Source organism: Arthrobacter sp. CMU6, assembly GCF_059090205.1.
The window spans coordinates 1-57671 of sequence record NZ_JBNHFL010000007.1 but is presented as its reverse complement, the minus strand read 5'-3'; the positions used below and the strand labels follow the sequence as shown (position 1 = coordinate 57671).

The following is a 57671-nucleotide window of genomic DNA, read 5'->3' as shown; positions in this document are numbered from 1 at the left end:
GCGCGGCAACGACGGCATCACCGCCACCAGGACCAGGGCCAATCCCAGCGACGACGACGTCATGACGCGCGAGTACCGGCACGGCGATCCGATGCGGCGGGTGCACTGGCCGGCCACCGCCCGGCACGGCGCCCTCATGGTCCGGCAGGAGGAGTCGGTTACCACACCGGAGGCCACGGTCATCCTGGACCACCGGTTCGTGGCACATCCGTCCGGCCACGGCTCCGTGTTCGGCAGCCCGGGTGACGATGGCAGTGACCTCGTCACCAGCGACACCTTTGAGTGGGCTGTGACGGCGGCCATGTCCGTGGGCGCGCACCTCGCCGAGCTCAATTACTCGTTGCGGTTCCTGGACGCCGCGGGCGAGCCGGCCTTCCACCGTTCGTCCTCGGCCCCCGAACCGGAGAACGAGGAGTACAGCACCGCGGCCGGCCTCCAGTCGATCGCCGAAAGCCTCGCAGCGATCCAGCTGACGGGTCCGCACCACGCGCGCAGGGAACACGACACGGCCCGCCGCGAGCATGCAGGGAGCGCCGACCCGGCCCCGGCCGTCTTTGACGACCGGCTCATGGACAAACTCGCGGCCCACCGGATGCGCGGCCCGGTTCTGGCGCTCCTCGGGAAGATTTCACTCGCGGAGGCGCGGGCGCTCGCCCCGGCGGCGGGCTACGCCGCCAACGCCTTTGCGATGGTGATCACGGACAAACCCGCGGAGTGCCACGATGTGCTGGAGGCCCTGCGGCTGGGAGGCTGGCGCGCTGTTGCCGTCGAGGCCTCCACCTCGCTCCCGGCCGCCTGGATGTATTTCGACGAAGGCGATGCCGCGATGTGGACGGCTGCGGCGGACGTCCGCCGCGGGGCGGAGGTAGGGCGATGACACTGGCACCACAACGGCAGGCAGAGGCGGATGCCCAGCCGCAGCCCGCTCCGGCATCACCCGGCAACGGAAGGTTTGGAGCCGGCGCCTTTCCCTGGGTCATGTCCGCCGCTGTGGCGCTGTCCGTCTGCGGCGCGTCGTTGTCCCTCAACGGCGTCCTTCGCGGATGGGCGTGGTTCCTTCCGGTCCTGACCACGGTGGTGGTGGTCTCGCTGACCATGGCCTTGCTCCGCACGTTCCGTGCCGCGCCTGTGCTGGTGGCTGCGGGCGGCTTTGTGTCCCTGGCCTTCATCCTGACGTTCACGTTCTTCCGTCGCGACAGCATCGCAGGTTTCCTCCCCTCGCAGGCCACCTTCGAGGCGCTGGGCAGGCACCTGCGCCGGGCCAGCGAAACGGTGCTGGCCGAGAGTTCTCCGGTGGCGCCCAACGCCGGCATCGTCCTGGTCACGTGCGCCGCGCTGGGACTCGTCGTCATCCTCGTCGATGCGCTGGCCCTCCCGCTGGGAATGCCCGCCACGAGCGGACTCGGCCTGCTGGCGGTGCTGGTTGTTCCGGCCATGATCAAGCCCCAAAGCGTGGGATGGCTGGGATTCGTGGTGACGGCCTGCGGCTATCTGGCGATCCTTGCCTGCAGCCAGTGGTTTGCCCCCGATGCGCGGACGCAGGCGGACACGGCCCGCAACCCTGGCCAGATCAGGCGGGCCACCCTGACCGGAGCCGTGGCTCTGGTGGTCACACTGCTGCTGCAGCTTGTGGTTCCCGGGTTCGACCAGGGCACGTTCCCGCAGGGCTCCCGGTTGAACCCCTGGGGTACAGCCACGGGACTTAATCCCATGATCAGCCTCGGCAACAGCCTGCGCACCCCGACGGGCGAGGGCCGGATCACCTATGCCACCACCGCCACCACGCCGCTCTACCTGCGATCGGTCACGGTGGACAGGTTCGACGGCGAATCCTGGTCCCCGGACGACCGCAATGCCAGCCGCCGGGCAGGCACAGGTCGGATGGACGTGGGCCACGAGATCCTGGCTCCCGAACAGACCCGGCAGGTGACGGTGGTGAACACCGGGGACTTCACCAGCCCCTACCTCCCTGTCCCGTACGCCCCCGAATCCGTCAACGGGCTGACCGGACGGTGGAGCTGGGACCCTGCGACGTTGAGCATCAAAGGCACGGACACCAACTCCCGGGACCAGCAGTATCTGGTGCAGTCCTCGGTGCCAAAGCTGACCACGGAACTGCTGGACGCATCCTCCGCACCCGTCCAGGGCGTCCCCGAGGAGTTCATCCGGCCGCCGTCGAACGTTCCGGACATCGTCCGGACCACCGCAGAATCCGTCACCGCAAACAGCCGGACAGCCTATGCCAAGGCGATGGCGATCCAAAGGTTCCTGCGCGGTCCGGACTTCACCTATTCCCTGCAGTCACCGGTCCAGGGCGGGTATGACGGAAACGGGCTGTCAGTCCTGGCCGATTTCCTGAACCAGAAGAGTGGCTACTGCATCCACTTCGCCTCCGCCATGGCGGTGATGGCGCGGCTCGAAGGCATCCCGAGCAGGATCGCAGTCGGCTACGCCCCGGGCAGGCAAACCGGCGCCACGGTGTCTGTTGCGGGCCAGGGGGCGCTCCCGGAGTTCGAAGTGGACGCCCGTGACGCCCATGCCTGGCCCGAGCTGTACTTCCAGGGACTTGGCTGGGTTCCCTTTGAACCCACCCCCTCGCGTGGCGTGGTGCCGCCCTACGCGCAGGACTCCTCCGCCTCAGGCGGCGCCAGCACCAACGACCAGAACAATGACGGCCTGGTGCCCAGCAACGGCGCCACGGCACCGTCGGCACCGGCGCCCGCCCCGCTGCCCCTGCCGGGGGGCGGAACGGCCGACGCCGGGAACCAGCTGGCGCCCGCACTCTACACCGCAGCCGGGGTTCTGCTGCTGGTCCTTCTGGCCGCCTCACCCCGCCTGGTGCGCGGAGGCATCCGGGCAAGGCGCCTCAGGGGAACTGGCACCGGCAGGAACCGGCTGGCCGAGCCGCCGCTCGTCTGGTCGGAGCTCCAGGGCCTGGCCATGGACTACGGCGTCCGTCCTGAGCCGAGCGAGACCCCGCGGTCATTCTCGGCCCGGCTGCGCGGCTCGCCGGCACTGCGCCTGCGGGCAGAGCCGGCCCCGGTCAGCGGGTCGGACACCGGCGGCGGATCAGACGCCGGCAGCGGAAACGGGCCCGAGGCCAAGACCGTCCACGCCGTGACGGTCCTGACTGATGCCTATGAGCGGCACCAGTACGGCCGGCCCGCGGCCCAGGACGGCACGCGCCCCGGCCTGCCGGAGGAGACCGCCGCCGAGCACATCGGCCAGGTGCGGCGGGCGCTACGCCGCAACGCCGGCATAGGTCGCCGGATCCGCGCCGACTGGCTGCCGCCGTCGGTCCTCTCCCGCTGGGGATACGTGGTCCGACGGCCTTTCCACGCCCTGGGCCGGCCGGTGCGCCTGGCGGGATACGCCGCCTCGGTACTGTGGCGCAGGACCCGCAGCGGCCTTCGGCGCCTGCGGGAGGGCTAGCCGCCTGCGGGAAGGCCAGCGCCCTGCCCGCCGACCAGCCGACACCCCCAACGTTTGACATGTGACCGCCGACACCTTATCTTCGAGGATCGGGAAAGCGCATTCCAAAGGTCATTCAAAGCTTTGGGAGACAAGACAAAACGTCCTTGGACGCAGCCGCCATTACGGCGCGGGGCGCATCCTCCCACCTGATCTGACACCCAGTGACGGGGCGAATCCGGCGGGGCCGACGATTGTCCAAAGGAGGACGACATGAAGAGCGACACACACAAGCTGCGGACTTCGGCTGAACCGCAACAGTCCGGCACGCACCGGACGAGCAGCACCAGGAAGGCTGCCGCCAGCGGCTGGGTGGGCAGCGCCCTCGAGTACCTGGTGGTGTTCGCCGGCTACATCATCCGCCGCCGCGTCGAGGAGACGCCCGTCTTCGTCGAGGAGAAAGCGCAGAAACACGTTTCCAAAATGCCGGTGGTCCAGGTGCTGCGCGAAAGCGGGCTGAACGTCGTGCGGGCGGTCTGCATGACGCTGGTTAACGTTGTCGGCGTCACCGTGGCGGTCTTCGGCGCAGCCTACGCCACACAGCCCGGGTACGGCATCGGCATGAGCACCACTGTCTACCTCTGGATTCCGGTGCTGGCCAACGTCATCGCCCTGGCGCTCATCCCCTGGTTCGGCGACCTCTCGGACCGGTTCGGCCGGCGGCCGCTGATGATCGTCGGTTCACTGGGCTCCGGCGCGCTGGCCTACGGGTACCTCTACGCGGTCAGCCAGAATAACGTGCCGCTGACCATCGTCCTGGCGATCTTCATGTGGGGCACGCTCTACCAGGTCTGGAACGCAACCTTCGCCAGCTTCTTCCAGGAGCTTTTCCCTTCCCGCACCCGGGTCACCGGGTTCGCCATCTCCCAGAACATCGGGCTCCTGATCACTTCATTCCTGCCGAGCCTCTTCGCGGTGGTCGCTCCCCCGGGTTCGGCAAATGTTCCGCTCACCGTCGGGTCAATCTGCTTCGGCATCACCGTCGTTGGGGCGATAGCGGCCTGGTCCGCCAAGGAGACGCACCGGATTCCGCTCCACCAGCTGGGATCGCCGGACGCCACGCCGGTCTCCCGCGAGGAGTACGCAAGCGTCCGGGCTGCGGCCCGCTAAACGCCCGGACAGCCACCGTCGCGAAAAACGCACTGGCCCGCAGGATTCCTGCGGGCCAGTGCGTTTTGTCGTTCTATCCTGCGCCTGACTTATCAGCCGGCGTAGGGGTCGGCGATGCCGATGTACTGGGTGTAGAGGTATTCCTCGATGCCTTCGAGGCCGCCTTCACGGCCTAGGCCGGACTGCTTGACGCCGCCGAAGGGTGCGGCGGCGTTGGAGATGACGCCGGCGTTCAGGCCGAGCATGCCGGTCTCGAGCCGCTCGCCCATCCGGATGCCTCGGTTGAGGTCCTTGGTGAAGACGTAGGCCACGAGGCCGTATTCGGTGTTGTTGGCCAGGCGCACGGCCTCGTCCTCGGAGGAGAAGGTGATGATCGGGGCGACCGGGCCGAAGATCTCCTCGGACAGGATCCGGGTTCCCTCGGTCACGCCCTTGAGGATCGTGGGCTGGTAGAAGTACCCGGGGCCCTCCACCGGTCCGCCGCCGAGGACGGCGGTGGCGCCGGAGGCAACGGCGTCGGAGACGAGCTCGTGGACCTTGTCCCGGCTCTTCGCGTCGATCAGCGGGCCGACCTTGGACTCGGGCTCGGTGCCGCGGGCGGTGGTCATGTCCTTCATCTTTGCGGCGAACTTCTCCGCGAACTCGTCCGCGACGGATTCGTGCACGATGAAGCGGTTCGCGGCGGTGCAGGCCTCACCCATGTTCCGCAGCTTGGCCAGCATGGCGCCGGCGACGGCGGCATCGACGTCGGCGTCCTCGAACACCACGAACGGGGCGTTGCCGCCGAGCTCCATCGAGGTCCGGAGCACCGTCTCGGAGGCGTCGGACAGCAGGCGGCGGCCCACCTCGGTGGACCCGGTGAAGGACAGTTTCCGCAGCCGGGAGTCCTTGATCAGCGGCCCGGTGGTGGCGCCGGCTGTCGAGGTGGGGATGACATTCAGGACACCGGCGGGCAGGCCGGCTTCCTGCATGACGGCGGCAAACAGCTGGGACGTCAGCGGCGTGAGGTTCGCGGACTTCAGGACCATGGTGCAGCCCGCGGCGACGGCAGGGGCGATCTTGCGCGTGGCCATGGCCAGCGGGAAGTTCCACGGCGTGATCAGCAGGCACGGGCCCACAGGCTTCTTGGTCACCAGCAGGCGGGACTTGCCATCCGGGGAGACCGAGTAACGGCCAAAGGCACGCACGGCCTCCTCGGAGAACCAACGCAGGAACTCGGCGCCGTAGGTGACCTCGCCGCGGGCTTCGGCCAGCGGCTTGCCCATTTCCAGGGTCATCAGCAGGGCGAAGTCCTCGGCCCGCTCGGTGACCAGTTCAAAGGCGCGGCGCAGGATCTCGCCGCGCTCCCGCGGCGGCACCTTCGCCCACGATTCCTGCGCAGCGGCGGCCGCGTCCAGGGCAGCGGCACCATCCTCGGCTGAGGCGTCGGCGATGCTCAGCAGCACCTTGCCCGTGGCGGGATCCTCAACGTCGAACGTCTTGCCCGACGCCGCGGGACGCCACTCGCCGTTGATGAGCAGGCCGGTGGGAACAGACGCGAGCAATGCGCTTTCGCGTTCTGCGGTAGCAGTGGACTGTGTAGTGACAGACACGGTGACTCCCTCGTCAGCAATCGGATTGCCGGTTATGCGCAGCTCCTGCACACGGCTCGCCGCCGCCTGCCGCCCGCTGCTTGCTTGGCTGGATTAATGCCACGGTACTGCCCGCGTCTCGGCAGTGTCTACGCATCCGCGCACTGCCCGTCGTGGCATTCGTTGTGCAGCTGCACAGCCGGCTCTGGCAGGGCGCCGGGCGGCTGCAACCGGCTCATCAGCACCGCCGCGGCGGCGTCACCGGACGGTACACCGGAGGCCGGGACGCGGTCACCGGACCGGGAATGTCACCGCGCTGCGAGTACGGCAGAATACAGTTCCCGCTTGCTCACGCGGGTTTCTTCGGCGACGGCCGCCACGGCTTCCTTGAGCCGGACGCCCTTGGCCACGAGTTCGTTGACGGCGGCGACGCCGTCCTCCGGGGTGCCGGGCGCACGCTCCGGCGCGCCTGCCACCACGACGGCGATCTCGCCGCGCACCTCGCTGGTCTCAGCCCACTGCAGCATCTCGCGGAGTGAGCCGCGGAGGACTTCCTCGTAGGTCTTGGTGAGCTCCCGGCAGACCGCCGCGCGCCGGTCCGGGCCGAAGCGCTCGTGCAGCGCCCGCAGCATCGCCTCAAGCCGGTGCGGCGCCTCAAAGAAGACCATGGTGCGGCGTTCGGCGTCGAGATCCGCGAGGCGGGCGGCGCGTTCGCCGGCCTTCCGCGGGAGGAACCCTTCGAAACAGAACCTGTCGGTGGGCAGGCCGGACAGGGCCAGGGCGGTGAGGACGGCCGACGGTCCGGGGACGGCCGTGACCGTCAGCCCGGCGGCCACCGCGCCCTCGACGAGCCGGAAGCCGGGGTCGGAGACCGCGGGCATGCCGGCGTCGGTGACCATGACAAGGGTTTTGCCGGCGCGGACCTGTTCCAGGAGCTCCGCGGTCTTGGTGGCCTCATTGTGCTCGTGGTAGCTGATGATCCGCCCGCTCACGGCGACGTCCAGGCTCTGCACCAGGCGGTGCAGGCGGCGCGTGTCCTCAGCCGCCACAATGTCCGCCGTGGCCAGCAGCTCCACCAGCCTTGCCGAGGCGTCCCCCACATTGCCGATTGGTGTTGCCGCCAGGACGATCCGTCCCGGACCACCGCTGCGGAGGTCCTGCTCCCTTCCGCTGGCGGTGCCGGCTGGTTCTGCACTGCTGGCCGGTTCTGCACTGCTGGAAGTGTCGGAACTGCTGTCGGGGGCGGTGCTTGCATCATGGTCCACGGATCCAGCCTACTGCCGCCCGGCCTTCCCGCCCCCCCAAGTTCCAGGGAGCCGCAAACGGTAGCATGGGCTCGTGACGCAGACCTCCGTGCGGCCTGACGGGGCCGAACCAGCAAGTACCCCGGCTTTAGCACCCGCCTCGGAAGGCCGCGGTCCGCACGCGAGGCGCTGGATCGGCCGCCCCTCGGAGGCATTCACGGCAGATGCCCTCACCCGTCGCCTGATCGGCGGCATCCGCACCTGGCGGGACTACCCGCCGTCGCTCCGGCTCTGGTTCTGGCTGGTCCCCGCCTTGACCGCCGTCGTGGGAGGGATCCTGCGGTTCGTCCGGCTGGATGTCCCCCGCAGCCTCGTGTTTGACGAGACGTACTACGTCAAGGACGGCTACTCGCTGCTGGTGAGCGGCTACGAGCGGAGTTGGCCGGACAAGGCCAATGACGCGTTCGTGGCCGGCAACCCCAACGTGCTGCTGAACACCCCCGAATACGTGGTGCACCCGCCCGTGGGCAAGTGGATGATCGCGGGGGGCATGTGGCTGTTCGGAGCCGACAACCCCTTCGGCTGGCGGTTCGCGGCCGCACTGGCCGGCACCCTGTCCGTCGCGCTCCTCGCCCTGATCGCCCAGAAACTGTTCGGCTCCCTTATCCTGGGGGCGGCAGCGGGCCTGCTGCTCGCCGTCGACGGCCACCACCTCGTCATGTCCCGCACGTCGCTGCTGGACATCTTCCTTATGTTCTGGGTCCTGGCGGCGTTCGGTGCGCTGCTGCTGGACCGCGACGACGGCCGGCGCCGGCTGGCCGCCAGGCTTGGCAGGCAGGCGGCCGCTTCCCCCACCGGCAGGCCATCAGCGCTCCAGCTCCTGTCCGGCCCGTGGCTGGGCGTCCGCTGGTGGCGGGTTGCGGCGGGCATCTGCCTGGGCCTGGCCGTCGGCACCAAGTGGTCGGCGTTGTTCTTTGTGGCCGGCTTCGGGCTCCTGACGGTCTTCTGGGACCTGAGCGCCCGGCGGACCGCCGGCATCCGCGGCTGGGTCAGTGCCGGCATCATCAAGGACGGGCTTCTGGCGTTCGTCAGCATCGTGCCCGTGGCCGCCCTGACCTACGCCGTGAGCTGGACGGGGTGGTTCCGGTCCACCGATGCCTACTACCGGCTGTGGGCGCAGACGAACCCCAGCGCGGAATGGGGCTGGCTGCCGGACTCCGTGCGGTCCCTGGCGCATTACCACCTCGAGGCCTACAAGTTCCACCAGGGGCTCAGCTCGGAACACCCGTACGAGGCGAGCGCCTGGAGCTGGCTGGTGATGGGCAGGCCCACCTCGTTCTTCTACGAGTCCCCCAAGCAGGGCACCCCCGGCTGCGATTTCAACTCCTGCACCTCGGCCATCCTGTCCGTCGGCAACCCGCTGATCTGGTGGAGTGCCGCCATCTCACTGGTGATCCTTTTGTTCTGGTGGGCGGGCAGGCGCGACTGGCGCGCCGGGGCGGTGCTGGCCGCCGTCGGCTCCGGCTACCTGCCGTGGTTCATGTACCCGGAACGCACAATGTTCTTCTTCTATGCGGTGTCCTTCGAGCCCTTCCTGGTCCTGGCGCTCGTGTACTGCCTGGGCCTGGTGCTGGGCAAAAGCACCGACCCGCCGTGGCGACGTCGTTCCGGGCTGTACGGGGTTGCCCTCTTCCTCGTGGCCGCGGTCCTGGTCTCATCCTTCTTCTACCCGGTCTGGACCGCTGAAATGATCACCTACCAGGACTGGCGGCTCAGAATGTGGATGCCTTCCTGGATCTGAGGCACGATTGCAGGTGGAACCCGGACGTGATCATCAACAAAATGGAGACCCGCCTGTGAGGGAAGCAAGCACGGAACTGATGGTTGCACTGGAGGACAGCAGCAACGTCACCGACCTGCTCCTGGACTGTTACCGGCACAATCCTTCGCACGCTGTCTACGCCCGCCGGGACGCCAGCGGCTGGCAGAACGTCACGGCGGGGCTCTTCCTCGACCAGGTCACGGCGCTGGCCAAAGGCCTCATTGCCGGCGGCCTGGCACCCGGGGACACCGTTGGGGTCCTCTCCGCCACGCGTTATGAGTGGACATTGGTGGATTTTGCCATCTGGTTTGCCGGCGGCGTGACCGTGCCCATCTACGAGACCTCTTCGGCGAGCCAGGTGGAGTGGATCCTCTCTGACTCCGGCGCGGGTCGGGTCTTTGTTGAGGACCAGCAGAAGGCGGCGCTGCTGGAGCAGGTCCTGTCCGCCTCCAGCGTCCTGACCGGCCGCCTGGTGCCGGTGGTCCGGATGGATTACGACGGCGACGCCCCCAACCTTGCCAGCCTCGCCGCCGCGGGGGCTGGGGTCTCGGACGCCGAACTGGAGCGGCACCGCTCCGCCGCCGGGTTGTCGGATGTGGCGTCCCTCGTCTATACCTCCGGCACCACCGGCCGGCCCAAAGGCTGCGAAATCACGCATGGCAATTTCGCCCTCGTGGCCCGGAACATCGTGGCCTTCCTGCCCGAACTGCTGCAGAAGGAGAACGCCAGGACCCTGATGTTCCTGCCGCTGGCCCACGTGCTGGCCCGGGCCGTCCAGGTGGTGTGCCTCACTGCCGGCGTCACCCTCGGCCACACCTCGGGGAACGCGCAGCTTCTTGATGACCTGGGAACCTTCAAGCCGACATTCCTGCTCGCCGTGCCCCGCGTCTTCGAGAAGATCCACGCCGGAGCGGACCAGAAGGCGAAGGATGCCGGAAAGTCTCGGCTGTTCCGTGCCGCCGCGGGGGTGGCCGTCCGTTACTCGGAAGCCCTGGACGCCGCCGCGCGCGGCGAGGGCAGCGGTCCGGGCGCCATGCTGCGGACGCAGCACGCCCTGTTCGACCGCCTCGTGTACCCCCGGCTGCGCCAGGTGTTCGGCGGGAACATGAAGTACGCCGTTTCCGGCGCGAGCCCGCTGAATGCGCGCGATGCGCATTTCTTCAGGGGCGCCGGGATCGCCGTGCTCGAAGGCTACGGCCTGACCGAGACAACCGCGCCCTGCACGGCGAACACCGCCGGCCTCACCCGGGTGGGCACGGTGGGGATCCCGGCCCCGGGGACCACCATCCGCATCGCCGAGGACGGGGAGGTCCTGGTCAGCGGCATCGGCGTGTTCAAGGGCTACCACGCGAACGAGGCGGCCAACGCCGAGGCATTCAGGGACGGCTTTTTCCGCACCGGGGACCTGGGCTCTTTGGATGCCAACGGGTTCCTCACCATCACGGGCCGCAAGAAGGACCTGCTGGTCACGGCTGCCGGTAAGAACGTCGCTCCCGGGCCCCTTGAGGAGAAGATCCGCGAACACCAGCTGGTAGGCCACGCCGTGGTGGTGGGTGACGGGAAACCGTTCGTTTCAGCCCTGGTCAGCCTCGACCCCGAAGGCCTCGAGCACTGGTGCACGGCGCGTGGTGTTCCGCTGCTCAGCCGCGCGGAGGCCCGCACGGACCCCGCGGTCCGCAGTGCCATCCAGGAAGCGGTGGACCAGGCCAACAGCCTGGTTTCCAAGGCCGAATCCATCCGCGAGTTCCGGGTCCTGGACGCAGCCTTCACCGTGGAGTCCGGGCACCTGACGCCCTCCCTCAAACTCAAGAGGGCGGCCGTCGTCAGGGACTTTGCAGCGGAAATCGAGCAGCTGTACGGCTGAGCAGGCTCATCCGACGGAAAGCTGCTACAGGTTTACGGGCCGTTCGGTGCCTGCCTCCGGGGCGTCGTCGCCGGCGTCGTCTTTCGCGTCGCTGCCGTCCGCGCCGCCACCCTTGCGGCCTTTCCGTGCCGGTGCCAGCCCGCGGCGCCTGCGGGTGGGCCAGGTCAGAATCAGCGTCACCACAGCGGTAATCAGGACAAGCGCGGCGATCACCAGTCCGGCGTCGATCCAGAACTGCCCGGGGAAGAGCCGGATGAGCGTGTCCTCCAGCGCAAACGTCCAGGAGCCGGCGGAGAAGAAGATGCGGTGGAACTCCGTGAAGAACTGCTGCCAGCCGAGGGCGGCGAGCGTGCCCAGCCCGATGATGAGCACGAGCGTCACGATGGAGCCGGCGAACAGCCCCCGGCGCACTCCGCCGGGCGTGCGCCGCCGCAGGTAGATGATCGCGATGATGCTGACCAGGACCAGCAGTGCCCCGGCCCCGAAGGCTGACAGGAAGACGAGTTTCACGTCGGCCATGTGGCTGACCTCGCCGTCCTTGAACAGCTTTTCGCCGCTGCGGTTGACGAGTTCGCCCAGGTAGCGCGGGCCGGACCAGTTGCTCAGGTAGTCCACGGCGTAGGAGCCGTAGGTCATGCGGTCGTCCGCGTTGAAGCCGTAGCCGTCGCCGGGGAAGCCGGGCCGGTGGTACTCAGCCCAAAGGAAAAGCGGGCTGGTCACGGCACGCACGGCCAGGACCAGGAGGATCACCGGATAGAAAATGGCCAGCAGGACCTGAAGGAACCGGGGCAGCACCGGCTTGGCTCTGGCTGCCTGCTCGCGCTCGGCGTTGCGGCGCTCCACTTCCTCCTGCGGCGGGCGGACCTGCAGGGCGGATGTTGGTAGCGGCTCACTGTAGTGGGTGCCCATGGAGGAGGACCCGGACGGCCGGGCGGCCTCCGGATTCCGGTCGGGTTCGGCGCTCTCGGCGGCGGCCGCCTCAGCAGCCTTGCGGCCGGCACGGCTTTCCGGCTGGCCGGCTGCGGAACCCGCTGCTGGGTTTGCGGCGGGACCGGACGCCGGACGTGCTTGCGATCCGGCTGCACCCTCCCCCTCGCCGGCGCGGGCTGCAGGCGCGGGCTTCATCCATTCAAACGCCGGCTCGTCGGTGTCCTCCACGGGATCCAGGGCGGGGCTCGCCGCCGGATCCAGCCGCGGATCAAGGCGTCCGGACGGTGTCGGAGTATTGTCTTTCACTGCAGCTTCACTTCCGTAGGCGTCCACGCTCCGTGGCCATCGGCAAGGCCGGGGCCAGGCAGCGCTTTGTATCTCTCCAAGAGCCTACCGTCAGCCGCTCCGGCACCGCGATGTGCCACCCCGCCACCCGCGTCGAATATTCGGCGGGGGAGAAAATCAGGCTGCAAGTTCGGTGTAGCCGGCGTCCTGGCTGCCCAGGTCGCCGCGGGCGCCGGCGCGGTAGGCCCGTCCCCCGCAGACCAGCACATACAACCAGTATGCCGCCAGCACCGCCGCGCCGATACTGACCTTTGCCCACACCGGCAAGGTACTGGGCGTCACGAATCCCTCGACGAGGCCCGATACAAACAGCACCAGAACCAGGCCCAGCGCCACTGTGATCATGGACCGGCCCTCCGCTGCGACGGCGCGGGACCGTGTCCGGGCGCCCGGCGAGACCATGGCCCAAAAGATCCGCAGCCCGGCCGCGCAGGCCACGAAGACCGCCGTAAGCTCCATCAGGCCATGCGGCAGGATATAGCTGAAAAACACGTCGATCTTCCCCACCGCGGCAAACATCCCCGCGGCCACGCCCACACCCTGCGCATTGGCGAACAGGATCATGGGCACCCAGAAACCGGTGATGCCCAGGGCCACGGCCTGGGCGCTGATCCAGGCGTTGTTGGTCCAGACGGCACCGGCAAACGACGCCGCCGGATTCTCCGAGTAGTAGTCGATGAAGTCCTCCTCCACATACCGCTGGACTTCCGCTTCCGTGGCAACGGCACGCACGGCCTCGGGCGAGGTGCCAATCCACAGTGCGAAAGCGCAGCCGACAAGGCAGAACACGGCGCCGCAGGCCACAGTCAGCCAGCGGATCCGGTATAAAGCGGCCGGGAGTGACAGCACGAAGAACTGGGCCAGGTCTTCCATGAAATTGGACCGCGCACCGGTGAAGCGGGTGCGCGCCTGCGCCAGTGTGGCGGACAGTGAGGCGGACAGGCCGCTTTCCGGCCCGGTGGAACGCAGCAGGGAGAGGTGGGCGGAGGTCACCTGGTACAGGCGCAGCAGTTCATCGGCGTCGGAACCGCTGAGGCGCCGCTTGTTCGCAAGGTGATGCAGCCGCGACCATGTGTCCGAGTTGACGGCGGAGAAGGCGTCCATGTCCACGCTCCTACCCTAGCCTGCGGAGAACTAGACTTTAGGCGACCGGTGGCCGGAACGACGTACGGGGCAGGAATTGAGTCCACTCATCACAGGCGAGGCTGTCGTCCTCGAACTCCGCCCGGCGTCCTTCGCTGCCCGCTCCCTCGGTCTGATTCTCGACGTCGTGGTGCATTCCGCGCTGCTGGTAGCAATGCTGATGGCAATGGGCGCCGCCCGGGATGAAGTGGACGGGGCGGCTGCCGGGGCCCTCACCCTGGTCAGCGTGGTCCTGTGCTTCGTGATCATCCCGGCAACCGTGGAGACCCTGACCCGGGGCCTTTCGCTCGGGAAACTGGCGGCCGGGCTGAGGATCGTGCGTGACGACGGCGGGGCCATCCGGTTCCGCCATGCGGTCATCAGGGCGCTGATCGGCTTCCTGGAGATCTACCTGACCTTCGGCGGCGTGGCCATCGCCGTCGCGCTCTTCGACGCCAGGTCCCGCAGGCTTGGTGACATCGTGGCGGGCACCTATTCACTGCGGCGCCGGGTCCCGGTGGAACCCGCAATCGTCCCCGTCGTCCCGCGGCACCTCTCCGGCTGGGCCGAAGCCGCGGACATCGGCCGGATTCCGGATGCCCTGGGACGGCGTGCCGCGCAATTCATGCGCCAGGCGCCGCGGATGTCACCGCTGTCGCGCAGCGGCATGGCCGCAGCCCTGGCCACCGAGATGTCGGGATATGTGGCACCGCCACCGCCGCCCGGGACCACCCCCGACGACTACCTTGCTGCCGTTCTGGCCGAACGGCGCGTCCGCGAACTCCGCAGGCTGGGCGCCGCACGCGCGGAAAGCAACCGGATCGGGGAACGGCTGCACCGGGTGCCCTTCACGGCGGCCGGGGACAGCTAGTACTGCCTCTAGCGCTTCGCGTACTGGGCCCAGGGAATGTTCCAGTCGCCGTAGCCCTCGAGCGGCTCGACCGGTGCGGCGCCCGTGTTCAGGACCTGGACGACGTCACCGGACTTCATGTTGTTGAAGAACCAGGCTGCGTCCACGGGCAGCAGCCCGACACAGCCGTGGGAGACGTTGGATACGCCCACGTAGCCCCATGCCGATTCGAGGGCCTGGTGGACATAGACACCGGAGGACGTGAGCCTGTTGGCGTACTCCACGGTCAGCGGAGGGTAGTAGCCCTTGTCACCGGGCTTCAGGCCGATGCTTCCCGCGTTGAATTTCGAATGCCGTTCCTGCTCCATGATGACGGCATAGCCGGACGGGGAAAGCCAGTCGGAGCCACCCAGGGTAACGGGCGCTGTCCTGACCAGCTTGCCGTCGAAGTAGACCTTCATGGTCTTGGTGTTGTCGTCCACCACTGCCAGGCGCTGCTGGCCCACCTTGAACTGCACTTTGGCGTTGAAGTTGCCGATCATCCCGTTGCCGAAGTCCAGCCCGAACAGCTTCATGTCCACGGTGACCTGGGTGTTGGACGCCCAGAACTTCTCGGGCCGGATTCGCGCCTTCTGGTCCGAGTACCAGTGCCAGGCGAGGGGCTGCTTGGAGGAGACGGTGATCTTGACGGCCTTTTCAACCGCCGCCTTGTTGACGACGGGTTCGCTGAAGACGATATCGATGGGCTGTCCTGCGCCAACCGTTGCACCGTCCTCCGGGTACACGGCGGCGTCCGCCTCGTTGGCGGGCTCCACGGTGGTGAAGGACTGGACCTTCTTGGTTTCCCGGCCCGCCTCATCCACGATGGTGTAGCTGTAGTCGTACGGCGTGTTGAAGAGCAGCGGATCCACGGCCGTCCACGTGCTGCCGTCGGCGCTGACAGTGCCCTTGACGGCCTCTCCCCCTGCGGCCGGCACGAGCAGAACGTCCTGGACACGGCCGTTGACCGCCTTGACGGAGGGCGCCACCGCGGGATTTACGCCTTTGGCGCCGTCGAGCGGTGTCACACCCAGTTCCACGGCCTTGACCACGGGGGTGGCCAGGCCCGGTTCGTTGCGGACCGGGCTGGAGGCCTCGGATTGCGGTGCGGGATTGGCCCAGCCAGGGGCGGTGGCGACGCCGATACCGCCGGCGGCAACCGCAGCGCAAATGGCAACGACGGCGATAATCTTGCCGGTTTTCCGGTTGTTCTTTTCCGTCATGACTGGTTTCTCCGTGTCCCACCGGGCTGCCGACCGGCATCCGTCCGTGTGCCCAGCGGTAACGCTGACCAGTCAATTTTATCGCACGGCGGAGCCAACCCCGGCCGCCGTGGCGTGCCTCGGCGCGCCGGGGTGCTGCATTAACGCCTGTGGCTAGTAGCGGTAGTGCTCCGGTTTGAACGGGCCTGCCACGTCCACGTCCAGGTAATCGGCCTGGTCCTTGGACAGTTCGGTCAGCTCAACACCCAGGGCGTCGAGGTGCAGGCGTGCCACCTTCTCGTCCAGGATCTTGGGCAGCACGTAGACCTGGTTTTCGTATTCCCGCTCGCCTTCGGGCTGGTCCTTCTTGGTGAACAGCTCGATCTGTGCGATGGTCTGGTTCGCGAAGGAGTTGCTCATGACGAACGACGGGTGGCCCGTGGCGTTGCCCAGGTTCAGCAGGCGCCCTTCGGACAGGACGATGATGGATCGGGTATCGTCCGCCGCGTCCCCGCCGAAGACCCATTCGTGGACCTGGGGCTTGATTTCGACTTTGCGGATGCCGGGGATCCGGGCGAGGCCGGCCATGTCGATTTCGTTGTCGAAGTGGCCGATGTTGCCCACGATGGCCTTATTCTTCATGCCGGCCATGTGCTCGGCCATGATGACATCCTTGTTGCCCGTAGTGGTGATGAAGATGTCGCCCTGGTCCAGGACGCTCTCCAGCTTGGCCACCTGGTAGCCGTCCATGGCGGCCTGCAGTGCGCAGATGGGATCGATTTCGGTGACGATCACGCGGGCGCCCTGGCCGCGGAGCGCCTCTGCGGCGCCCTTGCCGACGTCGCCGTAGCCGCAGACGACGGCGACCTTGCCGCCAATGAGGACATCGGTGGCCCGGTTAAGTCCGTCCGGCAGCGAGTGCCGGATGCCGTACTTGTTGTCGAACTTGCTCTTGGTTACGGAGTCGTTGACGTTGATGGCCGGGAAGAGCAGCTTGCCCTGTTCGGCGAGCTGGTAGAGGCGGTGCACGCCCGTGGTGGTTTCCTCGCTGACGCCGTGGATGCCGGCGGCGAGCCGGGTCCACTTCTTGGGGTCCTCGGCCAGCGTCCGGCGCAGGACGTCAAGGACGATCCCATATTCCTCGGGGTCGTTGGCTGCCGCGGCCGGAACGGCGCCGGCTGCCTCAAACTCCACGCCGCGGTGCAGCAGCAGCGTGGCGTCGCCGCCGTCGTCGAGAATCATGTTCGGGCCCAGCTCGGGGTTCACCTCCGCTCCGGGCCAGGTGAGGATCTGCTCAGCGGTCCACCAGTATTCCTCCAGGGTTTCGCCCTTCCAGGCGAACACGGGAACGCCCTGCGGGTTCTCCACAGTGCCGGTGCCCACAACCACTGCGGCGGCGGCCTCATCCTGGGTGGAGAAGATGTTGCAGGAGGCCCAGCGGACCTCGGCGCCGAGTGCAGTGAGGGTCTCGATGAGCACTGCGGTCTGCACGGTCATGTGCAGCGATCCGGCGATCCGGGCGCCCTTGAGAGGCTGGCTGGGTCCGAATTCCCGGCGCAGCGACATGAGCCCCGGCATCTCGTGCTCGGCGAGGCGGATCTGGTGGCGCCCGGCCTCGGCCAGGGAGATGTCGGCAACCTTGTAATCGAACGTCATGGGAATCCTTTGCTGTGTCCGGCGTCGAGCCTTCTGCGGTGCTGGCTGGGTGTTACGCGGTGGGGGCGGCCGCTGCGGGGCCGCCGTCGTGCTGGTCTGACCGGGCGGCCGAGGCTGCGGCGCGAAGCTCCGGGGGAAGGAGCAGCGGAATGCCGTCCTCGATGGCGTACCGCAGCCGTTCGCCGCCCTCGGCCACCCACGTCGAGACGAGTTCCTCGCCCTCCTGGGTCAGAGCCGATCCGGTGACCGGGCACCGCAGAACGGACAACAGTTCAGGACTGATCTTTGGCATGGTGGATGCTCCCTGCTGGGCACAAGCGCTGTGGCTGACGGATTTCAGCTTCCAGCCTACCGCCAGTTCGGTATGGGGAAGGTTTGTGCAGAATTAGGACGGTTCGCGCAGGATGCGCAGGTGGCCACGGCGGGTGCCTTCGGTTGCGGCGGGCGCTTCCAGCGCCGAGTGGGCGGGCCGCTGGCCCGGCGCCGGGGACGCCGGCCGGGTCGCCGCCTCGCGGACGGCGTCGGCCAGGGCGAGAAGATCGTCGGGACCGGGCTGGGGCGGCTGCGAGGGCATGGCGAGCCGTAGCACTTCCCAGCCGCGCGGGACGGTCAGCGAACCGGCGTGCTGCTCGCAGAGGTCGTAGCAGTGCGGCTCCGCGTAGGTTGCCAGCGGGCCGAGGACGGCCGTCGAGTCCGCGTAGACGTACGTCAAAGTTGCCACCGCAGACTGGCGGCAGGCTGACCTGGAACACTGACGTATTGCACCCACGAAAACACAGAATACTCCGCCTCCGGCCGATTTCCCGACATTGACGGACGGCCCGCGCCACGGCAGTGCGGCTCCGGTCCGCTTATGTCGCGCAAATCATTCGGCGGGTCTAAAGTCTGTATATGCAGTCATCGCACCATGCTTCGGGCTTTACGGTCCGGTTGGCTGACCCGGAAACGCCCCGGGACGCTGCCGGGACTCCCGCTGGCCGGAGCTTCACACAGCGCCGGCGCAACCGGCACGGCCGCGGCCTCCGGGGCGAACTGTTGCTGCCCACGCTCCCCGGCTACCGAAGCCGCTCGGACCGGTTTGATGAACTCGTCATGGACTCCGCCCAGCGCCTCCATGACATCTGGGGCAAGCCGCTCGACGGCGTCCGGTTCGCCGTCGACGAGATCCCGCCGAACCTGGAACAGCTGGTGGCCGACGGCTCGCCCGCTCCCCTGGGCTGCTACACCCCCGCCACCGAGGACGAAGGCCCTATCATCACGCTGTACCGCCGCGTGGTGGAACAGGCCTGCCCCGTCAAGGAGGAACTCCAGGACCTGGTGCATGACGTGGTGGTGGAACACACCGCCGAAATGCTGGGCGTCGCCCCGGAAACACTGGACCCGGTGTACCGCCGGCGCTACTAGGCCGGGTTACCAACCCCGGGCCCCGTCCTGGTTTCATCCGCCGGGTTTCACCGCCGGCGCCCGTCCTCGGCTAGTAGCCCAGCGTCACCGGTACTTTTTCCTGGCCCTCTGCGCCCGGAGCGATGGCCACGGCGGACACATCGTTCCGGCCCTCCCGTTCCAGCAGCACAGTGCCGTACGCCGCTCCGCCGGAGGCGGACACCAGGTAACCGACGACGGCCGAACCGCCGATGTTGTCGGCTGCCTTGAGGGTTGTGGTGGTGCCGGCCGCGATGTCCGCGGTCGCCGCGGTGCGGAGTTTCCCGTCCGCCGTGATCGGGGTATAGGAAATGGTGGCCCTGTCGTCCAGGGCGCCGAAGACCAGTTGCCGCTCCCCGCCCTGCGGAAGCGGAACTACGTGCTGGCTGCCAAGCCGGGCGGCGGCCGGTGACCACGCGAAGTCCAGGCTCTGGCTGGCCTTCAGGCCCCGGCTCACGCGCGCGGCGGCCACGATGTTGACGTCCGACGCGGCGGAAACGGTGTACTTGCCGGCAGGAACGCCGCCCAGGGGCACCTCGGTGACGCTGCCCGCCTTGGCCGTGACAACGCCTCCGCCCGGGAGCGCCTGCTGCCCGGCGCGGCCAAACAGTTTGACCTCCACCACGGCATCCGACGGGCCGGGAACGGTGATCTGCAGGGACGGTCCGGCGTCGTCAAAACCCGACTCGCCGGTCAGTGACGTCACGTCCCCGGCGTCCTGGATGTCGATTCCCGTCATCACTTGGGACGGAGCCGCGGGAGTGCCCGGTGCGATGAAATCCACGCCGCCGGAGGTCAGCCCGCGCAGCACACTCTGCTGGATGAAGGCACTGACGGGTCCGCCCGAGCTTCGGACGTGCACGCTCAGCCGTTCTTCACCGGGCGCGAGACCGGCCAGGACGATCGAGCGCGTCGACTTCGGTCCCACCAGCAGGCCGCGGCTGCCCGAAGCCTTGACTTGGCCGGCCTTTCCGTACAGCTCAAGGTTCACCGTGGCTGGGGTGGTGGAGGCGTTGGTGAGATTGATGACGCTGCTGCGGCCCACCGCGGTGTTGGCGCCGCTGAGCCAAAGGTCGTTCGAGGGCGCCTGGCAGGCGGCCGCCGCCGATCCCTGCAGGTCCCCGTCAGTTGCCGTGTAGGCCATGAGGGCTGCCGCCGCCGGCTGCCGGTTGGCGAGGGCGTCCGCGGACAGCACGCTGACACCATCCACGGTTTCCCCCTCGATCACACCGGCAAGCACTCCGGAGGAGCCGGCGGGGGCCGTCGGCGAGGCGGGCGCCTTGGCGATCCGCCGCAGCTCGGACCCCTTCAGCGCGGATAGCGCACTGCCGGGGACAGTGCCGCCGGCCGAGCTGACCACCGCCGCGGACACCGCACTCTTGGCCGTGGCCGATTCGGGGCTGAACTGGGGGTCCGTCCCGACCGGCGTCCCTTCGAGGAGCCGCGCCGGAGCAGGGCACACGTCCTGGACGCTGCCGGCCGGCACAGCCGCTTCCGCCGCCTCCAGCGGCTTGGCTGCCGATGGCTGCGGCGCCAGGGTGGTTGCCGCGACAACTCCTCCGCCGGCGGCCAGGATGACCACGCCGGAGAGCACCCCCGCAACGATGCCGCGCCGCCCGGTTATGCGGGTGGCACCGCCGGACCGGGATTCGGAAGCGCTGCTGCGGGAAACGCTGCTCCCGGAAGCCTTTCCTTGAGTGGCCCGGCCTGTCGGCCCGCTGACCCGCTTGGCAGGAGTCCCGGCGTCGTTCTCTTCCTCATGCATTCTGGTATTCCTTACGCAGGGAGCCTTCGTCCCTGGACAGGCCGGTGTTGGGGCGCCGGGCGGGCATCGGGAGGGCCAGCAGGACAGTCAGGCCAATGACGGCGGCCTGGAGGATGCCGGACCAGAGCGCCCACGGGCTGTCATACCGGACGGTCACCTGGCCGGCTTGCGGGGGCAGTGTGAAGGCCTGGGACCAGCCGGAGGTGGTGGATGTCAGTTTGCGGCCGTCGAGCCAGGCGGTCCAGCCGGGATCTGCCCGCTCGGCGAGTACCAGCAGCCGGCCCTCGGGACCCTTGGGTACCGAGGCCTCGGCCCCGGTCAGATCCGAGGGAACCAGCCCGATCGTGGCGCCCTTGCTGTCGACGATGCGCACGCGGTGGGCGATGTCGGCGGGCTGCAGGACGGCGTCGTTCAGCGGTGCCACGCGCCAGAGCCACCCCGAATCGGTGGGCCCCACGGCCGTCAGCCCGGGAACCGCGTCCATCCGGCTGGCGGTCAGCTGGGCTGCCGTGTCTGCGGCCCGCAGGACGACGAATCCGACGCCTAGCCGCTCCAGTTCGGGCCGCGGGTCGACGCCACGGGCAGCCACGAGGGTGGCCACGCTGGTGCGCAGCGCGGCGGTGACCTGGTCGTCGTCGCGGACCGATTCCTGGCCAGGGCTGCCGATGATGTCCCGGGCCGCCGCGATGGTTGAGAGGCTGTCCAGCGTGGTGCCCCGTCCGCGCATGAGAGTGGCGCTGTAGGTTCCGTCCTCGCCCGTGCTGATCAGCAGCGTCCGAGTCTGCTCCGGCCCCTCGCCGCGGTCCACGGCGGTGGCGGGCAGTGTCCGCGGGTCCGTGGGGCCAACGAGACGGGGCACCCCGAGGTCTGCCGTGTCAGCGTGCACCGCGGCGTCGGCGGGCTGCACAACATTTTGAACCGTCCAGGCCGCCAGCCCGGCCAGCGGCCCGGCGATCAGGAGCACCAGCGCCAGCGCCGCGGCACTGCGGGCGACGGCGCCGTGACGCACTCCGGCACCACCGGACTCGTTGTCAGGTCCGGGAGCGGCAAGCGTCAGCAGGCCGTCGGCGCCGATGATGGCCGCCGCCAGCAGCGCAAACACGGCAGCCGAAACGGCCGGACCGGTGAAAGGCGCCACGAGCGCCTGGGTGCCGGCCCCGGTGGCGACGTGCGCTGCCAGCCATCCGGCGGCCAGCGCGAGCAGCGCCGCGGCCCAGAGGACCCTGGCGATGCGGCCGCGGCGGTCCGGGTGGACCCGAAGCGGAACAAAGAGCGCGGCAACGGCCAGCGCCAGCAGCGGGGCCCCGAGCAGGAGGGCCAGCAGCAGCGCCCACGGGACTGAGCCCCCTGAAAAGAGCGCCATCCCGGAGAGACCGCCGGCGGGGTCGAAGTTGAGCGGCTGGCCCAGGATCTGCTGCCATACCGGAGCTCCGTCGAAGGGCAGCGGCAGTCCGGGGTCGGCCAGGAGTGCCCGAGGCCGATCGAGGGTGGACAGCGCAAACGGCACAAACAGTGCAGCGCTGGGCAGGAGCGCCCACCAGAGCGTGCGTCCGCGCCTCCCCAGCAGGAGGCTCAGGATGATAATGCCGACGGCGGCCGGCAGCAGAAGCGAGGGGGCGGCGGCCGTGATGACCGCCAGCGCCAGTCCGGCGCCTGCGGCTGCCGTCCACGACGGCGTGCCGTTGACGCCGGGCTTGGCCGGCGGCTGATCCGCGGGGCTCCCGGCCGGAACGGGGGCGAAGCGGCCGCGTCCGAGCGCGGAGCCGGTTGCCCGCAGCAGTGCCAGGACCAGCAGCGGCATCATGAGGTGCGCCAGCAGGGCGCCGACGCGCCCTTGGTTGACAGCCACCTGCAGGGCGGGCGCCGCCGCCCAGACCAGGGCAGCCGCAAACCGGAAGCGGCGGTAGGAGGTCAGGGCACCGGAGGCGAACCAGGCAGCCAGGCCGGAGAGCGGCATGGCCAGCAGGAGGAGCCAGATGACGGCACCGTTAGCGTTGCCGCCGCCCAGCAGGCCGAGGATCCAGAGGACGTAGCCGAAGGGGTCGCCGTGGCCTGGAAGTCCGGCGCCCAGTCCGATCCACCAGCTGGAGGCGTGGTGCCAGATGTCCTGCAGCCGGGCTGAGACCGGCAGCAGCGCTCCGCCGGCGGCGGCGTCGGCCTGGAAAAGCGCGGCAAGGCCGGCGAAAGACGCCACGCTGGCAAGGATCACCGCGGCGACGGCACCGTTGCCCACCCAGCCCCGCTCGTTCGTGGACAGGGCGGCGAAGTCATCTGTGGAATCGCCGCTGGGCTGTTCCTCCAGCGGGTCATTGCTGTCCTCGGAGGCCCGGGCGTCGTCCGCGCCGAGCGCCTCCATCAGGGAGCGCCGGTGGCCCCACACTTCGCGCCGTTCGGTCTGCAGGGCTTTGACCACGGAGCGGCGGACGCGGCGGGTGCGGGCAGCGTTGCGCCGCCCGCGGGCGAGGGCGGCCGGCCTGGCGAGGGCTGCCGCGGTGGCCAGGAGCTGGGAGAAGCCGTAGCCGGGGTCCTTCACTGCGATACTGAAAACCAGCCGGAGGAGGCTTCCGAAGAGGGCGCCGGCGGCGTGCAGCGGCAGCGCCCACAGCGGAGCGTGCTTGAGCCGCAGGTGGACCTGTGCCCGGCGTGCGGCCGAGGCCGTGCCCAAGGCGTGCGGCCGGTGGGAGACGTGGAACATCCTCGCGCTGGGAACCACCACCACCCGGTGCCCGGCCAGCCGGTTCCGCCAACAGAAGTCGACGTCGTCGCCGGTGCCGGGGAGCGCGGGGTCAAACCCCTTCAGGTGTTCCCAGATGTCCCGCCGGACCAGCATGCCAGCGGAATTGACGGCGAACGTGTCAGAACGTCCGTCGTACTGCCCCTGGTCAAGTTCGTCCGCCTCAATCAGCGTGAGCCGCTCTGCCCAGCGGCTGGTGGACAGCCCGACGTCGATCAGACGCCGCCTTGCGTTCCAGTCCAGCTGCTTGCAGCCTGCGACTGTCACGGAGGGGGCACGCTCCACGGCGTGCAGCAGTTCAGCCAGCGCCTCGGGTGCGGGTGCCGCGTCATCGTGCAGCAGCCAGATCCACTCGGACTGGTCTTGCGTGCCCCGCCGGTTCCATGGGGCAAGGGCGGCCAGGCCGGCCCGCACGGCGCCGCCCATCCCCGTCTTGCCGCCATTGGCGGTAATGACGTTGGCGTCGCCGATGGCGCGCTGGAGGAGTGCAGCCGAGTTGTCCTGTGAGCCGGTATCCACCCCGATCACGGTGTCCGCCGGCCGGGTCTGCGCGGCCAGCGCTGAAAGTGTCCTGGGCAGATAGTCACTGCCGTTGTGGGCTACCACAACGGCAGTGACGTGTACTTCCTGAAGAATTAGACCGCTCGCTTCCTCAGCCGTCGGCGCTCACGCTCGGAGAGGCCACCCCAAATCCCGAACCGTTCGTCATTCGCCAGCGCATACTCCAGGCACTGCGACCGCACGCTGCACGCACCGCAGACTTTCTTGGCGTCCCGCGTGGAACCGCCCTTTTCCGGGAAAAAAGCCTCCGGATCTGTCTGGGCGCACAGTGCATCGGTCTGCCACCCGAGTTCGCCTTCGTCGTCGAAATCCTGCCCGAGCGGCAACCCGATCCACACAGGCTGGGCCAGCGTGGAGGATGCCGGGCTGCGGATCTCCATCGGGGCATCAAAAACGTCCTCGTCCTGCTCCGGCTGACCGGCCAGCAGGGACTCGTTTTGGAGGGCGTCATGCTGGGCCAGGAAGGCCGTGGCCTGGTCCTGCAGCGAGGCGGACGTGTCCTTGTTGTACCGCTCTGCGGCGTCCGGATCAGCCGGATCCACGTACCAGTCGCTGGGTACCCCCCGTGACCTGTACTTTGCTGTGGCCTGGCCGGCCACAACAGCATCATCATGCATACGCTCCGCTTGCCCCATGGCGTCCCCTCCTGAGTAGTGCGGCCCCCGGCCCGACGTCCGGGACACTACGTGGTGTCCCTGGGAGTTCGCCGCGGCTTTTCAATACCTAATTACACGCGTGTAAGTAGGAGGGAGTCAAGCCGCGACGGAATAATAATCAATGCCGGGGCTAATCAGCAGGCGCGCCACGCCCGGGATTTATTTTCCCCACTCCGCGCGCCGCCGCACGGAATTTGACAGCAACCTTAGTATCACGCCTGCCGCGCGTTCAATTCCGGCAATTCTGCCGCCGCCAGGCACATTAAGACAAACAACGTTACAAACTGTTGTGCCGGAGATCACGCAAAAAGGCGTGGCAAGATGAAGCCATGAACATCCCGGCCACTGATCTGATGACGGCCCTGCGCTCGGGCCACTCCACCTCGCCGCGCCTGACCTGGTACGGCCCCGACTCGGAGCGGGTGGAACTCTCCGGGCGCGTCCTGGACAACTGGGTCGCGAAGACCAGCAACCTGCTCCAGGACGAACTCGACGCCGAGCCCGGAATGCGGCTGCGCCTGGACCTGCCCGCACACTGGAAATCCATCATCTGGGCCCTCGCCGCCTGGCAGCTGGGCATGGAAGTGGTGCTCGGATCGGGCGACGCGGATCTGCTCGCCACATCGGAGCCGGACGCCGCAGAGAACGGGTTCGACGCCGTCATTGCAGTTCCGCTGCCGGCCCTGGCGATGCGGTGGCCAGGCGATCTGCCCGCCGGAGTCCTCGACTATGCCGCCGAGGTCCGCTCCCACGCTGACGTGTTTATGGCCCACAACGACCCCGACCCGGGGACTCCTGCGGTCCGCAGCTCAGACGGGGCCGCCGTCCGGCATGAAGCCCTTCTGGCAGAGTTTGCCGCCGGACACGAACCAAGCGCGCGGCTCTTGGTGCGCGCGGCCGACGGCCTCGAGGCGGCGCTGGCCAACGCCCTGGGCGCGTGGAAGAGCGACGGTTCGGTGGTCCTGGTCCATGGCGACGTGGAGCTGACAGAGAAGCTTCTGGCCGCCGAGCGCATCCACGGCGAGTGAACTACAAGCTCGGCCGGACGGAGCTGGCTCGGCTGGACCGGGCTAGCTGCGCCGGACGGGCCGCTCGGGGTCGTCCAGGTCCGGTTCCAGGACACGCTCCGCCCGCTGGGCGGTGTGGTGGTGGAGCTCGATGATCTCGTGGTCGTGCGAGAACTCCGGCTCCTGGTCGAGTTCCTGGTTGAAGACGAGGAACCGGTAGGCAAAGAAGCGGACCACCGTGGCCACCAGGATGCCCACGATGCCCGCGGCGAAGAGCATGTTCTTGTCGGTGACGCCCAACGAATACTTCGCCAGGGCCGTAAAGCCGGTGGAGATGCCGATGCCGATGCCGTTGATGAGGATGAACATCAGGAATTCGCGGAGCACGTTGGCCTGGCGGCGGTGCCGGAACGTCCAGAGGCGGTTGGCGATCCAGGAGAAGATGGTGGCGACGGTGGCGCCTACGAAGCGGGCTTTGGCCTCGCTGTCCGTCATGGGTCCGTGCATCAGGTAATAAGTCAGCCCGTTGTCAATGACAAACGCCACACCGCCCACGGCACCGAACTTCGCCACCTCGCGCCAGAAAAGCGAGGCGAGTCCCCGGATGCGCTCTGCAAGTGTGTTAATCATGACCCTCCGTGGCCGTCTGAATAGTGGGGGCCGTTGGGCCAAGCTCCCATTTTAGCGCCGTTTGCCGGGAGTAACCTCAGTGCGCCCCTCCGCCGCAGGGCCCCATCCGCAGCCACGCAGGCAAAATCGGGCGACTTGGAGAGCTTCACAGCAATGAAAGACGGCAACCGCGCTCCTTTTCTGTAGGCTGGAACATGTGACTTTTCCAGTAATCGGCGTGGTTGGCGGCGGCCAGCTTGCGCGCATGATGGCCCCGGCCGCCACCGCCCTGGGCTTTGAACTCCGTGTTTTGGCCGAGGGCGAAGACGTATCCGCGGTCTCCGCTGTCCCCAATGCCCCCGTGGGCGACTACAAGGACCTCGCGGCCCTGATGGAATTTTCCAAGGGCCTGGACGTGATGACCTTTGACCACGAGCACGTCCCGGGCGACCACCTCTATGCCCTGATCGAAGCCGGAGTAAACGTCCAGCCCGGCCCGGACGCGCTGGTCAACGCCCAGGACAAGCTGGTCATGCGCGCCGCCATCGACCGCCTCGAGCTGCCCAACCCCGACTGGGCAGCGGTGGACGACGTCGCCGGGCTGATCAGCTTCGGGGACCGGATCGGCTGGCCCGTGGTGCTGAAGACCCCGCGCGGCGGCTACGACGGAAAGGGCGTACGGATCGTCGGTTCCCCCGAGGAAGCCGCAGAGACCGCCGACTGGTTCGAGGCCATGAGCCCGCTCCTAGCCGAGGCCAAGGTCGACTTCAGCCGCGAACTCTCCGCACTCGTTGCCCGCACCCCCGACGGGGCCTCCCGTGCCTGGCCCGTGGTCCACACCATTCAGGTGGATGGCGTCTGCGACGAGGTGATCGCGCCGGCACAGAACATTTCCCTTGAGGTGGCTGCGGCCGCCGAGGAGGCCGCCCTCCGGATCGCCAATGAACTCGGCGTCACCGGCGTCATGGCCGTGGAGATGTTCGAGACGCCCGGCAGCGGCGCCGGCTTCCTGATCAACGAATTGGCGATGCGGCCCCACAACACGGGACACTGGACGCAGGACGGCTCCGTCACCAGCCAGTTCGAACAGCACCTGCGGGCGGTCCTGAACCTTCCCCTGGGGGCGACGGACGTCCTGGGCCAGGTGGCCGTGATGAAGAACTTCCTGGGCGGAGACAACCAGGACCTCTTCTCCGCCTTCCCGACCGCACTGGCGGCAGAACCGGCCGCCAAGGTCCACTGCTACGGCAAGTCCGTGCGTCCCGGCCGAAAGATCGGGCACGTCAACCTGGTGGGCGCGTCCGCTGCGGACGTGGACTCCCTCCGTCAGCGCGCCACCACCGTGGCAAACATCATCCGTGACGGCAGACTGCCCGCCGCGGCATCAGGCACCACCGAGGAGACCCCATGAGCCCCGAATCCGCTGCAGCCCCGGAGACCGGCGCCCCCTCCCCCCTCGTAGGCCTCGTCATGGGCTCCGACTCGGACTGGCCTGTCATGGAGGCTGCGGCCGACGCCCTGGCCGAGTTCGGCATTCCGTTCGAGGCCGATGTTGTCTCCGCCCACCGCATGCCCACCGAGATGATCCGCTACGGACAGACAGCGCACGAGCGCGGCCTCCGCGTGATCATTGCCGGCGCCGGCGGTGCCGCGCACCTGCCGGGCATGCTGGCGTCGGTCACTCCCCTGCCCGTGATCGGTGTTCCGGTCCCGCTCAAGACCCTGGACGGCATGGATTCACTGCTCTCCATCGTGCAGATGCCCGCCGGAGTCCCCGTGGCCACGGTCTCCATCGCCGGGGCCCGGAACGCAGGCCTGCTCGCCGTCCGCATGCTCGCGTCCGGCACCGATGACCTCTCCGCCCGCCTCCGGACTGAACTCCTGGACTTCGCCCAGGAACTCAACGACGTGGCGAGCCGGAAGGGCGCCAATCTTCGCCAGAAAGTCAACGAAGTCTTCTCCGACGCAAACGTGGCTCTCCGGAGCAGCCGGTAGGGATCTGCCATGTCCAACACCGAACTGCCGTCCCAGGGCCCCCTGACGGATCCCGTCCGCAACCCTTCGAGCGCGGCGGAACCCGTCCGGACCAAGCGCGCATTCCTGCTGATCCTGCTCACGCTGCTGGTGCCCGGAAGCGCCCAGATCGTGGCCGGCGACCGCAAGCTTGGCCGCATCGCCCTGCGCGTGACCCTCAGCGCCTGGCTGCTCGGGATCCTTGCCCTGGTACTGCTGTTCACCAACCGGACCCTGCTGATCAACATCATCACCAATCCGGTTGCCTCGCTGCTCATCGTCCTTATCCTTACCGCGCTGGCGGTGGGCTGGCTGGTCCTGTTCGTCAACACCCTGCGGCTGATCCGCCCGGTGCTGCTGCCCACCCGGATGCGGCCCGCCGTCGTGATTGCCCTTGTCCTCGCCATGGTGGTGAGCAGCGGATCCCTGGGCTACGCCGCATACCTGCTCAACGTCAGCCGGAATGCGATCGGCAGCATCTTCAACGCCAACGGCCCGGCCATCGACCCCGTGGACGGCCGCTACAACTTCCTCATGATGGGCGGCGACGCCGGTGCCGACCGGACCGGACGGCGCCCGGACAGCCTGTCCGTGCTCAGCGTGGACGCCAAATCCGGCCAGACGGCCATCATCTCGGTGCCGCGCAACCTGCAGAACGCCCAGTTCAGCGAAGGTTCGCCCATGCGCCAGGTCTATCCGGACGGCTACAACTGCGGCGACGAATGCCTCATCAACGCGATCAACACCGAGGTCACGAACGAGCACAAGGACCTGTACCCGGGGGTTGCGGATCCCGGAGCGCAGGCCACCCTGGAAGCTGTCTCGGGCACGCTCGGCATCACCGTGCAGGCTTATGTGCTGGTGGACATGGACGGCTTCGCGAAGCTGATTGACGCGATGGGCGGCATCCGGATCAAGGCCGGCGGCTGGGTGCCCATCAGCGGCGACATGATCGACGAAGCCAACGGCATCCACGGCATGCCGCTGGGCTGGATCCCGGCCGGAGACCAGAAGCTGGACGGCTACCACGCCCTCTGGTACGGCCGCTCCCGGGAATTCGTCGACGACTACGCCAGGATCGCGCGCCAGCAGTGCGTCCAGCAGGCCATGCTGAAACAGCTGGACCCGGCAACCCTGCTGGCGAAATTCGAGGACATCGCCAACGCCGGCACCAAGGTGGTGGACTCCAACATCTCCGCCAGCCAGCTCGGCAGCTTCGTGGACCTGGCGATGAAGGCCAAGGGCCAGGAGATCAGGCGGCTCACCATCGGCCCGCCGGACTTCGACGCGTCCTTCTCCACGGTGCCCAACTTCGACCAGATCCATGACCGGGTCAAGAAGCTCCTCGCGTCCGCGAGCTCCGAGTCGCCGGCCGCCGCGCCGGAAGACACGTTGCTGCAGCCGGGTTCCGTACCCGGGACCGGTCTCTCCGCGGCAGGCGCGGTGGCAGGTCCCCCCGCAGGCCTTCCGGCCACCACCCCCTCGCCGTCACCGTCGTCGGCGTCGGACTTCACCCCGGTGACCACCACTCCTGAGGGGGAACCGATCACAGAAGCGATGCTGAACCAGTTCAAGCGCGAGGGCAACGAGCAGGCCATCCGCGACCTCGTCGCCACCAACGGCCAGTGCGCACCGCTTTGAGCATCACCTGCAGCACGCTTTGAGCACTACGTACATCAAAAGAGGGGGGACACCAGGCGTGTACCAGATAGAGAATGTCCTGCGGCCGTATGCCTGGGGGTCGACGACGGCGATTGCCGGCCTGCTCGGCCGGCCGGAGTCCGGCGGTCCGGAAGCCGAGCTGTGGATCGGCGCCCATCCTGACTCGCCGTCGGTGGTTCTCCGCCCGGACGGCACCACGACGCCGCTGGACGCGCTCATCAGTGAGGACCCGGAACATTTTCTGGGCGCGGCTTCGGTGGCCGAGTTCGGTCCCCGGCTGCCGTTCCTGGCGAAGCTCCTCGCCGCCGCCAAGCCGCTGTCGCTGCAGGTGCACCCGAGCCTTGAACAGGCCCGGGCCGGGTACGCCCGCGAAAACGACGCCGGCATTCCGGCCGACGCGGCGAACCGCAACTACCACGACGACAACCACAAGCCGGAAATGATTTACGCGCTGACCCCGTTCGAGTCGCTGTGCGGTTTCCGCGACCCGGAAAAGTCCCGCGACATCTTCCTTCACCTCGCCGGCTGCCTCGAGCTTCCCGGGAACGGCGTCCCGCAGGTTCTGAAGGACGTCATCGACGACCTCTCGCAGCCCGAGGAGGCTGCGGCCCTGCGGTCGGCGTTCGAACGGCTGATCACCGGTGGCCAAGAAGTCAGGGAAGCCACGTCCCGGGTGGTCGAAGTGCTGGCCTCGGGCGCACCCCTTGCCCCTTACCAGGTCGAGCTTTCGACGGTACTGAGCCTTAACAGCGAATACCCCGGCGACCCCGGCGTGCTGATCTCCCTGCTGCTGAACCGGCTGTCTCTGAAACCCGGCGAGGCGGTATACCTCCCGGCAGGCAAAGTCCATGCCTACCTGCACGGCCTCGGCGTCGAGGTGATGGCGTCCTCGGACAACGTGCTCCGCGGCGGACTCACGCCCAAGTTCATCGACATTCCCGAGCTGCTGAACACGATCGCCTTCGAATCCGTGGACGTTCCCATGCTCCGGCCGGAGACCTCCGAGCTCGGACAGGAACTGTATTTCCCGCCCTTCCGCGAGTTCCAGCTCCAGCGGATCGAACTGCAGCCGGACGGCGAGCCTGTTCCGCTGGCACAGTCGGGCGCCGCGGTGGTTATTGTCGTCACCGGTTCCGTGATCCTTGACTCGCCGAAGGGCGACCTTCAGCTGGGCCACGGCGCGAGTGCCTTCCTGCCGGACGCCGACGCCCCCGTCAACGTCCATCCCGTGTCCGGGGCCACGGAGAACGCCGTGGCCTTCGCCGTGACCACCTCGACGAAAGCCTGACCCACTGTGGAGTATTTCCTGCACACGAAAGCCTGGGAGGACTTCCAGAAGTCGCTGGGACGCCACGTGCACCGGCAGTCCGGTCCCGGCTGGAACTTCCTTGCCATCGAGGAGAAGAACCCCGCGGGTAAGGTCCTGTACGCCCCCTACGGCCCTGTAGCAGAATCGGTTGAGGCGTTCGACGCCGCACTGGCGGCCCTCCGCGCGCTGGCCAAGTCCTGCGGCGCCGTCTTCGTCCGGATCGAGCCGGTGAGCGCGGGTCTCGATCCTGAGGGTGCGCCGGAGGCACTGCGGAGCCGTGGCCTGCGGCCGGCCCCGGTCAACCAGCAGCCCGAACTCAGCTGGATCGTGGACCTGGACCGGGACTTCAAGGAAGTCCTGGCGGAGATGAAGCCGGTGAACCGCAACCTGTACCGGAACATCCACAAGAAGGGCGTCACGTTCCGCGCCACGCAGGATCCCGAGGACATCCGCGTCCTCCTGAATTTCCTCCACATGACGGCTCGGCGGAACGGCTTCAAACCGCAGAGCGACGAATACCTGACGCAGGTGGCCCAGTCCCTCATGCCGGCAGGCGCGGCCACGCTGTTCATTGCCGACCTGCACGGCGGCCCGGTGGCGGCGGCGCTGGCTTACGATTCCGGCGACACCCGGACGTACGCCCACGCGGCCATGGATGACGCCCACCGCAAGCTCAGCGCCGGCATTCCCCTCCTGGTGACGCTCATGGCCGATGCTCAGGAGAAGGGCCTGAAGCATGTGGACCTGTGGGGCGTGGCCCCCGCAGACCAGCCCGACCACAAGTGGGCAGGGTTCACCGCGTTCAAGAAGTCGTTCGGCGGGCGGGAGATCGCCTACCCCGGCACCTGGGATCTGCCCGTAAACCGGCCCCGCTACGCCGCCTACCAGGTGGCCCGCAAACTCCGCGACGGCATCAAGGCCATCATCAGGCGCCCCTCCCCCGCCGCGTAGAGCGCGAACGAACACTTAAGCCCCGCCCTGAGCGCGAACGGACACTTAAGCCCCGCAGTTTAGGGCCACAAGTGTACGTTCGCGCTGTCTCCGGGGTGTGTCCCTGTGGATAACCTCCCGGCGGGACTTTACCCGGTGCACACTGGAGCATGCGTCTCACACCACTGCCCCAGGACCTGGCTGCGGGATCATTCACTACTTCCGATGCTGCTGCCTGCGGTGTGTCGAGGAAACGCCAGCGGCAGCCGGACCTGACCATACCCTCGCGCGGAATCCGCGTTCCGCTGGAAGGCGCCACGACGTCCGCGAACCTGCATGCCTACACCGCGCTGGATGACGCTTCTACACTTTCCCATCATTCCGCGGCCCGGATCTGGGGTTACGGCCTGCCCGGCTGGATGCAGGAGGACTGGAGAATCCACATCGCGCGCGAAAGAGACGGCAGCAAACCCCGCCGGCGAAACGTCGTTGGTCACCGCATGACTTTCAAACCCGGCGAGGTGATGATCCACGACGGCGTCCGGGTCACCTCACCGGCGAGGACCTGGCTCGATCTCGCAAATCTGCTCAGCATGGACGAACTTATCGCCGCGGGAGATTCCGCGGTGGTCGCACATGGATCGGAATTTCCGGTGCCACGGGCTCCATTGGCAACGATCGATGACCTGCGGCGCATGGTTGCCTCCCACCCGGGTATGCGGGGCATGAAGACGGCGCGGCTCGCACTCCCCGAGATCCGCGTCGGGGCTGACTCCCCGCAGGAGACCAGAATGCGCCTGGTTCTTGCCCGCACCACGCTCGGCGAACCCGTTCTCAACCATGTCATCCGCAATAGTTGGGGGCAGCCGGCGGTCTGGCCGGACGCCGCCTATCCGGAACAGGGCCTCGCGCTGCAATACGACGGCGGGCACCATTCGGATCCCGTCCAATCGGCACGCGACAGGAAGCGCAAGGAAACCACGGAGCGCCTCGGTTGGACGGAGCTCAGAATATTCAAGGACGATCTAGACGGCGAGAAGCCCTTCGTTCTCGAAAAGGTCAGGGCAACCTTGCAGGGACGGCTGAACCGCCAGGCATCGGGGACCTGGGACGCCTTCCGTTGAAAAATGCGCGACCGTACAGCTGTGGCCCCTAATCCGGTCGGAAAAGGGGCCACAGGTGTACGTTCGCGCCAGGAGGGCGCCAGGGGAAGCGGCCGGAGCCGGAGGGGCTAGCTCTTGCGGGCGTAGCCTTCCCACTTGCTGGCCTGGTGCTCGCCGTCCACGAAACGGATGGTGCCGGACTTGGAGCGCATGACGATCGACTGCGTCAGTACCTTGTCCTTGTTGTAGCGGACGCCGCGGAGGAGGTCGCCGTCGGTGATGCCGGTGGCGGCGAAGTAGCAGTTGTCGCTGGTGACGAGGTCGTTGGTGGACAGGACCCGATCGAGGTCGTGGCCGGCGTCGATCGCCTTCTGCTTTTCGTCATCACTCGTGGGCCAGAGCCGGCCCTGGATCACGCCGCCCAGGGACTTGATGGCGCAGGCCGCCACGATGCCTTCCGGGGTTCCGCCGATGCCCATGAGGGCGTCAACGCCGGTGCCGGAGCGGGCAGCCGCGATGGCACCTGCAACGTCGCCGTCCATGATGAACTTAGTGCGTGCGCCGGCTTCACGGATTTCCTCGACCAAGGGGCGGTGGCGATCGCGGTCCAGGATCATGACGTTGAGCTGGTTGACCTTCACGCCCTTAGCCTTGGCGATCAGGTGCAGGTTCTGCTTGACCGGCAAACGCAGGTCAACCATGTCGGCGGCCTCAGGCCCGGTGACCAGCTTCTCCATGTAGAACACAGCGGAGGGGTCGAACATGGAGCCGCGCTCGGCGACGGCCAGGACGGCCAAAGCGTTGTTGATGCCCAATGCCGTCAGGCGGGTTCCGTCGATGGGGTCGACGGCGACGTCGCACTCGGCGCCGGTGCCGTCACCAACCTGTTCGCCGTTGAACAGCATGGGGGCTTCGTCTTTTTCGCCTTCGCCGATGACCACGACGCCGTTGAAGTGGACGGTCTGAAGGAAGGAACGCATCGCGTCGACGGCGGCGCCGTCCGCTTTGTTCTTGTCGCCAAAGCCCACCCAGTGGCCGCCGGCGATCGCCGCGGCTTCGGTGACGCGCACAAGTTCAAGGGCGAGGTTGCGGTCCGGCTCGTCAATACCGACGGCGAGCGACGGGGAAAGCGTTGAGTACTTCTGGGTAATGGACGCTGGTGACACGTGAACCTCTTCTTCGAGTGGCGATCATTGGGCCCGCTAGGACTGAGTCGACCATCGCGGTGATTCCTCTGTAACTGATCATAGTCGCCGCCGCAGGGCCACGGGCGTGGGATTACCCCGCCCCGTAACGGACAGCGGCCCTCACCGCCGTCGGCTTCGAATGTGAGTTCGGCCCCCGCATGGGCGACTATAGAAGGGTGAGTGATACGCAGGACCAGTCCGCCCCCTCGAGCCGCGCGCAGGCTCCCGCCCCCTCCCCTTCGCCGGCCGGCCAGCCCGTCAAGCCCGTGATCCCGGCTGCCGCCGCGAAAAGGGCCAATGCCTCGGTGATCGGAATGATCATCGCCCTGCTGGTGAGCGTCGCTGCGTTCCTGCCCATCGTCCTGATGAATCCGTCCCCGAAGTCGGATGGCTTCCGCCCCAACATCGATGTCAGCGCCGTGGCCCGGAACGCCGCGGGTGTGGCGGGATTCACACCGGTAGCCCCCGCCGCGGGCGACACATTCCACCCGAATTACGCCCGCTGGGCGGCCGCCTCAGGCACGGGCGTCGCCGCCTGGGAGGTCGGGTACGTGACCCCGAAGGAAAAATTCATCGGCCTTACCCAGACCAGCAAGGCCAACCCCACCTGGCTGGTGCAGCAGACCAAGAACGCCCCGGTCACAGGCACGCGCAACGCCGGCGGACGGGAATGGGAACTCCATGACACAGGCAAGGGCGAGAAGAGCATGGTGCTCGCCTACCGCGGGACCACGGTCGTTCTGGCGGGCGACGCCCAGTTGGAGGAGTTCGCGGTCCTGGCCGCCGCCGTCGTCAAATCCCTGGAAAGTAACCCTGCTGTCATTGTTTCCCCCTCAGCGGGCCCCACACCGTAGTGTGGGGCCGTGACAACTTACCTGACTCCTGCCCTGGCCTGGCGCCGTCTGCGTGAAGGCAATGAACGCTTTGTAACCGGTGAATCCTCGCACCCGAACCAGGACGCCTCCCGGCGGTCCTCGCTCGTGGAGAACCAGCATCCTTTCGCGGTGATCTTCGGCTGCTCCGACTCCCGGCTCGCCGCCGAAATCATTTTCGACGTCGGACTCGGCGACGTCTTCGTGGTCCGCACGGCCGGCCAAGTGATCGATGACGCCGTCCTCGGCTCACTCGAGTACAGCATCGGGGTGCTGGGCGTGCCGCTGATCGTGGTGCTCGGCCACGACAGCTGCGGAGCGGTCAGCGCCACGAAATCCGCCGTCGAAACCGGCCAGATGCCGGTGGGCTTCATCCGCGACCTCGTCGAGCGCATCACCCCGTCGGTCCTCACCTCCCTGCGGAACGAGCAGACGGAGGTCAATGACATGGTGGTGGAGCACGTCAAGCAGACCTCGCAGCGCCTGGTGGACAGCTCCCGTGTGATTTCGGACGCAATCGAGTCGGGCCGGGCAGCGGTCATCGGCCTCTCCTACAGCCTCGGCGAGGGCCACGCGGAGCTTGTTTCCGGAATCGGCGACCTCTAGAAGCCTCCTGGAAGCGCCCGGGCGGGCCGCCTGTAGCAAGCCGTTCACGGTTTTCGATGCGGCGCCCGGGCGTCCTAAGCTAGCCCCATGACTTCCACTGAAGAGTTCCGCATTGAACATGACACGATGGGCGAAGTCCGCGTCCCCGTGAACGCCCTGTACCGCGCGCAGACGCAACGTGCAGTCGAGAACTTCCCGATCTCCGGAAAAACCCTGGAACGCGCCCACATCGAGGCGCTGGCCCGGGTCAAGAAGGCCGCTGCCCAGGCCAACGCTGAACTGGGTGTGCTCGACGGCGAGCTGGCCAAGGCGATCGCAGACGCTGCCGACGAGGTGGCTACGGGCAAGTACGACGGCGACTTCCCCATCGACGTTTTTCAGACCGGCTCCGGCACGTCCTCGAACATGAACACCAACGAGGTCCTCGCCGAGCTCGCGTCGCGCGCCCTCAAGGCAGCAGGCAGCGACAAGGTGGTCCACCCCAACGACCACGTCAACGCCTCGCAGTCCTCCAACGACGTGTTCCCCACCTCCGTCCACGTTGCCGCCACCTCGGCCCTGATCAACGACCTCATTCCGGCCCTCGGCTACCTCGCCGAGTCCCTGGAGCGCAAGGCCGTCGAGTTCAAGGACGTGGTCAAGTCCGGCCGCACGCACCTCATGGACGCCACCCCGGTGACCCTGGGCCAGGAGTTCGGCGGCTACGCCGCGCAGGTCCGCTATGGCATTGAGCGCATCAACGCCGCACTCCCCCGCGTGGCCGAAGTTCCCCTCGGCGGCACCGCGGTGGGCACCGGCATCAACACCCCGGCCGGCTTCCCGGAGCGGGTCATCGAGCTGCTCGCCACGGACACCGGCCTGCCGCTGACCGAGGCCCGCGACCACTTCGAAGCCCAGGCCAACCGCGACGGCCTCATCGAAGCCTCCAGCCAGCTGCGCAACATCGCGATCTCCTTCATGAAGATCAACAATGACCTGCGCTGGATGGGCTCCGGCCCCAACACCGGCCTCGGCGAAATCGCCATTCCGGACCTGCAGCCGGGCTCCTCGATCATGCCGGGCAAGGTCAACCCCGTCATCTGCGAGGCCTCCATCATGGTCTGCGCGCAGGTCATCGGCAACGACACCGCCATCGCCTGGTCCGGCACCAACGGCGCCTTTGAGCTGAACGTGGGCATCCCGGTCATGGCCGCGAACCTGCTCGAGTCCGTCCGCCTGCTGGCCAACACCAGCCGTGTCATGGCCGACAAGATGATCGACGGCATCACCGCCAACGTTGAACGTGCCCGCTTCCTCGCCGAGGCATCGCCGTCCATCGTTACCCCGCTGAACAAGTTCATCGGCTACGAAAACGCAGCCAAGATCGCCAAGACGGCCGTAGCCGAGGGCCTCACTGTCCGCCAGGCCACCGAGAAGCTGGGCTTCGTCGGCGAAGGCGAAGGCAAGGTTTCCGAGGCCGATCTCGACAAGGCACTGGACGTCACCACCATGACGGCTCCGGCACACAAGGCCTGATCCCCCGCATAAGGACGACGGCGGCCGCCCACCTTCCCGGCGAAGGCGGCCGGCCGTCGTCGTCCTTTTGGGGTTTTTTGTCCAGATATCGCGGCTTTAGGACCCTCCAAAGCGCGATACGTGGACAAAAACTCCTGCGTGAACCGGCATTGCGTGAAGCTGACGGTGTGAAGGACGACGACGGCGAGCTGGCCGGCCAGCGCCGCTGACCTGCCGCTTGGCGCGGCTGAGGGGCCCCGGGCGTGTGCCTCGTCGCCCCAAGTGTCCGTTCGCGCTGAGGGTTGGGCCCCAAGCGTCCGTTCGCGCTGAGCGTGGGTGGAACTCAGGCCGGCAGCAGGACCATCGCCGCGGCCGCCCCGGCCAGCATGAACGGCCCGAACGGAATGGCCGACTTGAGGGTCCCGCGGCGCAGTGCGAGCAGGCCGATGCTCCAGAGGCCGCCGAGCAGGAACGCCGCGAACGTTCCCGCGAAAACGTGCGGCCAGCCGAGGTAGCCCAGGTACAGCCCCAGGACGCCGGCGAGTTTCACGTCCCCGAACCCCATGCCGGGCGGATACACCAGCCGCAGCAGGAAGTAGAAGAGCCACAGCACAGCTCCCCCGGCCGCAATCCTCAGCGCGGGTACGCCGAAAAGGCGGGCCGCGCCGTCGGGCAGTCCGGACGGTTCCACTGCCGCGAGGGTGAGCACCGCCCCCAGCAGCAGCACGCCGGCAATGCCGTAGGAGGGGAACACAATCCGGTTCGGCAGGAGGTGGTGGCGGACGTCGATGACGGTGAGCCGCACCGCCATCACAGCGAAGTAGGCGCACGCCGCCAGCAGCAGCCAGAATGCCGGCGGTGCCGCTTCCCACAGTTCGCCAAGTCGTTGGATCACTCTCGGATGCTACTGGATTCGCCCGGCCTGCCGCTGGGGGCCGCGCGTAAACTGTGGATATGGGGACCTGGGACGCCAAACACCGGCAGGAACACGGCGGCGGTGCGACGCCCACGTCGGCCGCCTCCTTCCGCAACCTGTGCCGCTCGTCCCCGTGGAAATGGCAGTCCCTGCGTTTTGAATACATCGAAACCCCTGGCAGCAGCACCGTCCGCGCCTGGCTGCGCCGTCCCGGTGCGCTCCGTCTGGAGTCCGGTGACGGCACCCTGCTCGGCAGCACCACCGGCATCAATGACTCCCGCGACGGCCTGTACATCAGCGCCACCCGGAAGTCGTGGCTTCTGCCCGCGCATCTGGTGACGCCGGTCTACGACGACGGCGGTCTGGTGCGGCGCCGTCCGGAAGCCGCGTACGGCGAACCCTCGTTCGGAAACGGCCGGTTCGCTGCTGCACTGGATCCGGTGGAGCTGGCGGGCAACGCCCCGGTGCCGCTGGAGTTCCCCAACGCGAACGCCGTCGAGGTGCTGGAGCCGGTTCAGCAGGTGACGCACGAAGGCCGTCCCGCGCTGGAGACTGTGGTCTCGCCGAACCCCGGATACCGGCCGCTGGATCCGGCCGCGCCGCTCTGCGGCCCGGGCCGGACCAGGATCCGCATCGATGCCGGAACCGGCGTGTGCGTGGCCGCCGAACCGGCCGACGGCGGGGGGCAGTTTCCCGGGCACCGCATCCGGATCCTGGCCGTGGATGAGTACATGCTGGACGACCTGTTCGTGGCCGAGCCGATGAACCTCACCGATGTGCGCGAGCACATCCAGTGGCCGCTGCGGCCCAACCCGGCCTGACAGGCCACCCGGAATGCGGGGGCCTGCGCAGGCTTTTCCCAACCTGCCGGCCGCAGACTCGTGCCATGTCAACCACGGCTCCAGACGTATCGACGCCACCTGACACGTCCGTCACCGGCAGGACCGGTACCCGGCGCCGCAGGAAACTGCTGCTGATCCCGCTCTCCCTGCTTTGCGTCCTGGGGCTCGTGCTGGGATATCTCTTCCTCACGGCCAAGCCGGAGGCCAGCACTCCCCTGGGCGCCAGCGCGGTGGTCCCCGGCGGAACGGCCCGGATCAACGGCATCATCCCCCTGGAAAAGGACGGCTGGCTTCCGCCGGAGCGCGTCCAGGTGCTGGACGAGGGACCGTCCGCTGGGACCCACCGGGTGCGGATACTGGTGCAGTTCACGGCCCTGGAGGGCGAGGGCATCACGCTGGACACATCGCAGTTCTCGGTAACCGGGCTGGGCGCCGGCAGCATCCATCCGCTTTGGACTTCACCTGCCCAGTCGCAACTCGGGCAAGGCGATTCGGTCGACGCCACCATGGTCTTTGAGCTTCCCAACCAGGCGGTCGCCCTGGTGCTGGAGGGGCCCGGCAACACCCGGCTGTCCCTGGGCCTGTCGCACCACACCCGCTGACAGCGGCGGTCCCGGCTCGGGCGGACGCCCAGGAGCCATGTGGCCGCGTCGATCGGCTAGGCTTCCGGCATGACCGAGCTGATCTCCGTGTGGCCGCCGTTCGCGCTCACGCTGGCCACTCCCCGGCTCACGCTGCGCCCACTGCGCGACGACCACATCCCCGCGGCCGTTGCGGCGGCTGCCAGCGGCATCCACGACCAGGGCCGTAATCCGTTCAGCACACCGTGGACCGCGGTGCCCGCAGACGAGCTGGGACCGAACATGGCCCGCTGGTACTGGCAGTGCCGCGCCGCCTGCACACCCGATTCCTGGACATTGACGCTGGGGATCTGGCACGACGGCACCTTTCTCGGCTGCCAGGACATCGCAGCGCGGGACTTTTCGGTTCTCCGCATGGTCACCACCGGATCATGGCTGCGGAAAAGCGCCCAGGGACGCGGCTTCGGCAGGGAGATGCGGGCCGCCGTCGCGCTTTACGCCTTTGACTGGCTTGGCGCCGAAGTCTGCGAATCCGACGCGGCCACCTGGAACGCCGCCTCCCTGGGCGTCTCCCGGTCGCTCGGCTATGAACTGAACGGCCTTACCAGGATGTCCTGGGGCGGCAGGCAGGAAACAGTCCAACGGGTCCGCCTCACGCCCGAAGGATTCCGCCGCCCCGACTGGCAGCTGAGGGTGGAAGGCCACGAACCCGCAGCCAGGTTCCTCCTGGGCGTTCCGGGTTGAGTCTCGCCGATTGAGCTTGTCAAAACCAGGACTCGGTTTCGACAAGCTCAACCGGCGGTTTCCCTGAAGAGCTAAGCCCCTTCGAGCAGGTCCGTGACGAGCGCCGCGATGGGCGAGCGTTCGGACCGGGTGAGGGTGATGTGGCCGAAGAGCGGGTGGCCCTTCAGGGTTTCGACGACGGCTGCGATGCCGTCGTGCCGTCCCACCCGGAGGTTGTCGCGCTGGGCAACGTCGTGGGTGAGGACGATCTTCGAGTTCTGCCCGATCCGGCTCATGACGGTGAGCAGGACGTTCTTTTCGAGGGACTGTGCCTCGTCCACGATCACGAAGGCGTCATGCAGGGAGCGTCCGCGGATGTGGGTCAGCGGCATGACCTCCAGCATGCCGCGGTCCATGACTTCCTCCACGACTTCCTGGCTCACCAGCGCGCCCAGGGTGTCGAAAACCGCCTGCGCCCAGGGGTTCATCTTTTCCGCTTCCGAACCCGGCAGGTAGCCGAGCTCCTGGCCGCCGACGGCGAAGAGCGGACGGAACACGATCACCTTGCGGTGCTCGCGGCGTTCCAACACCGCTTCCAGGCCGGCACACAGGGCAAGCGCCGACTTGCCGGTGCCTGCACGGCCGCCCATGGACACGATGCCCACCGCGGGATCCATCAGCAGGTCGATGGCGAGCCGCTGCTCCGCGGAGCGCCCGTGGAGGCCGAAAACGTCGCGGTCCCCCCTGACCAGGCGGACCTGCTTGTCGGCACCGACGCGGCCCAGGGCCGAGCCCCGGCTGCTGAGCACCACCAGGCCGGTGTTGACCGGCATCTCGGCGGCCGCCGGGATGAACACCGGCTCGTGGCCGTACAAGGTGGAGATCTCCTCGTCGCTGGCATCGATCTCGGCGACGCCGGTCCACCCGGAATCCTTGACGAGCTCGTTGCGGTATTCGTCGGCCAGCAGGCCCATGGCCGAGGCCTTGACCCGCATGGGCAGATCCTTGGACACCACGGTGACATGGCGCCCCTCGTTGGCGAGGTTCTTGGCGACGGCGAGGATGCGGCTGTCGTTGTCCCCGGCACGGAACCCGGCGGGCAGGACTTCGGCCGAGATGTGGTTCAGCTCGATCATGAGCGTACCGCCCGCGTCGCCCAGCGGGATGGGCCGGTTCAGCCCACCGTGCTGGATGCGAAGGTCATCAAGGAGCCGGAGCGCCTTCCGTGCGAAGTAGCCGAGTTCGGGGTCATGCCGCTTCCCTTCAAGTTCGGTGATCACCACGATCGGCACAATGACTTCGTGCTCCGCAAACCGCAGCAGGGCGCGGGGGTCGGAGAGCAACACCGAGGTATCGATGACGAAAGTGGAGACTGATGGCTGGGTTTCAGTCTGTGGGCCGGAAACAGCAAGACCGGCTGCGGCGTCTTTCGTGTCCGCACCGGTCTTTGAATTGGCTCGCTTGGCGCGAGAGGTAGCCTTCTCACCCTTGTCCGTGATGACGTCGGGCAGTTGTTCAGAAATAGCCACATCGACTCCAGCCCCGGGGCACATGCCCGGAATTGTTATTGGTGAGGCGGCTCGGCCACGAGGCCGGATCCGGCCTCCCATACAACCGGTGCGAAGAATCGCTCCATGTACTGGCCTCCCCGATCAGCCGGCGGTTTGCCTGCTGATGGGTTTAACGTAAATCGCCCCGAACTAATTTCCAACGTCTTGTTCCGGCGATTCCTGTTGCCACTGTGTGAATTCGGAGTGAACGGGGCCGCCCGGAGGACTGCCAGCAGACGGCGGAAGGCTAGGAACCGAAGCGGCGCTGCCTGCCGGCGTAGTCCCGCAGGGCGCGGAGGAAGTCGACCTTCCGGAAGGCCGGCCACAGGGCCTCGCAGAAGTAGAACTCGCTGTAGGCGCTTTGCCACATCAGGAAGCCTGAGAGCCGCTGCTCGCCGGAGGTCCTGATCACCAGGTCCGGATCAGGCTGGCCGCGGGTGTAGAGAAAGCGGGAGATGTCCTCCACGCTCAGGGAGTCGGCGAGTTCGCTGATGTCCGCCTTGTGCGCCACGGCGTCGTGCAGCAGCTCGCGCACCGCGTCCACAATCTCGCGCCGGCCGCCATAGCCGACGGCCACGTTCACGTGGAGCTTCTCGCGCACCGGCGTCCTGGCCGTGAGCTTGGTCAGCCGCTCCGCCAGGTAGTCCGGGAGAAGCTCCGGGGCACCCATGGCATGGACCGAGATGTCGGCGTCCTCGTCGAGCCGGTCCAGCGTGTTGGCGATGATGCCCATGAGCAGGTCAAGTTCCTCGCCGGAGCGGCTCATGTTGTCCGTGGAGAGCATGTACAGGGTGACCACCCGGACGCCCAGTTCTTGGCACCAGCCGAGGAATTCATGGATCTTGTCCGCGCCGGCCTGGTGGCCCTGGCTGGTCGGGGCATTGAACTGCCGGGCCCAGCGCCGGTTGCCGTCCACCATGACGCCGATGTGCCGGGGGATCCGTTCCGGCTCCAGCGAGCGCAGGAGCTTGCGCTCATAGAAGCCATAGAGGAACCCGGGCCATTCCATCCGGAGATTCACCTGACTTCCTGCTGTAAGACTTTTCTGCAAGTCCTAGGCTACCGTCCGGAGGCGGCGGCCGCGTGCAGGCGGCGGCTGTGAGCGGCCTTGAACGGGCAACCCCACCCGGCAGCCAAATCGTTACCGGGGAGTAACTTACCGAACCGTAGATTATTCTGGAGGACATGAAAAACAACGCCCCGGACGGCGGACCGGAGCCGTCGAGGGCCGAACCCACCGCCGTCGACGACGCCGCGGAACGCATCGCGGAACTGCTGACGATCAAGCCCAAGTGGCGGGGATGGATCCACACGGTCACGGCGCCGTTCGCCTTGGCTGCAGGGATTGCCCTGGTTGCGGTGGCTCCCACCGCGGACCGCAGGATCACGTCCTCCATCTACGCGCTGACCGGCGTGCTGCTGTTCGGCGTGAGCGCGGTGTACCACCGCGGCAACTGGTCGCCCGGTGTCAAACGCGTCCTCAAACGGCTGGACCACACCAACATCATGCTGGTCATTGCCGGCAGCTACACGCCGCTCGCGTGGAGTTTGCTGGACAGGCCGACGGCGGTGTTCCTGCTCTGGCTGATCTGGTCCGCCGCGATCCTGGGTGTCCTGTTCCGACTGCTCTGGACCGATGCGCCCCGCTGGCTGTACGTGCCCATCTACATCGGCCTGGGCTGCGGGTCCCTGTTCTACCTGCCGGCCTTCTTCGCGGCGAGCGTCCCGGCAGCCCTGCTCATCTGCGTGGGCGGCGCGCTGTACATCGCCGGTGCCGTGTTCTACGCCCTCAAAAAGCCCAACATCAGCTACCGGCACTTCGGCTTCCACGAGCTTTTCCACGCCTTCACGGTGCTGGCGTTTGCCGCGCACTTCGCGGCCATCCTCATCGCAGTGCTGAGTTGAGGCGTTCCAGCGCCTCCGCAACGGTCGCCACGGGCCGCTCGCAGACCATGCCGCGGCAGATGTAGACGAGCGGCGCGCCGCCGGGTCCGGCGGGCCTCTGCCGCAGCAGCGGCACGCTGGCCGGCGTCCCGGCGTCGTCCGTCCCGGCTTCCCCTGCCGCCACTACCAGCCCCGGGCTCGGGGACAGCAGCAGCGCGCGGTGCAGTTCGTCCCGTTCGGGACCGGCTGGTCCGACGACGGCGGCCTCCAGCGGCCCCGCCAGCGCGGCCTGCGCTGTGGCCAGCAGCCAGCCGGCAACGCGCGGTGCACGCGTTGCGAACGGGGGCACCAGTGAAGACAGGATATTCCCGGCCATGATCCGGTGTTCAGCCGAGCCGGACAGGGCGGCATAGCTCAGCAGGACGCCGGCAAAGGCGGCCGCGCCGCTGGGAGTGGCGTTGTCAAAGGGGTCCAGCCCCGGTTTTCCGCCCTGAGCGCTGACCACCTGCTCCGATTCCCCTGCGGAGTCGGCGAGCCTCCCGTCGTCGACGAACCGGGTGCATGCCGCCCGGATCAGCGCCTCGGCCAGCGCGTACCAGTGTGGATCGCCGGTGGCTGAGTACAGCGCCAGGAAGCCGTCCGCGCAGAACGCATAGTCCTCAAGCAGGCCCCCGATTCCCCTGGCCGCGCCGCCATGCGAGACGCGGACCAGCTCCCCTGCATCCGGCCGCGCAGTGTCCCCGCGCCAGTGGACGCGTTCCAGGTAGCCGGCGGTCCGGGCGGCTGCAGCAACGAGGTCCGGCCGGGCCAGAACTGCCCCGGCCTCCGCGAGTGCAGCCACGGCGAGTCCGTTCCAGCCCGCCACCACCTTCTCGTCCCGCTCGGGCTGCGGCCGGCGTGCCCTGGCTTCCCGGAGGCGGTCCCTCACCTGGTACCAGAGCTGCGCCTCGTCACCGTCCAGCGCCCGCCCCGGGTGCAGTGGCGAGCCGAGCTCCGAGACGGTGCCCCGGGTGCCGACGTTCATCATCCAGGCGACGACCGCGGCGTCCTCCGCACCGAGCACCCGCTCCAGCTCCTCGGGCGTCCAGAGATAGCTGGCCCCTTCGTGGTGCTCCCCGTCCACCACGGAGTCGGCATCCAGCGAGGACGCCAGTCCCCCGTCTGGCAGCCCGAGCGCGGAGAGCAGCCAGTCGGCGGTCCGCGAGGCGATGTCCGCGGCCTCGGCTGCCGGGAACCCCGCCGTTCCGCCCAGCCGGAGCCAGTGCACGTAGACGCGCAGCAGCTGGGCATTGTCGTACAGCATCTTCTCGAAGTGCGGAACGGACCAGTCGCGCGTCACCGAATACCGGGCGAAGCCGCCGTCGAGCTGGTCGAAGAGGGCAGAGCGGGCCATGGCCGCCAGCGTGCGCCCGGCCATGTCCCTTGCCTCCCCGGCAGTTTCCGAGGGCACCGCGGCGTGCCGGACCAGGAACTCCAGGACAGCGGACGGCGGGAACTTAGGGGCGGTGCCGAACCCGCCGTCGTCGCGATCTTCGGACCCGGCCAGGGAGCGCACGGCGGCGGGCAGCAGTCCGGCGTCGAGAAGTTCCGGCGGGCGGGACACGTCCACCGCCGCCGCGAGCTGCACCTCGCCCATGTTCTGCGCGAGGGAGCGGGCATTTTCCTCCACGGCGTCCCGGCGTTCCGTCCAGGCCTCATGCACGGCCACGAGGACCTGGCGGAAGGACGGACGCCCGGGCATGGGCCGGGGCGGGAAGTAAGTGCCGGCATGGAAGGCCAGGCCGCCGGAGGTCAGGAAGACGGACATGGGCCAGCCGCCCTCGCCGCTGATGGCCTGCGTGGCGGCCATGTAGACGGAATCGACGTCGGGGCGCTCCTCACGGTCCACCTTGACCGCGACGAAATGGCTGTTCAGGTAGTCAGCGGTGGCGTCGTCCTCGAAGGATTCGCGGGCCATGACGTGGCACCAGTGGCAGGCGGCGTAGCCGATGGAGAGGAAAACGGGGACGTCCCGGGACGCGGCCCGCGCGAAGGCGGCCTCCCCGAACGGTTGCCAGTGCACCGGGTTGCCGGCGTGCTGGCGCAGGTAGGCAGAGGGTTCCGAGCCGAGGGCATTGAACTCCCCCGGCCCGGGCTGCCCGGGTTCTGGCTGCCCTGATCCGGGATCAGGTGTCGGCGCGGCCTGCATTGCCGTTGGCGGCGTCGTCACGGGCAATGCCGGCCGCCTCGGCGGCTGCCTGGCGTTCTTCCTCCACCTGGGCACGGTACCGCACGCGGCGGATGCGGCGCACCATGTCCACGATCAGCAGCGCGGTAAGCACCACGATGAAGGCGGTCAGCAGGAATCCCAGCAGGCCGGGGGTGACCTGGTCCTGGGTGAGGCCGGGGCGCAGCGACGGCGAGGGTGCCGGGGACGCTGCCAGGGCGATGAGCAAATGGTGCACTGTTCAAACCTTCTCAAGGCTGGGGCCGCCGCACGGTCTTCAGCGCGGGTCTTCTACTGGGTTTTCTACATGTGATAGAAAATGTCTCTTGTCTCTATCTTAGCCCCGCGAACAGGTCCTTTTCCGGTAGCTCAGAGGGCACCTTGGATTGAATCAGCGTGTAGTCCTCCCAGGGCCAGACGCGCGCCTGCATCTCCGAGGACACAGCGAAGAAGAAACCCAGCGGGTCCACCTGCGTCCGGTGGGCCCGGAGGGCGTCGTCGCGGGCTTCGAAGAAGTCGCCGCAGTCCACCTGGGTGGTGGTTTCGTGCGTGGGCGGCGGCGGGGTGTGCCCTTCGGCGTCGGCCTCAAGCCAGGCGGCAAGGCGCTGGGCGTAGGGCGACTGGAGCCCGGCCTCCTCCAGCGCAAAGTGCAGGGCGCGGAAGCGTTCCGGGCTGAACGCGCGGTCGTAGTAGAGCTTGCTCGGCTCCCAGGCCTCGCCGGTGCCCGGATAACGCGCAGGGTCGCCTGCGGCCTCGAAGGCCTCCACGGCAACCCGGTGCGCCATGATGTGGTCCGGATGGGGGTAGCCGCCGTTTTCGTCATAGCTGACGATGACGTGCGGCTTGAAGTCCCGGACCAACCGAACGAGCGGGGCCGCTGCCCGCTCCAGCGGCTGCAGCGCGAAGCACCCGGCCGGCAGCGGCGGGAGCGGATCACCCTCGGGCAGCCCGGAGTCCACGAAGCCCAGCCAGCGCTGCCGGATGCCCAGCACCCGGGCGGCCTCGTTCATTTCGAGCCGGCGGGCGCCTGCCATGTCCCGCTTTGGATGGGGCGCGGCCTCCATGGCCGGGTTCTGGATGTCACCGCGCGAGCCGTCCGTGCAGGTCGCCACCATAACGTCCACTCCCGCCGCGGCATACATGGCCATGGTGGCTGCACCCTTGCTGGACTCGTCGTCCGGGTGCGCGTGGACTGTCAGCAGGCGAAGTGCGGACGGCTGGCTGGTGGACGCTGTCATCGGGGACTGCTCCTCTTTCTCCTGGGACGAACTGCAAGGCTGACGCCGGATATTTCCCCGCGTGATCGCCACTAAACTGGAGGGGTGACTACCGAGGACAAGTCGGGCACTGCCCAGCCTGCAGACATTAGCCTAGCCAATCGCTATGGCCGTCCAAAGCGCAGGCTGTCCCGAAAGGCCAGGCGGTGGGCGGTTATCGTCGCCCTGGCAGTCGGGATGGGCTTTCTCGCCTGGATCTCCACGTCCAACGCCACGTCGTCGGTAACGTTCAAGGACATCGGCTACCGGACCACGGATGCCACGCAGGCCGAGGTGGACTTCCAGGTGACGCGGGAACCAGGCACTGCGGTCAAGTGCGCCATCAAGGCGCTCGATTCCAAGTTCGCGATTGTCGGCTGGAAGGTGGTCGACATCCCGCCGGTGGACCGGGAGGCGCAGGGCCAAGGTGCCGACGCTGGGCGCACCCTCGCCCAGCGTGTTGTCCTTCGCACCGAATCGCAGGCCGTCTCGGGCGTCGTGGACAACTGCTGGATTTCCAAGCCCGCGGCTTCCTAGGGCCCACAGGCAAACGGGCACTTGATAAAGGTATGTGACCCAGGCCGCTTGGTTGTTGGGTTTACTCCACAGGATTGACTACAATGAATCAATACCTTTACCCCGCTGAGATGGTTACTGAGTTCCACAGGTGGCCACCGTGGCGGGGTCTTTGTTTGTAAGACCGCTTGTACACCCACTAGAGGAGAAGTCCGTGTCTACCACTAACAGCGCGCCTGCAGCTTGGCTTACCCAGGAAGCTTTTGACCGCCTGAAGGCAGAGCTGGACCACCTTTCCGGCCCCGGCCGCGCGGAAATCGTCCAGAAGATCGACGCTGCCCGTCAGGAGGGAGACCTCAAGGAGAACGGCGGATACCACGCTGCGAAGGAAGAGCAGGGCAAGATCGAGGCCCGCATCCGCCAGCTGACCGTCCTGCTCCGCGACGCGCATGTCGGCGAGTCACCGGCCGACGACGGAATCGTTGAGCCCGGCATGATCGTCGTCGCCCGCATCGCCGGCGACGAGGAGACCTTCCTGCTCGGCTCCCGCGAAATCGCCGGCGACTCCGATCTGGACGTCTTCAGCGAGAAGTCCCCGCTCGGTGCCGCGATCATGGGCCACAAGGAGGGCGACAAGCTCAGCTACACCGCCCCCAACGGCAAGGACATCCCGGTGGAGATCATTTCCGCCAAGCCCTACTCGGGCTAACACCGCATCCGTCCGCGGTCCCAGCAAACGCACGACGCCGGCCCTCCCCCACTCGGGGGACGGCCGGCGTCGTGCTTTAAATCGCCTTGTGCCGCTGACGCCGGTCAGCGGCGGGACGCCCGGGCCCGCAGCACGACGGCGGCCAGGACGCCGCCTGCGGCGCCGCCGAGGTGGGCCTGCCAGGACACGTACCCCGCCACGTTCGGAATGATCCCGAACAGGATGCTGCCGTAGGCCAGGAACAGCACCACCGAGAGCAGGATCTGCCACCAACTGCGGTTGAAAAACCCGCGGACCAGGAGAAACGCGAAGAGACCGAAGACCAGGCCGGACGAACCCACGGTGACCCCGCCGGCGCCAAACAGCCAGACGGCCAGCCCGGAGCCCAGCCAGCTGCAGGCCACCGCGGTGAGGAACACGCGGATCCCGGACAGGAACACCAGGAACCCGAAGATGATCAGCGGCAGTGCATTGGACAGCACGTGGTTGAGGTTGGCGTGCAGAAGCGGGAATGTGAACACGTCAAGGATGCCGTCGGCGCTCCTGGGCCTGAGCCCGAAGACGCCGTTCAGCGAGTGCAGCAGCACCGCGTTGAGCAGCTCAATGGCGAACAGGAGCGCCACGAAGGATCCCACCACCAGCAGCCCGCCCCTGGCACGTCCGGCAGCCGTTTCCCTGGCGGCGGGCGCCTCTCCCGGACGGTCCAGCATGGCCGTTCCTAGTGCACCACGATCGGCTGGAAGCCTTCAGCGCGCAGCGCGCCGAGGACCTGTTCGCCGTGCTCGTGGCCCTTGGTCTCCAGGTTCACCGTGATGGAGACGTCGCCCATGCTGATGGAGCCGCCCACGCGGGTGTGGTCGAGGCCGGTCACGTTGGCGTCGTTCTCGGCGATGATGCGGGCGATGGTGGCCAGCGAGCCCGGCCGGTCATCGAGCATCATCCGCACGGTCATGTAGCGGCCGGCAGCGGAAAGGCCGCGCTGGATCACCTTGAGCATCAGCATGGGGTCAATGTTGCCGCCGGACAGGACGACGGCGGTGGTTCCCGGGTTCTCGATCTTGCCGTCCATGAGGGCAGCCACGCCCACGGCACCGGCGGGCTCCACCACCATCTTGGCGCGTTCCAGCAGGAAGATCAGGGCCCGGGCGAGCGAGTCTTCGCTGACGGTCACCACATCGTCCACCAGTTCGCGGATGATGCTGAACGGCAGCTGCCCGGGCCGGCCCACGGCGATGCCGTCCGCCATGGTGGACACCTTCTTGAGCGGCACCAGGGCGTCCGCTGCCAGCGACGGCGGGTACGCGGCCGCGTTTTCTGCCTGCACGCCAATGATGCGGATTTCGCGGCCGAGTTCCTTCGCGCGGGCCTTGACGGCCACCGCGACTCCGGCGAGCAGGCCGCCGCCGCCGACCCCCATCAGGATGGTGTCGACGTTGGGCACCTGTTCCAGGATCTCCAGGCCCAGGGTGCCCTGGCCGGCCACCACGTCCACGTTGTCGAAGGGGTGGACGAACACGGCTCCGGTGTCGTCGGCGTAGCGCTGGGCCTCGGCCAAGGCCTCATCCACGTTGTGCCCGTGCAGGACCACTTCGGCCCCGTGGCTGCGCGTGGCGGCCAGTTTGGGCAGCGCGACGCCGAGCGGCATGTAGATCCGGGCCTTGATGCCCAGGCTCTTGGCGGCGACGGCCACACCCTGGGCGTGGTTGCCCGCGGAGGCAGCCACCACGCCGCGCTTCTTTTCCGCTTCCGAGAGTCGCGCCATCCGCACGTACGCGCCGCGCACCTTGAAGGAGCCGGCACGCTGCAGGTTCTCGCACTTGAAGTAGACCTCGCCGCCCACCATGCTGCCGAGGGCCCGGGACGACTCCACCGGGGTCCGCGTAATAATCCCGTCCAGCAGCTTCTGCGCCTCAAGGACATCGTCCAGCGTGACGGGAAGGCTTTCAGGGGTGTTCACGAACTATTCTCCTTTGGGTGTTTCGACGTCGGCGCCGTGTGCAGTGCCGGCAGCGTTGCCGCGGCCGGCCTGCGGGCCCGGCAGCCGGACTTCCTTGAAGGTGGTGTCCTCATCGGCTGGGGGCAGGCCTGCAGTACCCGCGGCAGCCGGCACAATTTCATGTTCCCACGTTCTGGCAGCAATATACCGAATCGCCGAGTTTGCTACGGCCAGGATGGGGACCGAGAACAGCGCCCCGGGGATGCCGGCGAGGTAGGACCCGGCCGCAACGGAGAGGATCACGGCAACCGGATGCAGGGCAACGGCCTTGCCCATGACCAGCGGCTGCAGGATGTGGCTTTCGAGCTGCTGGACCAGCAGCACGATGCCCAGCATGATCAGGGCGTTGACCGGGCCGTTGGCCACCAGGGCCAGCAGCACCGCGATAGCGCCGGTCACGAGCGCACCGACCACGGGGATGAAGGAACCGATGAACACCAGCACGGCCAGCGGCAGGGCCAGCGGAACACCGATGATCGCCGCGCCGGCGCCGATGCCGACGGCGTCCACGAAAGCCACGAACATCTGGATCCGCGCGTAGCTGACCATGGACGCCCACCCGCGCCGGCCGGCGCCGTCGGCGGGGATCCGTGCCTGCCGCGGCAGGAGTCGGACCAGGAAGGACCAGATGCGGCCGCCTTCGAGGAGGAAGAAGATCAGGATGAACAGCGCCAGGACCAGTCCCGCCGCGAAATGTCCCGCCGTGCTCCCGAAGGACAGGGCGCCACTGAGGATGCTGCTGCTGTTGTTCTGCAGCGCTGCCGTGGCCTCCTGGATGTACTGGTCGATCTGCGCGGCCGTCAGATGAAGGGGCCCCTCGGCCAGCCAGTCCTGGACCTGCTGGACTCCGGTCAGCGCCTCACTCCACAGCTCCTGGAAACCAAGGGCCAGCTGCCGGCCGACGAGCGCAAGGGCGCCGGCGATGAGTCCGATGAAGCCAAGGACGGTGACCGCGACGGCGGCCCCGTTGGGGACGCGCGACTCCCGCAGCCAGCGCACCACGGGGTTCAGCAGGCCGGCCAGCAGTGCCGCCACCATGACGGGAATGATGAGGAAGCTGACCTTCGCCAGCAGCCAGACCAGGGCACCGATGACCAGCAGGATCAGGCCCAGCCGCCAGGCCCATGCCGCAGCAATGCGGATGCCGTAGGGAATGTCCTGCTCAAGGTCCCGGTCGGTCCGGACGCGCCGCGGCTCGGAATGCCCAAATGAACCGCGCCCTTGGGGCCGGGCAAATCCTGCGGCGCTGCCCGCGCTGCCCGCGCTCGTGTTGGCTGCGTCCTCTGGTGTGGCGTCCTTTTCTGGCGTCATAGCCCAATACTTCCCTAGCCGCCCTGCTATGGGAAACGCGCCACGGCCCCGACTGTGCACTGCCGGGCCGGGCCTTCCCGGTCAGGCCCCGCTCAAGTCAGGCACCGCCCAAGTCATACACTGCCCAGTCAGGCACCGCCCAGGTCAGCGCGGATGCCCCAGGTGATGGTGAACGAGTCCCCGGGCGCCAGCCAGCGGAGGCTGTCCCCCGAGTTGAAGGCATTCGCAGGCCCGGTCATCGGTTCCAGTGCAACAGCCGCGGTCCGGCCGGGGTAGATGCGGCTGACAAACACGTGCACGAACGGGCAGGTCCGGTCCTGCCACAGGCTGACGCTGCGGCCGTCCGGCGCGGTCAGCGTGTGGCGGGCAATCCCGCCGTCGAACGCCAGCTCCGTCAGGGCGGCGTCGAGATCCAGGTCCCCCACCGTCTTCCCCTGCCGCAGGTCGCTGTCTGCCGACACGGGTTCGGAGCTACGCGGGATGAGCCGCTCGTCCGCCACGAGCCGGGTTGCGGCATTTACCGTCAGCGTGAGCTGCTCGGAGGGGATGTCGCCGATCCGGAGGTAGGGGTGAGCCCCCAGCACGAACGGCGCCTCGGTCTCGGAATCATTGACCAGCGTTTGCCGCACCTCCAGGCCCAGGTCCTCGGCCAGGGAGTACTCCACGCGGTGCCGCACCAGGAATGGATAGCCGTGCTGGGGGAACACCGGCGCCTCGAGCGTCACGGCAAACTCGGATTCGGCCACGAGGGAGTACGACGCATTGCGCAGCAGACCGTGGCTTGCGTTGTTTTTGGAAACCTCGGTGATGTCCAGCTGTTGCTTCTTGCCGTTCAGATGCCAGACGCCGTCCTCCACCCTGTTCGCCCAGGGCGCCAGGGTGATACCCGTGGCGCCGGGCGGAATCTCCGAATCCCCGTAGGACTCCGTCAGCTGGACGTCACCGCGGCTGTACCACCGCAGCCCGGCCGCGAGCTCGGTGACCACGGCGAGCGCATCGCCGCGCCTGAGCTCATACTGCCTGCCCGTGGCGTAGCGCCTCGACGTCGGGTAGGAATCACTGGCTGCCGGGGCATGGCTGGCCGTAGAGGACTGGCTGGTTTCGGGAGTCGCGCCGGAAGTCATGGACCTACCGTACAACGCACGCAGCATCGCGAACGCACCGCAAACGAGAACCCACCTACTGTTGTCTTTTGTTAGAAACTATTTGTTTTTGATCGCTTTGTGTCACAATGGGAACAGAACAAATAGTGACGGGGCGCACAGCCGCCCGCGGAGCCACTGCGTCCGCACGGAAAATGCAAGGGAAGGAGGAGCAACGTGCTGGCACCACAGCGGCAGCACCTGATCCTCCAGGAACTCGATGCCGAGGGCACCGTCCGCGTCGCAGCACTCGCGGACCTGCTCCGCGTCTCCGAGATGACCGTCCGGCGCGACATCGACGCGCTCGACGCCGAAGGCCTGCTGCTGCGGGTTCACGGCGGCGCCACCCGCGCTCCGGAGTCCAGCGCCCTCGAACCGGACTTCGGTGCAAAGTCGGCCCAGGAAACTGAGGCGAAACGGGCCATCGCCGCGGAGGCGCTTACACTGCTCCGGCCCGGCATGACGCTGCTGGTTTCCGGCGGCACCACCACCCATGAGCTCGCGCGGCTGCTCCCCCGGAATCTCGGGCTCACGGTGGTCACCAACTCGCTCATGGTGGCCAACGCGCTGGCGGCGGCCGGTGACGGCGGCATCCGCACCGTGGTCCTGGGCGGTCAGCGCACACCGTCCGAGGCTCTCGTTGGCCCGGTGGCGGTGCACGCCCTGGACGGCCTTCACGCGGACGTGTGCTTCATGGGCGTGCACGGCTTCGACCCGAAGACCGGCATCACCTCACCGAACCTGCTCGAGTCCGAGGTCAACACCGCCATGGTCGCGGCATCGGACCGGCTGGTGGTCCTCGCGGACGCCACCAAGTACGGGACCGTGGGGCTCGCCGGGATCGCCCCGCTGTCCGCCGTCGGCACCCTCATCACCGACGACCGGATCAGCACCAGTTTCGCCGGACCTGCCGCCGAGGAGCTGCTCCGGCAGTCCGTCGGCGAACTCCGGCTGGCACGCCTGACCGCTGCCCCCGGGATCCCCGTTCGCACAATACAAGACGCCGTGACTCCAGACCTCATCTTTCCCCGCCCCACCAGCCTCCCGGACGGCCCGACGCCGGCTACCGCGTTCAAAGGAAATGACGCATGACCCACATCACCAGCACCCACCTCGCCGATGGCCGCGAACTGCTCTACTTCGACGACGCCGGCTCAAGCCGCGAACGGACCATCGAAGAGGCGCAGGACCACCGCGACCTTCCACCTCGCGGGGAGCCCGGCGAAGTCCGGTATGACGCGCTGACCGGCGAATGGGTGGCCGTGGCCGCGCACCGGCAGACGCGCACTCACCTGCCGCCGGCGGACCAGTGCCCCATCTGCCCCACCACCGACGCCAACCCGTCGGAGATCCCCGCGCCGGACTACGACGTCGTGGTGTTCGAGAACCGCTTCCCTTCCCTGGGCCCGGCCCTGGGCCCGGTCCCCGCCAACCCGGGCTGGGGCACCACGGGCCCCGCCTTCGGACGCTGCGAGGTGGTCACCTTCACCCCGGAGCACACGGGATCGTTCAGTGGCCTGAGCGAAACGCGTGCCCGCACGGTGGTGGAAGCCTGGGCACACCGGACGGCAACGCTCAGCGCACTGCCCGGCATCAAGCAGGTATTCCCGTTCGAGAACCGCGGCGCGGACATCGGCGTCACCCTGCACCACCCGCACGGCCAGATCTACGCCTACCCCTACGTCACGCCGCGCGCCGCCGTCATGGGAGCCGCCGCGCGCAGGTTTTACGACGACGCGGGCGGTCGGCAAACGCTGACCGGCTCGCTGCTGCGCTCCGAACGGGAGGACGGCAGCCGGATGGTGCTCGAAAGCGTCAGCTTCAGTGCGTATGTTCCGTTTGCGGCCCGGTGGCCCCTGGAGATCCACCTGGTTCCGCACCGCCAGGTCCCGGACCTGGCCGGGCTGACCGGGGCGGAGAAGGACGAACTGGCCCACGTCTACCTCGACCTGCTCAAGCGCCTCGATGCCCTCTACCCCACCCCGACGCCCTACATTTCGGCCTGGCACCAGGCCCCGGTGGATGACCTGCTGCGTCCCGCAAGCTACCTCCACCTGCAGCTGACCTCCCCGCGCCGCGCGGCGGACAAGCTCAAGTTCCTGGCCGGCTCCGAGGCGGCCATGGGCGCCTTCATCAACGACACCACCCCCGAACAGGTGGCGGAGCGGCTCCGCTCGGTCACCGTTCCGGCGTCCCCGGCCGAGGCGCTCGCTCCGGCCGCGCCCGGCCTTATTGAACCAGACCTCATCGAAGGAGCCCACGCATGACCGCCCCCGCCATCACCGACCTCGAGACCCGGTTCTCCGCCGCATTCGGCCGCCAGCCCGACGGCGTGTGGCAGGCTCCCGGCCGGGTCAACCTGATCGGCGAGCACACCGACTACAACGAGGGCTTCGTGCTGCCGTTCGCCATCGACCGGACTGCCAGGGTGGCGGTGGGGGTCCGACCCGATTCCGCCATCCGCTTGCTCTCGACCTACGGCGACCAGGGGGTCACGACGGCGGACACGGCTTCGCTGGAGGCAGGGACGGCAAAGGGCTGGACCAAGTACCCACTGGGTGTCATCTGGTCCCTGCAGCAGCGCGGCATCGATGTCCCGGGCATGGACCTGCTGCTGGACTCCAACGTGCCGCTCGGCGCCGGCCTGTCCTCGTCGCACGCGATTGAATGCGCGGTGATCTCGGCACTGAACGACCTCACCGGAGCCGGCATGGGCCCGGAGGACATGGTGCTGGCCACCCAGCGTGCGGAGAACGACTTTGTCGGCGCACCCACGGGCATCATGGACCAGTCCGCCTCGCTGCGCGGCTCGAAGGGCCACGCGGTGTTCCTGGACTGCCGGGACCAGAGTGTCCAGCTGGTCCCCTTCGAGGCCGAGGCGGCCGGCCTGGTCCTGCTGGTCATCGACACCAAGGTGTCCCATTCCCATGCCGACGGTGGCTACGCCTCCCGCCGGGCGTCCTGCGAACTGGGTGCCGAAGTGCTGTCCGTCAAGGCGCTCCGGGACGTTACGCCGGGCGACCTGGAGGAGGCCAGCGAGCTGCTGGACGAGGTCACCTTCCGCCGCGTCCGGCACGTGGTCACCGAGAACGACCGCGTGCTGCAGACCGTGGAACTCCTGGGGCAACAGGGCCCGTCGTCGATCGGCGGCCTGCTCGACGCCAGCCATGCGTCCATGCGCGACGACTTTGAGATCTCGTGCCCGGAACTGGATCTCGCCGTCGAGACCTCACGGGGCAACGGCGCCATCGGCGCCCGGATGACCGGCGGCGGTTTCGGCGGTGCCGCCATCGCCCTGACTCCGGTGAGCGAGGAGCAGCAGGTGCGTACCGCCGTCGTACGGGCCTTCGCGGAGGCGGGGTACACCGCGCCGGACATCTTCACGGTCACGCCGGCGGCCGGGGCGATGCGGCTGGCATAGCTGCCACTCCGTGGGCACGGGCGTAGGCTGGTCGCATGCCTGAAGCAGTCATTGTTTCAACCGCCAGGAGCCCGATCGGCCGCGCCTTCAAGGGGTCGCTGAAGGACGAGCGGCCGGACGATCTGGCGGCGGCCATGGTCAGCGCGGCGCTGGCCAAACTGCCGGCGTTCGACCCCACCGGAGACACCGGGCCGGGCCTGGACGACCTCTACCTCGGCTGCGCCGAACCGAGCGGCGAAGCGGGTTCCAACATGGCCCGCGTCGTCACCATCCTCACTGGACTGGACAACGTGCCCGCGGCAACGATTAACAGGTTCTGTGCCTCCAGCCTGCAGACCCTCCGGATGGCCTTCCACGCCATCCGCGCGGGCGAAGGCCAGGCGTTTGTGGCGGCCGGCGTCGAAGCCGTGTCGCGCTACCAGGACTGGGCCGGGGCGGGGGAAACCGGGGCACAGAACCACAACCCCCGGTTCGAACCGGCCCGCCAGCGTACGGCTGCGCGCGCCGAGTCGAACACGCCCTGGACGGATCCGCGGCTGGGCGGCCGCATGCCGGACATCTATATCGCCATGGGACAGACGGCCGAGAACGTGGCCACGTCCTACGGGGTCAGCCGCGCGGACCAGGACGAATGGGCCGTGCTGAGCCAGAACCGGGCTGAGGCCGCGATCGCCTCGGGCTTCTACGCCCGCGAAATCACGCCGTACCAGCGGCGCGACGGCACGGTGGTGGACCGGGACGATTCGCCGCGCCCGGACGTGACCCTCGACGCCGTGAGTGCCCTGCAGCCGGTCTTCCGCCGGGAGGGCACTGTCACGGCAGGCAATGCTTGCCCGCTCAATGACGGGGCCGCCGCCCTGGTGATCATGAGCTACGACCTCGCCCGGGACCTGGGGCTGGAGCCGCTGGCCAGGATCGTCTCCACCGCGGCCACCGCCCTGTCCCCCGAGCTTATGGGGATGGGGCCGGTGGAAGCCTCCCGGCAGGCGCTGGCCCGCGCCCGCCTGGAGATGCGGGACATCGACCTCGTGGAGCTGAACGAGGCCTTCGCCGTGCAGGTGGTGGCCAGTGCGCGGGAGCTGAAAATCGATCCCACGAGGCTCAACGTCCACGGCGGCGCCATCGCACTGGGCCATCCGTTCGGCATGACAGGAGCCCGGATGACCACCACGCTGCTCAACGGCCTGCGCGAGACGGACGGGACGATGGGCCTCGCCACCCTCTGTGTGGGCGGCGGCCAGGGCATGGCCGTGGTGCTGGAGCGCCTAACCTAGCCATCTTCACACGAGTTTTTGTCCAGATATTGGCTCCTCCTGGGCCCCGAAGTCCCAATAAGTGGACAAAAACTCCAGGAGTAACGCGGGAATGCTTATACGCGGAGTGGGGGCCCGCCGTTGTGGGGGGGGCGACCGGGATGGATTTGTTATTATAAATTGGTGTTTGGGGGGGGTTGTTTTTTTTT

At 68.0% G+C, this 57671-nt stretch carries 50 protein-coding genes (1 of these 50 running past the window's edge); 27 read left to right on the top strand and 23 right to left on the bottom strand.

The window, feature by feature from the left end; translation table 11 throughout:
* From AC5RWD_RS06660 to AC5RWD_RS06650, 3 genes are all read left to right on the top strand, one after another.
* On the top strand, positions 1 to 877 hold the 3' portion of the coding sequence (locus AC5RWD_RS06660) for a DUF58 domain-containing protein (RefSeq protein ID WP_494019261.1). It extends 548 nt beyond the left edge of the window; the window shows 877 of its 1425 coding nt (coding positions 549–1425); the start codon falls outside the window, past its left edge; it ends in the stop codon at positions 875 to 877.
* A complete protein-coding gene (locus AC5RWD_RS06655; RefSeq protein WP_494019260.1) occupies positions 874 to 3432 on the top strand; it encodes a transglutaminase TgpA family protein in 2559 nt (852 codons plus the stop codon). Before AC5RWD_RS06660 ends, AC5RWD_RS06655 begins: the two co-directional genes overlap by 4 nt.
* 252 nt (positions 3433 to 3684) lie before the next feature.
* Positions 3685 to 4581, top strand: coding sequence for an MFS transporter (locus AC5RWD_RS06650; protein ID WP_494019259.1), 897 nt, complete (start codon positions 3685 to 3687; stop codon positions 4579 to 4581).
* Between the two features lie 92 nt (positions 4582 to 4673).
* On the opposite strand, the gene AC5RWD_RS06645 is transcribed toward AC5RWD_RS06650, so the two are convergent.
* Complete coding sequence (locus AC5RWD_RS06645; RefSeq protein ID WP_494019258.1) at positions 4674 to 6173, bottom strand: NAD-dependent succinate-semialdehyde dehydrogenase; 1500 nt, start codon at positions 6171 to 6173, stop codon at positions 4674 to 4676.
* A 287-nt stretch (positions 6174 to 6460) separates the two neighbouring features.
* Positions 6461 to 7417 carry a 16S rRNA (cytidine(1402)-2'-O)-methyltransferase gene (gene rsmI / locus AC5RWD_RS06640; RefSeq protein ID WP_494019257.1) on the bottom strand — a complete coding sequence of 319 codons (957 nt, stop codon included), beginning with the start codon at positions 7415 to 7417 and terminating at the stop codon, positions 6461 to 6463.
* A gap of 73 nt (positions 7418 to 7490) precedes the next feature.
* Between rsmI and AC5RWD_RS06635 the strand changes: the two genes are divergently transcribed.
* A complete protein-coding gene (locus AC5RWD_RS06635) occupies positions 7491 to 9197 on the top strand; it encodes a dolichyl-phosphate-mannose--protein mannosyltransferase (protein WP_494019256.1) in 1707 nt (568 codons plus the stop codon).
* A 55-nt stretch (positions 9198 to 9252) separates the two neighbouring features.
* On the top strand, positions 9253 to 11082 hold the full coding sequence (locus tag AC5RWD_RS06630) for an AMP-dependent synthetase/ligase (RefSeq protein WP_494019255.1): 1830 nt from the start codon (positions 9253 to 9255) through the stop codon (positions 11080 to 11082).
* A 24-nt stretch (positions 11083 to 11106) separates the two neighbouring features.
* Here AC5RWD_RS06630 and AC5RWD_RS06625 read toward each other — a convergent pair whose 3' ends face one another.
* Both AC5RWD_RS06625 and AC5RWD_RS06620 read right to left on the bottom strand, forming a co-directional pair.
* Positions 11107 to 12318: a TIGR01906 family membrane protein gene (locus tag AC5RWD_RS06625; RefSeq protein ID WP_494019254.1), complete on the bottom strand. Its 1212-nt coding sequence runs from the start codon at positions 12316 to 12318 to the stop codon at positions 11107 to 11109.
* 156 nt (positions 12319 to 12474) lie between these two features.
* Entirely contained in the window at positions 12475 to 13467 is a 993-nt protein-coding gene (locus AC5RWD_RS06620) for a stage II sporulation protein M (RefSeq protein ID WP_494019253.1), read from the bottom strand.
* A gap of 70 nt (positions 13468 to 13537) precedes the next feature.
* On the opposite strand from AC5RWD_RS06620, the gene AC5RWD_RS06615 reads away from it, so the two are divergent.
* Positions 13538 to 14350 (top strand): RDD family protein, encoded by an 813-nt coding sequence (locus AC5RWD_RS06615; protein WP_494019252.1) that lies wholly within the window; start codon positions 13538 to 13540, stop codon positions 14348 to 14350.
* Positions 14351 to 14358: 8 nt separating this feature from the next.
* Here AC5RWD_RS06615 and AC5RWD_RS06610 read toward each other — a convergent pair whose 3' ends face one another.
* The 4 genes from AC5RWD_RS06610 to AC5RWD_RS06595 form a co-directional block, all read right to left on the bottom strand.
* Positions 14359 to 15591: a L,D-transpeptidase gene (locus AC5RWD_RS06610; RefSeq protein WP_494019251.1), complete on the bottom strand. Its 1233-nt coding sequence runs from the start codon at positions 15589 to 15591 to the stop codon at positions 14359 to 14361.
* A gap of 153 nt (positions 15592 to 15744) precedes the next feature.
* On the bottom strand, positions 15745 to 17226 hold the full coding sequence (gene ahcY, locus AC5RWD_RS06605; RefSeq protein ID WP_494019250.1) for an adenosylhomocysteinase: 1482 nt from the start codon (positions 17224 to 17226) through the stop codon (positions 15745 to 15747).
* A 52-nt stretch (positions 17227 to 17278) separates the two neighbouring features.
* Complete coding sequence (locus AC5RWD_RS06600; RefSeq protein WP_494019249.1) at positions 17279 to 17518, bottom strand: Trm112 family protein; 240 nt, start codon at positions 17516 to 17518, stop codon at positions 17279 to 17281.
* Positions 17519 to 17611: 93 nt separating this feature from the next.
* Positions 17612 to 17995, bottom strand: coding sequence for a DUF3499 domain-containing protein (locus tag AC5RWD_RS06595; RefSeq protein ID WP_494019248.1), 384 nt, complete (start codon positions 17993 to 17995; stop codon positions 17612 to 17614).
* Between the two features lie 122 nt (positions 17996 to 18117).
* Between AC5RWD_RS06595 and AC5RWD_RS06590 the strand changes: the two genes are divergently transcribed.
* On the top strand, positions 18118 to 18630 hold the full coding sequence (locus AC5RWD_RS06590) for a metallopeptidase family protein (protein WP_494019247.1): 513 nt from the start codon (positions 18118 to 18120) through the stop codon (positions 18628 to 18630).
* A 70-nt stretch (positions 18631 to 18700) separates the two neighbouring features.
* Here AC5RWD_RS06590 and AC5RWD_RS06585 read toward each other — a convergent pair whose 3' ends face one another.
* The 3 genes from AC5RWD_RS06585 to AC5RWD_RS06575 are packed head-to-tail and all read right to left on the bottom strand — an operon-like array spanning position 18701 to position 24343.
* The gene (locus AC5RWD_RS06585; RefSeq protein WP_494019246.1) at positions 18701 to 20413 is read right to left on the bottom strand and encodes a DUF5719 family protein; all 1713 of its coding nucleotides are present in this window, start codon (positions 20411 to 20413) and stop codon (positions 18701 to 18703) included.
* Positions 20406 to 23753 (bottom strand): glycosyltransferase, encoded by a 3348-nt coding sequence (locus AC5RWD_RS06580; RefSeq protein ID WP_494019245.1) that lies wholly within the window; start codon positions 23751 to 23753, stop codon positions 20406 to 20408. Before AC5RWD_RS06580 ends, AC5RWD_RS06585 begins: the two co-directional genes overlap by 8 nt.
* 29 nt (positions 23754 to 23782) lie before the next feature.
* Entirely contained in the window at positions 23783 to 24343 is a 561-nt protein-coding gene (locus AC5RWD_RS06575; RefSeq protein ID WP_494019244.1) for a WhiB family transcriptional regulator, read from the bottom strand.
* Between the two features lie 350 nt (positions 24344 to 24693).
* Between AC5RWD_RS06575 and AC5RWD_RS06570 the strand changes: the two genes are divergently transcribed.
* Entirely contained in the window at positions 24694 to 25392 is a 699-nt protein-coding gene (locus AC5RWD_RS06570; protein ID WP_494019243.1) for a TIGR03089 family protein, read from the top strand.
* A gap of 42 nt (positions 25393 to 25434) precedes the next feature.
* Here AC5RWD_RS06570 and AC5RWD_RS06565 read toward each other — a convergent pair whose 3' ends face one another.
* A complete protein-coding gene (locus AC5RWD_RS06565; protein WP_494019242.1) occupies positions 25435 to 26001 on the bottom strand; it encodes a GtrA family protein in 567 nt (188 codons plus the stop codon).
* A gap of 196 nt (positions 26002 to 26197) precedes the next feature.
* Here AC5RWD_RS06565 and AC5RWD_RS06560 point away from each other — a divergent pair, with 196 nt between their 5' ends.
* From AC5RWD_RS06560 to AC5RWD_RS06535, 6 genes are all read left to right on the top strand, one after another.
* Complete coding sequence (locus AC5RWD_RS06560; protein ID WP_494019241.1) at positions 26198 to 27391, top strand: 5-(carboxyamino)imidazole ribonucleotide synthase; 1194 nt, start codon at positions 26198 to 26200, stop codon at positions 27389 to 27391.
* On the top strand, positions 27388 to 27975 hold the full coding sequence (purE, locus tag AC5RWD_RS06555; RefSeq protein WP_494019240.1) for a 5-(carboxyamino)imidazole ribonucleotide mutase: 588 nt from the start codon (positions 27388 to 27390) through the stop codon (positions 27973 to 27975). Before AC5RWD_RS06560 ends, purE begins: the two co-directional genes overlap by 4 nt.
* Positions 27976 to 27984: 9 nt before the next feature.
* Positions 27985 to 29634 (top strand): LCP family protein, encoded by a 1650-nt coding sequence (locus AC5RWD_RS06550; RefSeq protein ID WP_494019239.1) that lies wholly within the window; start codon positions 27985 to 27987, stop codon positions 29632 to 29634.
* 58 nt (positions 29635 to 29692) lie between these two features.
* The gene (gene manA / locus AC5RWD_RS06545; protein WP_494019238.1) at positions 29693 to 30943 is read left to right on the top strand and encodes a mannose-6-phosphate isomerase, class I; all 1251 of its coding nucleotides are present in this window, start codon (positions 29693 to 29695) and stop codon (positions 30941 to 30943) included.
* A 6-nt stretch (positions 30944 to 30949) separates the two neighbouring features.
* On the top strand, positions 30950 to 31915 hold the full coding sequence (locus AC5RWD_RS06540) for a lipid II:glycine glycyltransferase FemX (protein WP_494019237.1): 966 nt from the start codon (positions 30950 to 30952) through the stop codon (positions 31913 to 31915).
* A 149-nt stretch (positions 31916 to 32064) separates the two neighbouring features.
* Positions 32065 to 33018 carry a hypothetical protein gene (locus AC5RWD_RS06535; RefSeq protein WP_494019236.1) on the top strand — a complete coding sequence of 318 codons (954 nt, stop codon included), beginning with the start codon at positions 32065 to 32067 and terminating at the stop codon, positions 33016 to 33018.
* A 107-nt stretch (positions 33019 to 33125) separates the two neighbouring features.
* Here AC5RWD_RS06535 and glpX read toward each other — a convergent pair whose 3' ends face one another.
* Entirely contained in the window at positions 33126 to 34163 is a 1038-nt protein-coding gene (glpX, locus tag AC5RWD_RS06530; RefSeq protein ID WP_494019235.1) for a class II fructose-bisphosphatase, read from the bottom strand.
* A 179-nt stretch (positions 34164 to 34342) separates the two neighbouring features.
* On the opposite strand from glpX, the gene AC5RWD_RS06525 reads away from it, so the two are divergent.
* From AC5RWD_RS06525 to AC5RWD_RS06515, 3 genes are all read left to right on the top strand, one after another.
* Positions 34343 to 35038 carry a DUF4245 domain-containing protein gene (locus tag AC5RWD_RS06525; protein WP_494019234.1) on the top strand — a complete coding sequence of 232 codons (696 nt, stop codon included), beginning with the start codon at positions 34343 to 34345 and terminating at the stop codon, positions 35036 to 35038.
* A 9-nt stretch (positions 35039 to 35047) separates the two neighbouring features.
* Positions 35048 to 35662, top strand: a complete 615-nt coding sequence (locus tag AC5RWD_RS06520; protein ID WP_003797999.1) for a carbonic anhydrase — start codon at positions 35048 to 35050, stop codon at positions 35660 to 35662.
* A gap of 87 nt (positions 35663 to 35749) precedes the next feature.
* Positions 35750 to 37177, top strand: a complete 1428-nt coding sequence (locus AC5RWD_RS06515) for a class II fumarate hydratase (RefSeq protein WP_494019233.1) — start codon at positions 35750 to 35752, stop codon at positions 37175 to 37177.
* Positions 37178 to 37499: 322 nt separating this feature from the next.
* On the opposite strand, the gene AC5RWD_RS06510 is transcribed toward AC5RWD_RS06515, so the two are convergent.
* Complete coding sequence (locus AC5RWD_RS06510; protein WP_494019232.1) at positions 37500 to 38051, bottom strand: prepilin peptidase; 552 nt, start codon at positions 38049 to 38051, stop codon at positions 37500 to 37502.
* Between the two features lie 59 nt (positions 38052 to 38110).
* On the opposite strand from AC5RWD_RS06510, the gene AC5RWD_RS06505 reads away from it, so the two are divergent.
* From AC5RWD_RS06505 to AC5RWD_RS06495, 3 genes are all read left to right on the top strand, one after another.
* Positions 38111 to 38893, top strand: a complete 783-nt coding sequence (locus AC5RWD_RS06505) for a hypothetical protein (protein ID WP_494019231.1) — start codon at positions 38111 to 38113, stop codon at positions 38891 to 38893.
* Positions 38894 to 38958: 65 nt separating this feature from the next.
* Positions 38959 to 39516 carry a hypothetical protein gene (locus AC5RWD_RS06500; RefSeq protein WP_494019230.1) on the top strand — a complete coding sequence of 186 codons (558 nt, stop codon included), beginning with the start codon at positions 38959 to 38961 and terminating at the stop codon, positions 39514 to 39516.
* Positions 39517 to 39585: 69 nt separating this feature from the next.
* The gene (locus AC5RWD_RS06495) at positions 39586 to 40239 is read left to right on the top strand and encodes a GNAT family N-acetyltransferase (RefSeq protein ID WP_494019229.1); all 654 of its coding nucleotides are present in this window, start codon (positions 39586 to 39588) and stop codon (positions 40237 to 40239) included.
* Between the two features lie 71 nt (positions 40240 to 40310).
* On the opposite strand, the gene phoH2 is transcribed toward AC5RWD_RS06495, so the two are convergent.
* Positions 40311 to 41747, bottom strand: coding sequence for an RNA 5'-3' helicase PhoH2 (gene phoH2 / locus AC5RWD_RS06490; RefSeq protein ID WP_494019228.1), 1437 nt, complete (start codon positions 41745 to 41747; stop codon positions 40311 to 40313).
* A 268-nt stretch (positions 41748 to 42015) separates the two neighbouring features.
* Positions 42016 to 42777 carry an isoprenyl transferase gene (locus tag AC5RWD_RS06485; RefSeq protein WP_306926727.1) on the bottom strand — a complete coding sequence of 254 codons (762 nt, stop codon included), beginning with the start codon at positions 42775 to 42777 and terminating at the stop codon, positions 42016 to 42018.
* A 254-nt stretch (positions 42778 to 43031) separates the two neighbouring features.
* Here AC5RWD_RS06485 and trhA point away from each other — a divergent pair, with 254 nt between their 5' ends.
* A complete protein-coding gene (gene trhA / locus AC5RWD_RS06480; protein ID WP_494019345.1) occupies positions 43032 to 43673 on the top strand; it encodes a PAQR family membrane homeostasis protein TrhA in 642 nt (213 codons plus the stop codon).
* Here the strand turns inward: trhA and AC5RWD_RS06475 are convergent.
* The 3 genes from AC5RWD_RS06475 to mca form a co-directional block, all read right to left on the bottom strand.
* Entirely contained in the window at positions 43654 to 45840 is a 2187-nt protein-coding gene (locus AC5RWD_RS06475) for a thioredoxin domain-containing protein (RefSeq protein ID WP_494019344.1), read from the bottom strand. The two genes, trhA and AC5RWD_RS06475, sit on opposite strands and share 20 nt — an antisense overlap.
* On the bottom strand, positions 45818 to 46096 hold the full coding sequence (locus AC5RWD_RS06470) for a hypothetical protein (protein ID WP_494019227.1): 279 nt from the start codon (positions 46094 to 46096) through the stop codon (positions 45818 to 45820). Before AC5RWD_RS06470 ends, AC5RWD_RS06475 begins: the two co-directional genes overlap by 23 nt.
* Before the next feature lie 94 nt (positions 46097 to 46190).
* The gene (gene mca / locus AC5RWD_RS06465) at positions 46191 to 47096 is read right to left on the bottom strand and encodes a mycothiol conjugate amidase Mca (protein WP_494019226.1); all 906 of its coding nucleotides are present in this window, start codon (positions 47094 to 47096) and stop codon (positions 46191 to 46193) included.
* Between the two features lie 84 nt (positions 47097 to 47180).
* On the opposite strand from mca, the gene AC5RWD_RS06460 reads away from it, so the two are divergent.
* On the top strand, positions 47181 to 47651 hold the full coding sequence (locus tag AC5RWD_RS06460) for a DUF4307 domain-containing protein (RefSeq protein ID WP_494019225.1): 471 nt from the start codon (positions 47181 to 47183) through the stop codon (positions 47649 to 47651).
* 193 nt (positions 47652 to 47844) lie between these two features.
* Entirely contained in the window at positions 47845 to 48339 is a 495-nt protein-coding gene (gene greA, locus AC5RWD_RS06455; RefSeq protein ID WP_494019224.1) for a transcription elongation factor GreA, read from the top strand.
* A 104-nt stretch (positions 48340 to 48443) separates the two neighbouring features.
* Here the strand turns inward: greA and AC5RWD_RS06450 are convergent, their stop codons facing one another.
* The 4 genes from AC5RWD_RS06450 to AC5RWD_RS06435 form a co-directional block, all read right to left on the bottom strand.
* On the bottom strand, positions 48444 to 49049 hold the full coding sequence (locus AC5RWD_RS06450; protein ID WP_494019223.1) for a rhomboid family intramembrane serine protease: 606 nt from the start codon (positions 49047 to 49049) through the stop codon (positions 48444 to 48446).
* An 8-nt stretch (positions 49050 to 49057) separates the two neighbouring features.
* Positions 49058 to 50296, bottom strand: coding sequence for a threonine ammonia-lyase (ilvA, locus tag AC5RWD_RS06445; protein ID WP_494019222.1), 1239 nt, complete (start codon positions 50294 to 50296; stop codon positions 49058 to 49060).
* 3 nt (positions 50297 to 50299) lie between these two features.
* Positions 50300 to 51646, bottom strand: coding sequence for an AI-2E family transporter (locus tag AC5RWD_RS06440; protein WP_494019221.1), 1347 nt, complete (start codon positions 51644 to 51646; stop codon positions 50300 to 50302).
* Between the two features lie 128 nt (positions 51647 to 51774).
* Positions 51775 to 52770, bottom strand: a complete 996-nt coding sequence (locus tag AC5RWD_RS06435) for an aldose 1-epimerase family protein (RefSeq protein ID WP_494019220.1) — start codon at positions 52768 to 52770, stop codon at positions 51775 to 51777.
* Between the two features lie 195 nt (positions 52771 to 52965).
* On the opposite strand from AC5RWD_RS06435, the gene AC5RWD_RS06430 reads away from it, so the two are divergent.
* From AC5RWD_RS06430 to AC5RWD_RS06415, 4 genes are read left to right on the top strand one after another with little or no spacing between them, the layout of a single operon-like run.
* Entirely contained in the window at positions 52966 to 53880 is a 915-nt protein-coding gene (locus AC5RWD_RS06430) for a DeoR/GlpR family DNA-binding transcription regulator (RefSeq protein ID WP_494019219.1), read from the top strand.
* Complete coding sequence (galT, locus tag AC5RWD_RS06425; RefSeq protein WP_494019218.1) at positions 53877 to 55055, top strand: galactose-1-phosphate uridylyltransferase; 1179 nt, start codon at positions 53877 to 53879, stop codon at positions 55053 to 55055. The genes AC5RWD_RS06430 and galT overlap by 4 nt, the downstream gene beginning before the upstream one ends.
* The gene (gene galK, locus AC5RWD_RS06420) at positions 55052 to 56209 is read left to right on the top strand and encodes a galactokinase (protein ID WP_494019217.1); all 1158 of its coding nucleotides are present in this window, start codon (positions 55052 to 55054) and stop codon (positions 56207 to 56209) included. Before galT ends, galK begins: the two co-directional genes overlap by 4 nt.
* Positions 56210 to 56244: 35 nt before the next feature.
* Positions 56245 to 57483: an acetyl-CoA C-acetyltransferase gene (locus tag AC5RWD_RS06415; RefSeq protein WP_494019216.1), complete on the top strand. Its 1239-nt coding sequence runs from the start codon at positions 56245 to 56247 to the stop codon at positions 57481 to 57483.
* The last annotated feature ends 188 nt before the right edge of the window (positions 57484 to 57671 follow it).

Bases quoted from the DNA above. Each gene is read 5' to 3' on its own strand.
- AC5RWD_RS06655 (WP_494019260.1), top strand. From the start codon at position 874: ATGACACTGGCACCACAACGGCAGGCAGAGGCGGATGCCCAGCCGCAG.
- AC5RWD_RS06650 (WP_494019259.1), top strand. From the start codon at position 3,685: ATGAAGAGCGACACACACAAGCTGCGGACTTCGGCTGAACCGCAACAG.
- AC5RWD_RS06610 (WP_494019251.1), bottom strand. From the start codon at position 15,591: ATGACGGAAAAGAACAACCGGAAAACCGGCAAGATTATCGCCGTCGTT.
- ahcY (WP_494019250.1), bottom strand. From the start codon at position 17,226: ATGACGTTCGATTACAAGGTTGCCGACATCTCCCTGGCCGAGGCCGGG.
- AC5RWD_RS06600 (WP_494019249.1), bottom strand. From the start codon at position 17,518: ATGCCAAAGATCAGTCCTGAACTGTTGTCCGTTCTGCGGTGCCCGGTC.
- AC5RWD_RS06590 (WP_494019247.1), top strand. From the start codon at position 18,118: ATGCAGTCATCGCACCATGCTTCGGGCTTTACGGTCCGGTTGGCTGAC.
- AC5RWD_RS06585 (WP_494019246.1), bottom strand. From the start codon at position 20,413: ATGCATGAGGAAGAGAACGACGCCGGGACTCCTGCCAAGCGGGTCAGC.
- AC5RWD_RS06575 (WP_494019244.1), bottom strand. From the start codon at position 24,343: ATGGGGCAAGCGGAGCGTATGCATGATGATGCTGTTGTGGCCGGCCAG.
- AC5RWD_RS06570 (WP_494019243.1), top strand. From the start codon at position 24,694: ATGAACATCCCGGCCACTGATCTGATGACGGCCCTGCGCTCGGGCCAC.
- AC5RWD_RS06565 (WP_494019242.1), bottom strand. From the start codon at position 26,001: ATGATTAACACACTTGCAGAGCGCATCCGGGGACTCGCCTCGCTTTTC.
- purE (WP_494019240.1), top strand. From the start codon at position 27,388: ATGAGCCCCGAATCCGCTGCAGCCCCGGAGACCGGCGCCCCCTCCCCC.
- AC5RWD_RS06550 (WP_494019239.1), top strand. From the start codon at position 27,985: ATGTCCAACACCGAACTGCCGTCCCAGGGCCCCCTGACGGATCCCGTC.
- AC5RWD_RS06535 (WP_494019236.1), top strand. From the start codon at position 32,065: ATGCGTCTCACACCACTGCCCCAGGACCTGGCTGCGGGATCATTCACT.
- AC5RWD_RS06525 (WP_494019234.1), top strand. From the start codon at position 34,343: ATGGGCGACTATAGAAGGGTGAGTGATACGCAGGACCAGTCCGCCCCC.
- AC5RWD_RS06515 (WP_494019233.1), top strand. From the start codon at position 35,750: ATGACTTCCACTGAAGAGTTCCGCATTGAACATGACACGATGGGCGAA.
- AC5RWD_RS06505 (WP_494019231.1), top strand. From the start codon at position 38,111: ATGGGGACCTGGGACGCCAAACACCGGCAGGAACACGGCGGCGGTGCG.
- AC5RWD_RS06500 (WP_494019230.1), top strand. From the start codon at position 38,959: ATGTCAACCACGGCTCCAGACGTATCGACGCCACCTGACACGTCCGTC.
- AC5RWD_RS06495 (WP_494019229.1), top strand. From the start codon at position 39,586: ATGACCGAGCTGATCTCCGTGTGGCCGCCGTTCGCGCTCACGCTGGCC.
- AC5RWD_RS06485 (WP_306926727.1), bottom strand. From the start codon at position 42,777: ATGGAATGGCCCGGGTTCCTCTATGGCTTCTATGAGCGCAAGCTCCTG.
- AC5RWD_RS06475 (WP_494019344.1), bottom strand. From the start codon at position 45,840: ATGCAGGCCGCGCCGACACCTGATCCCGGATCAGGGCAGCCAGAACCC.
- mca (WP_494019226.1), bottom strand. From the start codon at position 47,096: ATGACAGCGTCCACCAGCCAGCCGTCCGCACTTCGCCTGCTGACAGTC.
- AC5RWD_RS06450 (WP_494019223.1), bottom strand. From the start codon at position 49,049: ATGCTGGACCGTCCGGGAGAGGCGCCCGCCGCCAGGGAAACGGCTGCC.
- AC5RWD_RS06440 (WP_494019221.1), bottom strand. From the start codon at position 51,646: ATGACGCCAGAAAAGGACGCCACACCAGAGGACGCAGCCAACACGAGC.
- AC5RWD_RS06435 (WP_494019220.1), bottom strand. From the start codon at position 52,770: ATGACTTCCGGCGCGACTCCCGAAACCAGCCAGTCCTCTACGGCCAGC.
- galT (WP_494019218.1), top strand. From the start codon at position 53,877: ATGACCCACATCACCAGCACCCACCTCGCCGATGGCCGCGAACTGCTC.
- galK (WP_494019217.1), top strand. From the start codon at position 55,052: ATGACCGCCCCCGCCATCACCGACCTCGAGACCCGGTTCTCCGCCGCA.
- AC5RWD_RS06415 (WP_494019216.1), top strand. From the start codon at position 56,245: ATGCCTGAAGCAGTCATTGTTTCAACCGCCAGGAGCCCGATCGGCCGC.